The 57,398-nt window shown below is 69.0% G+C and carries 54 protein-coding genes and 5 pseudogenes (1 of these 59 cut by a window edge); 34 read left to right on the top strand and 25 right to left on the bottom strand.

Features of this window, described 5'->3' with window-relative positions; all coding sequences use genetic code 11:
* A protein-coding gene (locus OG734_RS47140) for an amino acid adenylation domain-containing protein (protein ID WP_330285436.1) crosses the window boundary here: on the bottom strand, positions 1–3,651 show its 5' portion. It extends 2,685 nt beyond the left edge of the window; the window shows 3,651 of its 6,336 coding nt (coding positions 1–3,651); it begins with the start codon at positions 3,649–3,651; the stop codon falls past the left edge of the window.
* Between the two features lie 23 nt (positions 3,652–3,674).
* On the bottom strand, positions 3,675–3,947 hold the full coding sequence (locus OG734_RS47135) for an acyl carrier protein (RefSeq protein WP_330285437.1): 273 nt from the start codon (positions 3,945–3,947) through the stop codon (positions 3,675–3,677).
* A 337-nt stretch (positions 3,948–4,284) separates the two neighbouring features.
* Here OG734_RS47135 and OG734_RS47130 point away from each other — a divergent pair, with 337 nt between their 5' ends.
* The 5 genes from OG734_RS47130 (at position 4,285) to OG734_RS47110 (ending at position 10,755) form a co-directional block, all read left to right on the top strand.
* Positions 4,285–5,112: an alpha/beta fold hydrolase gene (locus OG734_RS47130; protein WP_330285438.1), complete on the top strand. Its 828-nt coding sequence runs from the start codon at positions 4,285–4,287 to the stop codon at positions 5,110–5,112.
* A gap of 11 nt (positions 5,113–5,123) precedes the next feature.
* Positions 5,124–7,085, top strand: coding sequence for an ABC transporter ATP-binding protein (locus tag OG734_RS47125; RefSeq protein ID WP_330285439.1), 1,962 nt, complete (start codon positions 5,124–5,126; stop codon positions 7,083–7,085).
* A gap of 71 nt (positions 7,086–7,156) precedes the next feature.
* Positions 7,157–8,041, top strand: coding sequence for an ABC transporter ATP-binding protein (locus tag OG734_RS47120; protein WP_330293517.1), 885 nt, complete (start codon positions 7,157–7,159; stop codon positions 8,039–8,041).
* A complete protein-coding gene (locus OG734_RS47115; RefSeq protein WP_330285440.1) occupies positions 8,038–9,063 on the top strand; it encodes an ABC transporter permease subunit in 1,026 nt (341 codons plus the stop codon). Before OG734_RS47120 ends, OG734_RS47115 begins: the two co-directional genes overlap by 4 nt.
* A 192-nt stretch (positions 9,064–9,255) precedes the next feature.
* Positions 9,256–10,755 carry a tryptophan 7-halogenase gene (locus OG734_RS47110; protein ID WP_330285441.1) on the top strand — a complete coding sequence of 500 codons (1,500 nt, stop codon included), beginning with the start codon at positions 9,256–9,258 and terminating at the stop codon, positions 10,753–10,755.
* Positions 10,756–10,834: 79 nt separating this feature from the next.
* Here the strand turns inward: OG734_RS47110 and OG734_RS47105 are convergent, their stop codons facing one another.
* Together OG734_RS47105 and hppD are read right to left on the bottom strand one after the other, a co-directional pair.
* Positions 10,835–13,249: an aminotransferase class I/II-fold pyridoxal phosphate-dependent enzyme gene (locus OG734_RS47105; RefSeq protein ID WP_330285442.1), complete on the bottom strand. Its 2,415-nt coding sequence runs from the start codon at positions 13,247–13,249 to the stop codon at positions 10,835–10,837.
* 16 nt (positions 13,250–13,265) lie between these two features.
* Positions 13,266–14,336, bottom strand: coding sequence for a 4-hydroxyphenylpyruvate dioxygenase (gene hppD / locus OG734_RS47100; RefSeq protein WP_330285443.1), 1,071 nt, complete (start codon positions 14,334–14,336; stop codon positions 13,266–13,268).
* Positions 14,337–14,666: 330 nt separating this feature from the next.
* Between hppD and OG734_RS48285 the strand changes: the two genes are divergently transcribed.
* The 3 genes and pseudogenes from OG734_RS48285 (at position 14,667) to OG734_RS47090 (ending at position 15,572) form a co-directional block, all read left to right on the top strand.
* Entirely contained in the window at positions 14,667–14,792 is a 126-nt protein-coding gene (locus OG734_RS48285) for a hypothetical protein (RefSeq protein ID WP_443065049.1), read from the top strand.
* Positions 14,789–15,256 (top strand): annotated as a pseudogene (locus OG734_RS48280) (IS630 family transposase); the annotation flags it as partial. The gene OG734_RS48285 and the pseudogene OG734_RS48280, both read left to right, overlap by 4 nt.
* A 160-nt stretch (positions 15,257–15,416) precedes the next feature.
* On the top strand, positions 15,417–15,572 hold the full coding sequence (locus OG734_RS47090) for a hypothetical protein (protein WP_330285445.1): 156 nt from the start codon (positions 15,417–15,419) through the stop codon (positions 15,570–15,572).
* A gap of 21 nt (positions 15,573–15,593) precedes the next feature.
* On the opposite strand, the gene OG734_RS47085 is transcribed toward OG734_RS47090, so the two are convergent.
* Positions 15,594–16,472 (bottom strand): ParB/RepB/Spo0J family partition protein, encoded by an 879-nt coding sequence (locus OG734_RS47085; RefSeq protein WP_330285446.1) that lies wholly within the window; start codon positions 16,470–16,472, stop codon positions 15,594–15,596.
* 528 nt (positions 16,473–17,000) lie between these two features.
* On the opposite strand from OG734_RS47085, the gene mppP reads away from it, so the two are divergent.
* The 4 genes from mppP (at position 17,001) to OG734_RS47065 (ending at position 21,472) form a co-directional block, all read left to right on the top strand.
* Complete coding sequence (mppP, locus tag OG734_RS47080; RefSeq protein WP_330285447.1) at positions 17,001–18,161, top strand: enduracididine biosynthesis enzyme MppP; 1,161 nt, start codon at positions 17,001–17,003, stop codon at positions 18,159–18,161.
* A complete protein-coding gene (gene mppQ, locus OG734_RS47075; protein ID WP_330285448.1) occupies positions 18,161–19,420 on the top strand; it encodes an enduracididine biosynthesis enzyme MppQ in 1,260 nt (419 codons plus the stop codon). Before mppP ends, mppQ begins: the two co-directional genes overlap by 1 nt.
* Entirely contained in the window at positions 19,417–20,250 is an 834-nt protein-coding gene (gene mppR, locus OG734_RS47070; RefSeq protein WP_330285449.1) for an enduracididine biosynthesis enzyme MppR, read from the top strand. The genes mppQ and mppR overlap by 4 nt, the downstream gene beginning before the upstream one ends.
* Before the next feature lie 103 nt (positions 20,251–20,353).
* Positions 20,354–21,472 (top strand): prephenate dehydrogenase, encoded by a 1,119-nt coding sequence (locus OG734_RS47065; RefSeq protein WP_330285450.1) that lies wholly within the window; start codon positions 20,354–20,356, stop codon positions 21,470–21,472.
* Here OG734_RS47065 and OG734_RS47060 read toward each other — a convergent pair.
* The gene (locus OG734_RS47060) at positions 21,452–21,643 is read right to left on the bottom strand and encodes a hypothetical protein (RefSeq protein WP_330285451.1); all 192 of its coding nucleotides are present in this window, start codon (positions 21,641–21,643) and stop codon (positions 21,452–21,454) included. The genes OG734_RS47065 and OG734_RS47060 overlap by 21 nt on opposite strands.
* A gap of 91 nt (positions 21,644–21,734) precedes the next feature.
* Here OG734_RS47060 and OG734_RS47055 point away from each other — a divergent pair, with 91 nt between their 5' ends.
* Both OG734_RS47055 and OG734_RS48275 read left to right on the top strand, forming a co-directional pair.
* Positions 21,735–21,932, top strand: a complete 198-nt coding sequence (locus OG734_RS47055) for a hypothetical protein (protein WP_330285452.1) — start codon at positions 21,735–21,737, stop codon at positions 21,930–21,932.
* Positions 21,933–22,119: 187 nt separating this feature from the next.
* Positions 22,120–22,434, top strand: a pseudogene (locus tag OG734_RS48275) (IS1380 family transposase); the annotation flags it as partial.
* A 207-nt stretch (positions 22,435–22,641) separates the two neighbouring features.
* Here OG734_RS48275 and OG734_RS47050 read toward each other — a convergent pair.
* The 3 genes from OG734_RS47050 to OG734_RS47040 form a co-directional block, all read right to left on the bottom strand.
* On the bottom strand, positions 22,642–23,574 hold the full coding sequence (locus OG734_RS47050; protein ID WP_330285453.1) for a ParB/RepB/Spo0J family partition protein: 933 nt from the start codon (positions 23,572–23,574) through the stop codon (positions 22,642–22,644).
* 523 nt (positions 23,575–24,097) lie between these two features.
* Positions 24,098–24,904 (bottom strand): HD domain-containing protein, encoded by an 807-nt coding sequence (locus OG734_RS47045; RefSeq protein ID WP_330285454.1) that lies wholly within the window; start codon positions 24,902–24,904, stop codon positions 24,098–24,100.
* Positions 24,889–25,029, bottom strand: a complete 141-nt coding sequence (locus OG734_RS47040) for an HD domain-containing protein (protein WP_330293510.1) — start codon at positions 25,027–25,029, stop codon at positions 24,889–24,891. Before OG734_RS47040 ends, OG734_RS47045 begins: the two co-directional genes overlap by 16 nt.
* Before the next feature lie 953 nt (positions 25,030–25,982).
* Here OG734_RS47040 and OG734_RS47035 point away from each other — a divergent pair.
* Both OG734_RS47035 and OG734_RS47030 read left to right on the top strand, forming a co-directional pair.
* Positions 25,983–26,773 (top strand): IS5 family transposase gene (locus tag OG734_RS47035; RefSeq protein ID WP_443065140.1). Its coding sequence is split into 2 segments (ribosomal slippage): positions 25,983–26,289 and positions 26,289–26,773, totalling 792 coding nucleotides; the frame shifts between segments, so codons are not numbered across the junction.
* A 172-nt stretch (positions 26,774–26,945) separates the two neighbouring features.
* Positions 26,946–27,551, top strand: a pseudogene (locus OG734_RS47030) (helicase associated domain-containing protein); the annotation flags it as partial.
* Positions 27,552–27,559: 8 nt separating this feature from the next.
* Here OG734_RS47030 and OG734_RS47025 read toward each other — a convergent pair.
* The 6 genes from OG734_RS47025 to OG734_RS47000 form a co-directional block, all read right to left on the bottom strand.
* Positions 27,560–27,997 carry a YdeI/OmpD-associated family protein gene (locus OG734_RS47025; RefSeq protein WP_330293508.1) on the bottom strand — a complete coding sequence of 146 codons (438 nt, stop codon included), beginning with the start codon at positions 27,995–27,997 and terminating at the stop codon, positions 27,560–27,562.
* 190 nt (positions 27,998–28,187) lie between these two features.
* Positions 28,188–28,433: a hypothetical protein gene (locus OG734_RS47020; protein ID WP_330293507.1), complete on the bottom strand. Its 246-nt coding sequence runs from the start codon at positions 28,431–28,433 to the stop codon at positions 28,188–28,190.
* 821 nt (positions 28,434–29,254) lie between these two features.
* The gene (locus OG734_RS47015) at positions 29,255–30,073 is read right to left on the bottom strand and encodes an IS5 family transposase (RefSeq protein WP_330285514.1); all 819 of its coding nucleotides are present in this window, start codon (positions 30,071–30,073) and stop codon (positions 29,255–29,257) included.
* A gap of 309 nt (positions 30,074–30,382) precedes the next feature.
* A complete protein-coding gene (locus OG734_RS47010) occupies positions 30,383–31,483 on the bottom strand; it encodes an NADH:flavin oxidoreductase/NADH oxidase (RefSeq protein ID WP_330293506.1) in 1,101 nt (366 codons plus the stop codon).
* On the bottom strand, positions 31,480–33,135 hold the full coding sequence (locus OG734_RS47005; RefSeq protein WP_330293505.1) for a class I adenylate-forming enzyme family protein: 1,656 nt from the start codon (positions 33,133–33,135) through the stop codon (positions 31,480–31,482). The genes OG734_RS47010 and OG734_RS47005 overlap by 4 nt, the downstream gene beginning before the upstream one ends.
* A complete protein-coding gene (locus tag OG734_RS47000) occupies positions 33,132–33,761 on the bottom strand; it encodes a CoA transferase (RefSeq protein WP_330293504.1) in 630 nt (209 codons plus the stop codon). Before OG734_RS47000 ends, OG734_RS47005 begins: the two co-directional genes overlap by 4 nt.
* On the opposite strand from OG734_RS47000, the gene OG734_RS46995 reads away from it, so the two are divergent.
* From OG734_RS46995 to OG734_RS46945, 10 genes and pseudogenes are all read left to right on the top strand, one after another.
* Entirely contained in the window at positions 33,694–34,275 is a 582-nt protein-coding gene (locus OG734_RS46995; protein WP_330293503.1) for an HAD family hydrolase, read from the top strand. The genes OG734_RS47000 and OG734_RS46995 overlap by 68 nt on opposite strands.
* 85 nt (positions 34,276–34,360) lie before the next feature.
* Positions 34,361–35,398 carry a 3-oxoacyl-ACP synthase III family protein gene (locus tag OG734_RS46990; RefSeq protein ID WP_330293502.1) on the top strand — a complete coding sequence of 346 codons (1,038 nt, stop codon included), beginning with the start codon at positions 34,361–34,363 and terminating at the stop codon, positions 35,396–35,398.
* Between the two features lie 33 nt (positions 35,399–35,431).
* On the top strand, positions 35,432–35,614 hold the full coding sequence (locus tag OG734_RS46985) for a hypothetical protein (RefSeq protein WP_330293501.1): 183 nt from the start codon (positions 35,432–35,434) through the stop codon (positions 35,612–35,614).
* Between the two features lie 167 nt (positions 35,615–35,781).
* Complete coding sequence (locus OG734_RS46980) at positions 35,782–36,813, top strand: aldo/keto reductase (protein WP_330293500.1); 1,032 nt, start codon at positions 35,782–35,784, stop codon at positions 36,811–36,813.
* 12 nt (positions 36,814–36,825) lie between these two features.
* On the top strand, positions 36,826–37,287 hold the full coding sequence (locus tag OG734_RS46975; RefSeq protein WP_330293499.1) for a hypothetical protein: 462 nt from the start codon (positions 36,826–36,828) through the stop codon (positions 37,285–37,287).
* Between the two features lie 112 nt (positions 37,288–37,399).
* Positions 37,400–37,843: a MarR family winged helix-turn-helix transcriptional regulator gene (locus tag OG734_RS46970; protein WP_330293498.1), complete on the top strand. Its 444-nt coding sequence runs from the start codon at positions 37,400–37,402 to the stop codon at positions 37,841–37,843.
* Between the two features lie 421 nt (positions 37,844–38,264).
* Positions 38,265–38,991, top strand: a pseudogene (locus tag OG734_RS48270) (IS6 family transposase); the annotation flags it as partial.
* A gap of 273 nt (positions 38,992–39,264) precedes the next feature.
* Positions 39,265–39,414 (top strand): hypothetical protein, encoded by a 150-nt coding sequence (locus tag OG734_RS46955; protein WP_330293496.1) that lies wholly within the window; start codon positions 39,265–39,267, stop codon positions 39,412–39,414.
* Positions 39,415–39,645: 231 nt separating this feature from the next.
* A complete protein-coding gene (locus OG734_RS46950; protein ID WP_330293495.1) occupies positions 39,646–40,239 on the top strand; it encodes a CAP domain-containing protein in 594 nt (197 codons plus the stop codon).
* 357 nt (positions 40,240–40,596) lie between these two features.
* Entirely contained in the window at positions 40,597–41,076 is a 480-nt protein-coding gene (locus OG734_RS46945) for a hypothetical protein (protein WP_330293494.1), read from the top strand.
* Here the strand turns inward: OG734_RS46945 and OG734_RS46940 are convergent.
* On the bottom strand, positions 41,073–41,429 hold the full coding sequence (locus tag OG734_RS46940; protein WP_330293493.1) for a CGNR zinc finger domain-containing protein: 357 nt from the start codon (positions 41,427–41,429) through the stop codon (positions 41,073–41,075). The genes OG734_RS46945 and OG734_RS46940 overlap by 4 nt on opposite strands.
* A gap of 229 nt (positions 41,430–41,658) precedes the next feature.
* On the opposite strand from OG734_RS46940, the gene OG734_RS46935 reads away from it, so the two are divergent.
* The 5 genes and pseudogenes from OG734_RS46935 (at position 41,659) to OG734_RS46915 (ending at position 45,863) form a co-directional block, all read left to right on the top strand.
* On the top strand, positions 41,659–42,888 hold the full coding sequence (locus tag OG734_RS46935; RefSeq protein WP_330293492.1) for a GNAT family N-acetyltransferase: 1,230 nt from the start codon (positions 41,659–41,661) through the stop codon (positions 42,886–42,888).
* 162 nt (positions 42,889–43,050) lie between these two features.
* A pseudogene (locus OG734_RS46930) lies at positions 43,051–43,143 on the top strand (class I SAM-dependent methyltransferase); the annotation flags it as partial.
* A gap of 433 nt (positions 43,144–43,576) precedes the next feature.
* The gene (locus OG734_RS46925; protein WP_330293491.1) at positions 43,577–44,800 is read left to right on the top strand and encodes an MFS transporter; all 1,224 of its coding nucleotides are present in this window, start codon (positions 43,577–43,579) and stop codon (positions 44,798–44,800) included.
* A 269-nt stretch (positions 44,801–45,069) separates the two neighbouring features.
* On the top strand, positions 45,070–45,735 hold the full coding sequence (locus tag OG734_RS46920; protein ID WP_330293490.1) for an IS5 family transposase: 666 nt from the start codon (positions 45,070–45,072) through the stop codon (positions 45,733–45,735).
* Positions 45,621–45,863, top strand: a complete 243-nt coding sequence (locus OG734_RS46915; RefSeq protein ID WP_443065139.1) for a transposase — start codon at positions 45,621–45,623, stop codon at positions 45,861–45,863. Before OG734_RS46920 ends, OG734_RS46915 begins: the two co-directional genes overlap by 115 nt.
* Here the strand turns inward: OG734_RS46915 and OG734_RS46910 are convergent.
* Entirely contained in the window at positions 45,811–46,347 is a 537-nt protein-coding gene (locus tag OG734_RS46910) for a hypothetical protein (RefSeq protein ID WP_330293488.1), read from the bottom strand. The genes OG734_RS46915 and OG734_RS46910 overlap by 53 nt on opposite strands.
* A gap of 82 nt (positions 46,348–46,429) precedes the next feature.
* Positions 46,430–46,846 (bottom strand): site-specific integrase, encoded by a 417-nt coding sequence (locus tag OG734_RS46905; RefSeq protein WP_330293487.1) that lies wholly within the window; start codon positions 46,844–46,846, stop codon positions 46,430–46,432.
* Between the two features lie 112 nt (positions 46,847–46,958).
* Between OG734_RS46905 and OG734_RS46900 the strand changes: the two genes are divergently transcribed.
* Complete coding sequence (locus OG734_RS46900; protein ID WP_330293486.1) at positions 46,959–47,153, top strand: recombinase; 195 nt, start codon at positions 46,959–46,961, stop codon at positions 47,151–47,153.
* A gap of 52 nt (positions 47,154–47,205) precedes the next feature.
* On the opposite strand, the gene OG734_RS46895 is transcribed toward OG734_RS46900, so the two are convergent.
* On the bottom strand, positions 47,206–48,585 hold the full coding sequence (locus tag OG734_RS46895) for a GNAT family N-acetyltransferase (RefSeq protein WP_330293485.1): 1,380 nt from the start codon (positions 48,583–48,585) through the stop codon (positions 47,206–47,208).
* Positions 48,575–49,807: an IS110 family transposase gene (locus OG734_RS46890; protein ID WP_330293484.1), complete on the bottom strand. Its 1,233-nt coding sequence runs from the start codon at positions 49,805–49,807 to the stop codon at positions 48,575–48,577. The genes OG734_RS46895 and OG734_RS46890 overlap by 11 nt, the downstream gene beginning before the upstream one ends.
* A 652-nt stretch (positions 49,808–50,459) precedes the next feature.
* Here OG734_RS46890 and OG734_RS46885 point away from each other — a divergent pair.
* Positions 50,460–50,696, top strand: a complete 237-nt coding sequence (locus OG734_RS46885) for a hypothetical protein (RefSeq protein WP_330293483.1) — start codon at positions 50,460–50,462, stop codon at positions 50,694–50,696.
* On the opposite strand, the gene OG734_RS46880 is transcribed toward OG734_RS46885, so the two are convergent.
* The 4 genes from OG734_RS46880 to OG734_RS46865 form a co-directional block, all read right to left on the bottom strand.
* A complete protein-coding gene (locus tag OG734_RS46880; RefSeq protein WP_330293482.1) occupies positions 50,675–50,863 on the bottom strand; it encodes a hypothetical protein in 189 nt (62 codons plus the stop codon). The genes OG734_RS46885 and OG734_RS46880 overlap by 22 nt on opposite strands.
* 103 nt (positions 50,864–50,966) lie before the next feature.
* Entirely contained in the window at positions 50,967–51,305 is a 339-nt protein-coding gene (locus OG734_RS46875; protein WP_330293481.1) for a DUF6207 family protein, read from the bottom strand.
* A gap of 508 nt (positions 51,306–51,813) precedes the next feature.
* Positions 51,814–52,752, bottom strand: coding sequence for a hypothetical protein (locus OG734_RS46870; protein ID WP_330293480.1), 939 nt, complete (start codon positions 52,750–52,752; stop codon positions 51,814–51,816).
* 645 nt (positions 52,753–53,397) lie between these two features.
* Entirely contained in the window at positions 53,398–53,730 is a 333-nt protein-coding gene (locus OG734_RS46865) for a hypothetical protein (RefSeq protein WP_330293479.1), read from the bottom strand.
* A 31-nt stretch (positions 53,731–53,761) separates the two neighbouring features.
* Between OG734_RS46865 and OG734_RS46860 the strand changes: the two genes are divergently transcribed.
* Positions 53,762–53,995 (top strand): hypothetical protein, encoded by a 234-nt coding sequence (locus OG734_RS46860; RefSeq protein ID WP_330293478.1) that lies wholly within the window; start codon positions 53,762–53,764, stop codon positions 53,993–53,995.
* A gap of 699 nt (positions 53,996–54,694) precedes the next feature.
* On the opposite strand, the gene mobF is transcribed toward OG734_RS46860, so the two are convergent.
* Complete coding sequence (gene mobF / locus OG734_RS46855) at positions 54,695–56,989, bottom strand: MobF family relaxase (protein ID WP_330293477.1); 2,295 nt, start codon at positions 56,987–56,989, stop codon at positions 54,695–54,697.
* Positions 56,990–57,398 lie beyond the last annotated feature (409 nt).

The following is a 57,398-nucleotide window of genomic DNA, read 5'->3' as shown; positions in this document are numbered from 1 at the left end:
CGCGTACTGCACCGGCAGGTCCGGCCAGTGCGGTGCCCTGCCCTGGCTGCGGGCGGCGTAGGCGGTGGCCAGGTCACGCGCCAGCGGGCCCATCGACCAGGCGTCGCCCGCGATGTGGTGCACGACCAGCACCAGCACGTGTTCCTGCGGCCCCTCAGTCAGCACTTCGGCCCGCAGCGGCAGCTCTCGGCTGAGGTCGAAGGCGTACCGCGCGGCGGCCTCCAGTCGCCCGGGCCCGCTCCCCCGCGACGTCTCCAGCCGTGGACGGGCCTCTTCCGGAGTGAGGACCCGCTGGTGGGGCACCCCGTCCACGTCCGGGAAGACGGTACGCAGGACCTGGTGCCGGCCCACCACATCGCCCAGCGCCGCCTGGAGTGCTGTCCGGTCCAGATGCCCGGTGATCCGCAGTGCCAGTGGAACGTTGTAGGTCGCCGACGGGCCCTCCGTGTAGTGCAGGAACCACAGGCGGCGCTGTGCCGGGGAGAGGGGCAGGGGGTCCGGGCGCGGCGACGGCCGCACGGCCGGCCGTACTGGGCCTCCTTCGTCCAGCCAGGCGTCCAGGGCCGACACCGTGGGCGCTGCGAACAGTGCCTTCATCGGCACCTCGGCGCCCAGGGTGGCCCGGATGCGGCTGATGAGCCGGGTGGCCGGCAGCGAGTGCCCGCCAAGGGCGAAGAAGTCGTCGTCGACGCCCACCCGTGCCAGGCCCAGTACCTCGGCGAACAGCCCGCACAGGATCGTCTTCCGCGGGGTGCGCGGCGCGCGGTCGGAGGTGACGAAGTCGGGTGCCGGGAGCGCGCGCCGGTCGACCTTCCCGTTCGCCGTGAGGGGCATGGTCTCCAGTGCCCTCACCGTCGCGGGCACCATGTGCGCCGGCAGGGCACGTGCGGTGAAAGCGCGCAGTTCCCGCGCGTCGACGTCCGTTCCTCGGGTGGGGACCACATAGGCCACCAGCCGCTGAGGGCCGCCGGGTTGCGTCCGGGGCACCACCGCCACCCTGGCCACCGTCGGGTGCCGGGCGATGGCGGCCTCGATCTCCGCGGGCTCGACCCGGTATCCGCTGATCTTGACCTGGTCGTCGACCCGGCCGGCGAACTCGAGCTGCCCCTGGGCGGTCCACCGCACCAGATCGCCGGTGCGGTACATCCGCTGTCCGGCCGGCCCGAACGGGCAGGCCACGAATCGTTCCGAGGTCAGTCCGGCGCGTCGTGCGTAGCCACGGGCCAGTCCGGCGCCGGCGACATACAGCTCCCCCAGCACGCCGACGGGTACCGGATTGAGCGCGTCGTCCAGCGCGTACAGGCGAGTGTTGGCGATGGGTCGTCCGATCGGCACCTGGTCGCCCACTGGTTGCCCGGCGGCGATCTCGAACACACAGCAGCCGACCACCGTCTCGGTCGGCCCGTAGTGGTTGACCACCACCGTGTCCGGCGCGTTGTCCCGCCAGGCCCGTACGTGGGCCCCGGGTAGTGCCTCACCGCCGACCACCAGCCGCCGCGCCGCCGAGGCCTGCTCGTCGGCCGTGAGCATCTCGGCGAGCAGCGGCAGGTGTCCTGGCACCATCTTGACCAGGCCGAACCTGTCACCGGCGCGTGCTCGCATCAGCGCAGCCAGTCCTTCCGCGCCGCCCTCGGGGCTGATCTCCACGGTGCCGCCGCACATCAGCGGCACCAGTACGCCGGTCAGCGCCAGGTCGAAGGCCATCGAGGAGTGCAGGGGCGAGCGGTCCCCGGGGCGAATCCGGAAGAACTCGGCCGCCCACATCGCGTAGTTGGCCAGGCCCCTGTGTGTGACCGCGACCCCTTTCGGGACGCCGGTCGATCCCGAGGTGAACATCACGTAGGCCAGTTGGTCGGGCAGCAGGGCCGGGGACGGTGTCTGCGGCTCTTGGGCCCCGGCGGCGGTCGTTTCCGGGCCGTCCGGGTCGATGACCGCGATATCGCCCACGCGCAGGTCGTCGAGGGTCTCGCCCGTGGCGACCAGCACGGCCGCCCGGCTCTCTGTGAGGGTGTGCCGCGCCCGCTCGGCAGGATGTTCGGGGTCCATCGGCAGATACGCCGCTCCGGCCTTCCAGGCCGCCAGAATCGCCGTCAGCAGCTGCGGGCCGCGTGGCAGGCACAGCGCGACCACCGACTCGCGGCCGATGCCGTACCCGCGCAGCAGCCGGGCCAGCCGTGCGGCCCGCGCGTCCAGCTCCCGGTAGGTGATCCCCGACGTGCCGCACACCACCGCCACCGCGTCCGGGTCACGGGCGGCGTGCGCCTCGAAGAGGCTCAGGACGGTCTGATCGCTCGCGCCGGTCTCGGTGCGGTTCCAGGTCACGAGCACGTGTCGCCGCTGGTCCTCGTCCAGGGCGTCGATCCGGTCGACGAACTTGTCGGCCGGTGCCTCGGCCAGTCGGCGGAGCACCGCACGGAACCGCCGGGAGACACCGGCTCCCGACTCCGGGGCGTGCAGGTCGGGGTTGGTCTGCACGATCGTCTGGAGGCCACCGCCCGCCTGGTCGTACACGTCGATCGTGACATCGTCGATCGGGCCGCTCGACAGGCCGGTCCGGGTAGCGGGGGCGTCCGCGAACCGCAGTGGCCGGTGCAGGAACATCAGGTTGACGCTCAGGTCGCGCAGCGAGCTGCGGCCGACGAGTCCTTGGTCGGCGAGGATGTTCCCGTACGGGTAACGCTGGTGACGCAGGCAATCGAACACCGCGCTCGAGGTCCGCCGCAGGAGTTCGGCGACGGTGATGCCCCTGTCGACGGCCAGCCGGAGCGGCACCACGTTGGAGGTCATGCCAGGGACACCGAGTTCCCCCCTGGTGGTGCGCCCGGTGACGGGGACGCCGAGGACGACGTCCCGCGCGCCGGTGGAGCGCTGTCGGTACAGGGCAGCGGCCGAGAGGGCCAGCCCTGCGAGGCTGATGCGCAACCGGCGTGCGGCTGCTCTCAGTTCGGCGGCTTCGGCCGCATCGCTCGTGTGCACATGCAGCATGGGCCGCCTGGGCAGGTGCCGGGCCTGTCTTTCTCCCGCACCGCCCAAGTTTGGCGGGTCCGCCAGCGTTTCGCGCCAGAACCGCTGGTCACGCTCGTATTCCGCGGACCGGAGATAGGAGCTGTCCGCGTTCAGCAGCACGGACAGCGGCTTCAGTGCGCCGTCCGTGGGCTGCCGTCCGGCCGCGAGTGCCGTGTAGACGTCGGCCACGCGGGCGGCGAACGTCGAGAGGCTGGTCCCGTCGAGGACGATGTGGTGGGCGCGCTGGTACCAGACGACGTGGTCCGGCCCGAGTCGGAACACGGCGTGCGCGCAGAGGGGGCCGGCGAGGATGTCCACCGGGCGATCCATGTCGGCCGACATCCACGTCTCGGCCGCCGCGCGCGGGTCGTCCTCGGCGCTGAGGTCGGCGACGTGGACGGGGTGCTCCAGCAAGTCGTCGACGTACTGTCCGGGCGCCCCGCCTTCCAGCCGGAACCGCAGCCGATAGGTTTCGGCCTCGTCCAGGGCGTACCGCAGCGCCGACACGAGTAGCTCGACGTCCACGTCACCGCGGATCTCCACGTACTCGGCGATGTTGTACACGGAGCTCTGCGGTTCGAGCTGCTGGGCGTACCAGATGCCCAGTTGGCCGGACATCAGGTCCCGAAGGTCCTGTCGAGGCATCGTCCTCCCCCTCTGATGGCCCCTCAGTCGGATGTCGGTTCGGCGAGATGGGCGGTGAGCGCGGTGATGGTGTCGACGTCCCAGAGCAGGACGGGCTCGACGACGACACCGAGGCTGTCCTCGATGTCTCCGCAGAGGGCGAAGGCGTACACCGAGTCCAGCCCGTAGTGCGCCAGGGGGACGTCGGCGTCGATCTCCTCGGCGGGCAACTGGGCGTAGTACGCGACGCGTTCGACCAGCCAGGAGCGGATCTTCTCGGGTGTCGGCCGGGTTGTTGGAAGGTCGGAAGCAGACAAGAGGGGTCCCTCCCTGGGCCCGGCGGGTGAGCCAGGCGGCCGATGCGGAAACTGCGCGGGGACGTGGATGAGCGTCAGGGGCTCACGGCGGCCCAATATGACTCAGCCTCACACAGCGGATCAACCGTCGCCCAGGCGTACTTGGACGCCATCGACTCCTGTCCAACTGACGGCATCACCGCAGTTGGACGGGGCGCGGGAGGCGTCCAGGCGGGCATCTCGCACACACTGCGCCGCCTCCGTGGCCGCGTGCGATAGTGAGCCGCCCCAGGACCCGGTACGGCCGCGGATTCGCGCTGCCTTGCGACGACGAGGAGGAGGAGGAGGGAGATCCGGCATGGGCTACGTTGCGGGCCGACACACCACGCGCTTCGTCACTGCGGGCGGGATCCGGCTGGCCTACGAGTGTTCCGGGCAGGGCGAGCCGGTGCTCATGATCATGGGATCGGGCTCGGCCGGCCATGCCTGGACGATGCATCAGACACCGGCGCTGCATGCGGCGGGCTATTCCACGGTCGTCTTCGACCACCGCGGCATTCCGCCCTCCGACGCACCTCCCGGCAAGTACTCACTCCTGGACATGACCGCCGACACCAGAGGCCTGATCGAGGCGCTGGACCTGGCGCCGTGCCGGATCGTCGGCACTTCGCTGGGGGCGATGATCGCGCAGGAGTTGGCGATCGGCCATCCGGAGCTCGTGCGGTGCGCGGTGCTCGTGGCCACCCGGGCCCGTGCGGACGCCGCGCGGCGGGCCCAGACCCGGGCGGAGACGGCTCTGGTGGAGAGCGGGGTGCGACTGCCTGCCGGGTACGAGGCAGCCTCGACGGTGTTCAGGATGTTCTCGCCGGCGACGCTCAATGACGACTCCGCCGTGACCACCTGGTTGGACATCTTCGAGTTGTCCGGGGGCGGGGCGGCGCAGGCCCGGCACGCATGGGCCGACATCGCCGGCGACCGCCGCCCGGCGCTGCGCCGGGTGACCGCCCCCTGTCGGGTCGTCACCTTCGCCGATGACCTCATCACTCCGCCGCACCTGGGAACGGAGGTCGCCGAGGCCATCCCCGGCTGCGATCTCGTCGAGATCTCCGGCTGCGGGCACCTCGGGTATCTCGAACGGCCCGACGTGCTCAACGCGGCGATCATCGAATTTCTCGACAATCACTGAGGAGAGTCTCCGTGACCCCAGGACACGACCCGACCATGGGCACGATCGGATTGCGCGTCGAGGGGTTGGTGGAACCTCAGCCGGTCAAGCCCGGCACGTTCAAGCGCATCATTCCCTACGCCATGCGCCACCGCCGGTCACTGGCCATCGTGATGCTGGCGACGATCGTCGACTCGGTGATCATGGTGTCGATCCCGCTGATGCTCAAGATGATCGTCGACGACGGCATCGTCCCCGGCGAGGCATCGGTCGTGTTCGGTCTCGCCGGGCTCATCGCGGGCCTCGCCCTGTTGAACGTGGTGGCGATCTACCTGCAGGCCTGGTTCTCCGGCCGTGTCGGCCAGGGGCTCATATTCGACCTGCGCACCAAGGTGTTCACGCACATTCAGCGTCAGCCGGTGGCGTTCTTCACCCGCACACAGACCGGGTCGCTGGTCAGCCGGATCAACACCGACATCGTCGGCGCGGAGCATGCCCTGACAACGCTGCTGTCGCAGTCGCTGTCGACCGTGCTGACCCTGATCCTGGTGCTCGGCGCGATGCTCTATCTGTCGTGGCCGATCACCGTGGTGGCGCTGGTCATGATCCCGCTGTTCTTCATCCCGGGGAAGGTCATCGCCCGGCGGATGGAGCGGCTGGCCCGCAGCGGCATGCAGAACGACGCCGAGCTGGGCTCGATGATGACCGAGCGGTTCAACATCTCCGGCGCGATGCTCGTCAAGCTCTACGGCCGCCCCGAGCAGGAGTCCGCCGAGTTCGCCAAGAAGGCGAGTCTCGTCCGCGACATCGCCATCTCGATGGACGTCCACGCACGTCTGCTGTTCATTCTCGTCAGCCTGCTCACCACGATCACCACCGCCCTGGTCTACGGCTTCGGCGGCTGGTTCGTCATCGAGGGCCAGTTGCAGATCGGCACGCTGGTGGCCATGGTCGCGCTGCTGCTGATGCTGTACAGCCCCATCAACCAGCTGACGAACATCCAGAGCGACGTCATGACCGCGCTGGTCAGCTTCGACCGCGTCTTCGAAGTGCTGGACCTCGAACCGCTCATCACCGAGCGGCCCGGCGCCCGCGCGCTGCCGGACCGGGCTTCGGTGAACGGGAACGGGCACGCCACGGCGCCCCACGTCGAGTTCGACAGCGTGGCCTTCCGTTACCCCAACGCCGAGGAAGTGTCCCTGCCCTCCCTGGAGTTGCTGCCGCTGCGCAAGACCGAACACGGCCCGAGCGCGCTGGTCCTGAACGACGTGAGCTTCCACGCCCCGGCCGGGCGGCTCACCGCGTTGGTCGGGCCGTCCGGTGCGGGCAAGACCACCATCACCCATCTGGTGCCGCGGCTCTACGACGCCACGTCCGGAACGGTGCGGATCGGCGGCCACGACGTCCGTCAACTGACCCTCGACTCCTTGCAGAGCACGGTCGGCGTCGTCACACAGGACGCGCACCTGTTCCACGACACGATCCGGGCCAACCTGATGTACGCGCGTCCGGACGCCACCGAACGCGAGGTCGTCGAGGCGTGCGACGCGGCGCGGATCTGGCCGACGATCTCCCAGCTGCCCGACGGTCTCGACACGGTCGTCGGTGACCGCGGCTACCGGTTGTCCGGCGGGGAGAAGCAGCGGCTGGCCATCGCCAGACTCCTGCTCAAGTCGCCGCCGATCGTCGTCCTGGACGAGGCGACCGCGCACCTGGACTCCGAGTCCGAACTGGCCATCCAGCGGGCGCTCAAGACCGCCCTGACCGGCCGTACCTCACTGGTCATCGCGCACCGGCTGTCCACCATCCAGGACGCCGACCAGATCCTCGTCATCGACGAGGGGCGCATCCAGGAACGCGGCACCCACGACCAACTGCTCACCAGCGGCGGGCTCTACGCCGAGCTGTACCGCACGCAGTTCGCCCACCAGCAGGGCCATGGCGAACCGGCCGAAAGTACGGCCGCCGGCAACGGGAACCGTGCTTTGGACTGATGCTGGAAAAGCACGCGGTATTCAAGGATGAGGACATGCCACACGCAGACTCTCCTCCCGCGCTTCACGCAGTGGGCTTGACGAAGAAATACGGTCGCCGCGGCAAGCTGGCCCTGAGCGACGTGAACCTCACCGTTCCCGCCGGCCGTGTCATCGGCCTGGTCGGCCCGAACGGGGCGGGTAAATCGACTCTGCTACACCTGGCCTGCGGGCTGACCGAGCCGACGTCCGGGTCCCTGACCGTGCTGGGGGCCCGTCCGGCGGCCAGCGCGTCGCATCTGGCCCGGGTGGGGTTCGTCGCGCAGAACACGCCGGTGTACGGCTCGTTCACCGTGGCCGAGCACATCAAGCTCGGCGCGAAGATGAATCCGAACTGGGACCCGGTCCTGGCCGAGCGGCGCATCAGCCAGGTGGGGCTGAACCCCGCGCAGAAGGCGGGGCAGCTCTCGGGTGGTCAGCGAGCGCAGCTGGCGCTGACCATCGCGGCGGCCAAACGTCCCGAGCTGCTGATCTTCGACGAGCCGGCCGCGGCCCTGGACCCCCTGGCCCGCAAGGGGTTCCTGCACAACCTGATGGAGTTCGTCCTGGAGCTCGGCGCCAGCGCCGTGCTCTCCTCGCACCTTCTCGGTGACGTCGAACAGGTATGTGACTACATCATCGTGCTGTGCGACTCGCGGGTACAGGTCGCCGGCGACACCCGGGACCTGCTGGCCGAGCACGCCCGACTGGTCGTGCCCCGCGGCGAGTTCGACCGTCCGCCCACCGGGGTCGAGGTGATCTCCATCGAGCACAGCGGCAAGCACAGCAGCGCGGTCGTCCGCACCACCACCGCACCCGAGGCGCTGCCCTACCAGGCAGAGTCCATCACGCTGGAGGAACTCGTCCTCGCCTACATGACCAGAGCCGCCGTACCCGCCGCCCGGGCCGAGGCCGCAGCTTGGGGGGCCGCACGATGATGTGGCTGAGCTGGCGTCAGTTCCGCGTCCAGGCGTTGTTCGCCGCCTGCGCGCTGGCCGTCATCGCCGTGTACCTGGGGTACCTCGGCTCGGAGATCCGCGACGCCTACGACGTCTACCGGGCCAACTGCGAGAGTTTGGCCGACTGCGCGCAGGCGAAGAGCCAGTTCCGCAGCGCCTACCAGAACACCCTGCTGTTCCTGGCGACCGGGCTCGCCCTGATCCCCGCGCTCATCGGCACCTTCTGGGGCGCTCCCCTGATCGCCCGCGAACTCGAGAACGGCACCCACCGGATGGTGTGGAACCAGAGCGTCACCCGACCGCGCTGGCTCATCGGCAAGGTCCTGCTCGTGGGCCTGGCCGCCGTGCTCGTGACCGGCGCGGCCGCGGCTCTGTTGACCTGGGCGGCCCGCCCCTTCGACGAGGTGGTCAAGGAGCAGTTCGACGCCTTCGTGTTCGGAGCGCGCAACATCGCCCCGATCGGTTACGCCGCGGTTGCCTTCACCTTCGGGACGGTCGTCGGGCTCCTGTTGCGCCGCACCCTGCCGGCGATGGCCGTGACGCTCGTCGTCTTCCTCGCCTTCCAGTTCTTCTTCCCCAACGTGGTGCGGCCCAGCCTCATGTCGCCGGATAAGGCCAGGTTGTCGATGACGGTCGAGGCCATCAACCAGGCGCAGAACCTCGGCAGCCTCGGCGGTGGCTCCGTCATCGGCGGGGTGAAGATCCCGGACGCGCCCGACGCGTGGATCGCCGAGACGAGCCCCTTGCGCACCGCGGACGGCAAGACCCTCAGCAGCGCCAAGTTCAACGGCTGCCTCGACAGCCCGCCCAAGAGCGGGGCGGGCGGCACGTTCGGCGACACGGCGGTGTGCCTCTCCAAGCTGAACCTGCATGTCGACGTCCTCTACCACCCCAGCAGCCGCTACTGGGCGTTCCAGTGGCTGGAGACCGCGATCTATCTGGTGCTCAGCGGGGTCCTCACCGCTTTCGGCGTGTGGCGGATCCGGCGCCGGGTGAGTTGACCCCCGCCTCACCCGGCGCCTCACAGGCGCCGCCGGGAATTTCCCGGCGGCGCCCTTTTCCTTTTTACGGGCACGCAATTCTCGGCTGTCCACCCGAGGAAAATCGTCCAGTCTTCAGAGCCTTCGGCACCTGTGAAACTCTGAAACAGAGTCACCAGCGCATTACTCATCGGGTGGGTTCCGGGAGGCCGAATGAGCACAGCACAGCACGAGGAGTTCGACGTAGTGGTCGTGGGCGGTGGCCCGTCGGGGTCGACGCTCTCGTCACTGGTAGCCATGCAGGGGCACAGAGTCCTGCTGCTGGAGAAGGAGACCTTCCCGAGGTATCAGATCGGCGAGTCGCTCCTCCCGTCCACCATTCACGGCATCTGCCGTCTGCTCGGTGTCACCGACGAAGTCGCCGCGGCGGGCTTCCCCCAGAAGCGCGGCGGCACGTTCCGGTGGGGCGCGAACACCACGCCGTGGAACTTCGCCTTCTCCGTCTCCTCCAAGGTCTCCGGACCGACCTCGTTCGCCTACCAGGTCGAGCGGAGCAAGTTCGACAAGATCCTGCTGGACAACGCGGCCCGCAAGGGCGTCGAGGTCCGTCAGAACCGCACGGTGACCGATGTCGTGGAGAGCGACGACGGGCGGGTGAGCGGGCTGCGGTACACCGACCCGGACGGCTCCGAGCACGAGGTGTCGACCCGGTACGTCGTGGACGCCTCGGGCAACACCAGCCGCATCCACAAGCGGGTCGGCGGCTCACGGAAGTACTCGGACTTCTTCCGCAGCCTGGCGCTGTTCGGGTACTTCGAGAACGGCAAGCGGCTGCCGCAGCCGAACTCCGGCAACATCCTGTGCGTCGCGTTCGGCAGCGGTTGGTTCTGGTACATCCCGCTCAGCGACACGCTCACCAGCGTCGGCGCGGTCGTCCGCCAGGAGGACGCGGCCAAGATCCAGGGCGACCCGGAGAGCGCGCTGCGCAACCTCATCGACGAGTGCCCGATGATCAAGGATCACCTGGCCGACGCCACCCGTGTCACGGAGGGCCAGTACGGGCAGCTGCGGGTGCGCAAGGACTACTCCTACCACCACACCAACTTCTGGCGTCCGGGCATGGTGCTCGTCGGCGACGCGGCCTGCTTCGTCGACCCGGTGTTCTCCTCCGGGGTCCATCTGGCCACCTACAGCGCGCTGCTGGCGGCCCGCTCGATCAACAGTGTCCTGGCGGGGAAGGTCGGCGAGCAGCGGGCCTTCGACGAGTTCGAGGGGCGCTACCGCCGCGAGTACGGCGTCTTCTACGAGTTCTTGACCTCGTTCTACGACATGCACGTCGACGAGGACTCCTACTTCTGGTCGGCGAAGAAGGTCATCAACAGCAACTACGCCGAACTCGAGTCGTTCGTCGAGCTTGTGGCCGGCATGTCCAGCAGCGACTTCGATCTCGCCGACGCCGAGTCGGGTGCTCTCCGGCTCAAGCAGCGGTCGGCGGAGTTCGCGGACGCCATCGATACCCTGGTCGACCAGCGGGAGGAGAACATGGCTCCGCTGTTCCGGTCGTCGGTGGTGCGCCAGGCGATGCAGGAGGGCTCACAGGTGCAGACCCGGGCCCAGCTGGGCGAGTACGCGGGCGAGGAGTTCCCCGTCTTCGACGGCGGCCTCGTCGCCTCGGCCGACAGCATGTTCTGGGAGGAGCCGAACCAGGCTTGACGGTCCGGCTGTGCGGACTCGGGCAGTACGGAAAAAGGGCCCCGCTCCTGCGAGCGGGGCCCTGCGTCGTCTGCGCGGTTCAGGCCACCAGGCCCGCGCACTCGCACTCGATGAACTGGGCCAGCCGGGATATGCCCTTCTCGATGTCGGCGTGCGTGAGATAGCTGGTGGAGAGCCTGATGGTGTGGTGGCCGCCACCCTGCGGATAGAAGTACGACATCGGCGTCCAGATGACCCCGAAGTCCTGCGCGGACCGGGCCAGCGCGGCATTGTCGGCACGGAACGGCACGTGCAGGGTCAGGAAGAAGCCGCCGCTGGGCGCGTTCCAGCTCACCTTGAGGCGGGTCCTGCGCTCGACCGGGAACTCCCGTGCGAGGCATTCCAGGGTGAAGCGCATGGCCTGCCCGTAGTGAGCGGCAGGCAGCGCGTTCAGCTCCGAGACGCGGCCGCCGGACTCCAGCAGCGCTCCCGCCACCACCGCCTGACTGAGCGGCGAGGTGTTCACCGTGATCATGCTCTTGATCTTGGCGAGTTCGTCTGCCAGGAGGCTCGTGCTGCCGTCCGGTGCCAGCACCGGCTGGTCCGCGACCGCGAACCCGATCCGCGCCCCGGGGAAGACGGTCTTGGCGTACGAGCCGAGGTGGACCACTCGCCGCGTCCGGTCGAGAGACTTCAGTGACACCACTTGGGTGCCCGGACTGACATGCCGGTACGGGCTGTCCTCCAGGACGAGGATGTCGAGCCGTTCGGCCAGGTCCAGCAGGGCCAGCCTGGCCTCCAACGGCATGGTGGCGCCGGAGGGGTTCGAGTGGTCCGGCACGACGTACACGGCCTTCGGACGTCTGCCCCGCGCCCGTTCTGCCTCGACTGCGGCCTCCAGGAAGTCGCACGACAGACCGTTCTCGCTTTCCTCGACCGCGGCCAGTGGGACGTCCAGCAGCCTGGCGGCACCGGTGATCCCCACGTAGCACGGGCTGGAGACCATCAGCACGTCCTTCGGGCCGGACATGAGGGCACGCAGCGTCAGGAACATCGCCTCCTGGCAGCCGACCGTCACCACGATCGACTCAGGCGGCACGTCGATGTCCTCGTCCACGCGCAGCGAGTGGGCGATCAGCTCGCGGATCAGGCCGGCGGACGGCCCGTACTGGAACATCGTGTCACGCACCTGCGCGGACGAGCGGCCCTGCTCGGCCAGGTGGCCCATGTAGCGGCGCAGGTGACGGAAGACCTGCTCGGTCTCGAAGAACTCCGCGTACGGCCGACCGGGAGCGAATGACACCGCCTCGGAGTAACGCAGCGTCACCTCGTTGAGGAAGTTCATGGTGTCCATGACCGGATCGGCGACGCTCGGGTGCAGGTCCGCGACGCGCAGCCCGGGCCGGCCCTCGGCACCCGTGTGCCCGTCCGCCTCGGCTGCCGAGGCGTCCCGGCGAGGGTGGGGCGGGGCAGTACCTACGAGAGCGGGGCCGATGTCCGCGACGGTCTTCAGACCGGCCAGCGACATGGCATCGGTCAACTCCTCCAGGAGGACGGAGAAAACGCCGGTCACGCCGTCGGCCCCGCCCGCCGCCAGGCCGTGCAGTACCGGTCGGCCGAGGAGGACCGCGTCGGCGCCGAGCGCGAGCGCCGCCAGTACGTCTTGGCCCCGGCGCACTCCGCCGTCGAGCAGGACGGGGAGGCGGCCGTCGATCGCGGCCGTGACCTCGGGCAGGACGTCGAGCGTCGCCGGCACGCCGTCGAGCTGACGGCCCCCGTGGTTGGAGACCACGATGCCGTCCGCTCCGGCTTCGGCCGCGCGCACGGCGTCTATTCCCGTGAGGATCCCCTTGACCAGGACCGGCAGGGGCGAGACCGAACGCAGCCAGTCCAGCACCGACCAGTCCAGGTCGGGATCGAAGTCGGTACGGGAGTGCGCGGACGGCACCGCGAAGCCGTCCCCCGCGAGGTTGGCGGGAACCGTGCCCGCGGGCAGCCGGAAGTCATTGCGCAGGTCCCGCAGCCGACGGCCCAGGTGCGGCGCGTCGGCCGTCAGGACCAGGGCCTCGAAGCCCGCGTTCGCGGCTCGCTCGATGAGGTCGCGGGTGATCGAGCGGTCCCGCATGCAGTACACCTGGAGCCAGAGGGGGACGGCGGCCTCGGCCGCGATCTCCTCGAAGGTGCGGCCCGCGAAGGTGCTGATCACGACCGGGACCCTGGCGGCGGCCGCTGTCCCCCGGACGGTGGCCAGTTCGCCGGCCGGGTCCGCGAGCGTGTGGTAGGCGACCGGGGCGACCGCCAGGGGGGCGTCCCAGGTCCGGCCCAGAATCCTGGTGGCGGTCCGTGGGTCGCTCGCCCCCCGCAGCACCGAGGGCCGCAGCCGTACGCGGTCGAACGCCGCGGTGTTCGCGGCGAGCGTCCGTTCCTCACCTGCGCCACCTTCGATGAAATCCCAGACGGAGGGATCCAGCTTTTCCTGAGCGAGCGACGCGAATTCACCGAGCGACAATTCCATCGAGGACTGCCGCCCCTCATACCAGGCGGGCGGTTTCGGCCGCCTGCTGGCGCTCCACGGCCTCGTACAGAGCCTGAATGTTGTTGCTGCCGAATGTGTGGGCCCCGCGGCGGTCGATCAGTTCCCAGAACAGGGTCCGCCTCGGATGCGTCGACTCGGTGAAGATCTGCAGCATGATCCCCGACGGGTCACGGTCGGCGAGAATGTGGAGCGCGCTGAGCTCGTCCACCGGCACGCCGATCTGGCCCAGCCGGGCGGGCAGCATCTCGTAGTAGCTCGGCGGCGTGGTGAGGAAACGCACCCCTCGCTCGGCGCTGGTGCGCACGGCGGTGGTGATGTCGTCGGTGAGGAACGCGACGTGCTGCACACCGGCCCCGCCGTGGGACTCGACGAACGCGTCGATCTGCCCCGAGGCGCGGGTGGTGTCGGGCTCGATGACCGTGAACGTGACCGTCTCGGAGTCGTTCTGGACGACCTTGGAGTCCATGGCCTGCGAGCCCACGACGATCCGTTCCTCAAACGTCTGGCTGAGGCCGAACACCTCCCAGTAGCGGCGGACCGTCTCGTTCAGCTCACCGGCCGGCACACAGACCGCGAAGTGGTCCACCCGCTTCAGTATGCCGCCGGACTCGCGGGGGCCGGTCTCCTGGATGACGGGCGCGAACGGCCCCTCGGGGTTGTCTCGGGAGACGAATCGGTGCTCCACGTCGCCGAACCCCGTCACCGACGCGAAGGTGACACACGCGCCCGCGGGTCCGAACTCCTCGGGCGGGGCCGTCGGGACGGCTCCGCGCTCCACGGCTTCAGCGAACGCGCTGTGCGCGTCGTCCACTCCGATGCCGATCACCCCGACGCCGTCGCCGTGCCGCTTGACGTACTCGGCGGCACGATGATCGCCGTGGGTGGCCGTGGTCAGCAGCAGGGCGATGTCGTTCTGGCGCAGCAGGACCGACTCACAGTCGCGCAGGCCGGTGCCCGCACCGCCACGGCCGGCCAGTGTGAAGCCGAAGGAGTCGCACAGCTGACCCGCTGTCTCCTCCGCGTCCTCGACGAACATTTCGACGTGATCGATCGACCGTATCTCCATTGAAGCCTCCACAAGGGTTTCTCGACACTTCATCGAGCGATTCACGGAACGCACGTGAACGGCTTTCCTCGACAGTCCGTCCACGTGCGCCTTCATGGCGCTTGGAAAACATCCCGGATCTCGTCGTTCGACTAGTGTCTCGTGATTCCGTCAGCCCTACTTGATCTCGCTTGGCTCGTTGTCTTGGTATGGAGCTCTCTGTGAAACAGGCCGCCGAGTTGCGGGAGTTGGTGAACAGTCGGGACGTGCCCGCGGATATAGCCATGCGGGCCCGGATCGTCCTGTGGTCGGGCGAGGGACGCCGGCGCAAGGACTGCCGAGCTGCTCGGGGTGTCGCTGCCGACCGTGGACCACTGGAAGGCTCGTCATGCCGAGCACGGGCCGGCCGGTCTGGAAGGCGACCGGCCCGGCGGGGCCAGGGAGCAGGTTCCGGCGCGGAGATTCGGGCTCGGGTGATCGCGCTGACGCGCATGACGCCGCCGGCCGTCACCGGTCTTTCGCACTGGTCCACACGCGAGCTGGCGACGTATCTGAAGCGGACCGAGAACGTCACCGTGTCCTGGCACTACGTTGCGCGGATCTGGCGCGAGGAAAATCTCAAGCACCGCAATGGCACCCTCAAGATTTCGAAGGACCCCGCGTTCGCGGACAAGGTCGCCGATGCCGTCGGCCTCTGCCTCGCCCCGGGCGGCGTGGTCGTGCTGTCCATCGACGAGAAGACGCAGGTCCAGGCGCTGGACCGGACCCAGCCGGTGCTGCCCGTCACCTTCGCGGCCACTGAGACACGCACGCACGACTACGTCCGGCACGGCACCACGAACCTGTTCGCCGCACTCAACGTCGGCACCGGAGAGGTCGTCGGCGAGTGCAAGCCGATCCGGAACGGCAAGAACTTCCTGGTCTTCCCGAAGAAGGCGGTGAAACCGCACGCGGGCAAGGAGATCCACGTCGTCCTGGACAACCTCTCCACCCACGTCCACTTTCCACTCCACCCCCGTCGGGTCTTCCTGGATCAACCGAATCGAGACCTGGTTCGGAATCCTGACCCGCCAGTCGATCCGCCGCGGCACGTTCTCCGGCGTGAACGTCCTGATCAAGCAGATCCGCGACTACGTCGGCTCATGGAACTCCGAGGCCAAACCATTCACCTGGACCGCAACTGCCGAAGAGATCTTGACGAAGGTCCGACTCGTCCAGACCAACGTCAAGAAACTCGTCGCAAACAACTCAAAGTGATGCAAACGGATTCACGAGAGACTAGGTCAGATGTGATGCATTGCGTTCGATGCGTGATGCGATCTCGGACCATTTCTCGGCGCAGGAGCGCGCCAACTGGGCCACCGTCTCCATACGGTGCGGCGGAACGCTTTCGACGATTCTGTTCCAGTCCTCCGACCGAACGGTGTGGATGTTCAGCAGCCGCAGCAGATCACGCCCGTTCTCGTTGAGGCGTAGCGCGGGATCGGCTCTCAGTCGCTTCACCACGACCGCCGGCGGCGGCTTCACCTCGCATTCGGCGGGGGCCTTCTTGGTGAGGTCGGCCCGGTGGCCGCCGGTACGGTCGCGGGCGCCCCGCTCCACGAGGTTGCGCGGCCGCGCCCTGGGCACCGGGTCCTCTCCGCGGAGCATCCGGTGTCTGACGTCCCTGACCGTCTCCGGCGAGATCCCCGCGGCCCGGGCGATCTGACGCAGCGACAGGCTGGGATCGCGCACGATCATGTCGTGGGCCAGCTTCCGGCCCTCGCTCACGTCGACGGGCCGGATCCTGCCGTCCCGGCCGATGCGGGTGAGTTCCGCCGTGGCACCGACGCCGGTGTTGCGGCGGATCTCGGCGACCGTCTTGGCGGACGTGCCGACGACCGAGGCGATCATCCGGTCCGACCATCGGGGATGAGTGGCGATGATGCGCTCGGCGGCCTGTCTGCGGTCGGCCGCCGAGAGCGGCAGGCCGTGCGTGATGTTCGACTTCACGGCGAGGACGAAGGCGTCCTCCTCGGTGCCGTCGAAGTACCTCACCGCGATCGTCTTGCAGCCCAGCAACATCGCGGCCCGGAGCCGGTGCATGCCGTCGATGACCCGCGTGGTGGGCCGGTGCACCATGATCGGTGGAAGCGGGGCGCCGGTGGCTGCCAGCATTTCCACATGCTCCGGGCTCTCACCGGCAATTCGCGGGGAGTCTCCAATGGAGAGCGTACTTATTTCGACTTCTTCTATCGAATGCAGGTCGTCGTGGTTCAGTGCTGGCTGCAACGTCCGACTCCTTAGGATCTGGCGAGAACCACACCCGTGCCACCGTCAGCTCACCATGCCTCAGTGATTCGGTGTGCCGCCACTGTGTTTGACTGCTGCCGTGCCGCAGTTGAACACGGGGGCAGGCATTTTCCGTTCGAGCCTTTCGGTGCCCTCTGCTCGCCGCATGGGGCATTCTGGGGCGACCGCAGAGTGGGTGGCCAATTACGTGAGGATCTTCTGTGCCCAGAAAATCGGCACCAGGCGGCTGAACCGCCGCTGGAACTCCGCTGTGGCCAGGACGCTCGCGCGTCATGTACCGGCCGGCCGGCGGACACGGCCTCCCCTCGCACTCCCCCGCACGGCGTCCGACGTGCGTGCGTCCGTCCGTCCGTCCCGCTTCTGGGGAACCCGACATCTCAGAGAGGCATACCTGTGCCCGGAACACTGCAAGGCAAGGCCCACGCCGCGCAAGCCGGATCAGGCGCGGAAAACCTCACGCAATTCGAATTCCTCGCCCTCAACAGCGAGTTCAACATCGCGGACGGGCACGCCCGACAGCCGCTCACACCCGGGCAGAGCAAGATCGTCAACGATCTCCCGCTGCTTTTCGAGGAGGGCGAGAAGCGCCCGGTCGAGGAGCTCGAGCGCGAGGCCCACGCGGCGTTCTTCAAGTCCCTCGGCCAGCACCGCTATCCGACCGCGCCCGGCCGCGTGCTGAGCTGCTACTCCTCGTCGGTGGCCATGGAGATCGTCTCCCGGGCGCTGGCCTGCGCCATCGACTCCGTGGCGTTGGTCCACCCCACCTTCGACAACATCGCCGACCTGCTGCGCGGCAACGGTCTGAAGCTGGTCCCCCTGGAGGAGGACCCGCTGCACGGCGACGACCTGGCTCCGAGCCTGCTGAAGAGCGTGGGCTGCGTCTTCGTCACCACGCCCAACAACCCGACGGGCCGGGTGATGTCCGCGGAACGGCTGCGTCGGCTGGCCGAGCAGTGCGCCGAGTACGGCGTCGTACTCGCTCTCGACACCTCCTTCCGCGGCTTCGACACCCGCGCCCACTACGACCACTACGAGATCCTCGACGCCAGCGGCGTGTCCTGGGTCGTCATCGAGGACACCGGCAAGCTGTGGCCCACCCTCGATCTCAAGGTCGGCATGCTGGTCCGCTCCGAGAACCTGGGCCTGCCGGTCGGGAAGATCTACTCCGACATCCTGCTCGGCGTCTCCCCGTTGATCCTCGGGATGGTCCGGCGCTTCTCCGAGGACGCCGCCGCCGGCGGTCTGGCAGAACTGCACACGTTCATCGCCGCACAGCGAGCCGTCGTGCGCTCCGAACTGGCCGGCCTGCCCACCGTCGGCGTGCCCGATCCGGACAGCCGGGCCAGTGTCGAGCGGGTGCTGCTCAAGCACATGACGGGGACCCAGGCCTGGGAGGCGTTGCGCGAGCACAACATCTACGCCCTGCCGTGCCGGCCCTTCTACTGGGCGGACCAGGCGCGCGGCGACCGTACGCTGCGGCTGGCACTGGCGCGGGCGTCCGCCCCGCTGACCCAGTGCGTACGGACGCTGCGCCACGTACTGACACCGCGCTGATGGCTCCGGTCCGCCAACGGGACCTCCCGTACGGCAGCGCGCACTCGCTGTCCCACACGCGGCAGTGGCGTCGCGGTGTCGTGCAGGAGGTCACCCCCTGGGGGGTTCTCGATCTGGGGCCCGGGTACATCGAACCGGCGCTCCTGCCCGTGGGAGTGATCCGGGACGCCTACGCACGCGCGCTGGAGGAGTACGGATCGGCGGCACTCGGGTACGGACACAATCCGGGCGCCCTGCCGCTGCGCGCCCAACTTGCCGCCCGGGCCACCGCCCAGGGAGGGCGTCCCTGCGGGCCGGAGCACGTGGTCGTCACCGCAGGCACGTCCCAGGCCCTCTACCTGCTGGCGACCTCGCTCGCGGCCCCCGGCGACACGGTGCTCGTGGAGGCCCTCGGCTACGACCTCGGACAGCGGATCTTCCGGGACTGCGCGCTGCGGCCCCGGCGGGTTGCCATGGACGAGTCGGGCATGCTGCCCGACGCACTCGACCGCGCCCTCGCGGAGGGTGCGCCGGACGGTGCCGGTGCGCGGGGGCGCGTCGCGTTCGTGTACCTCACCCCGACCCACCACAATCCGACGGGCGCCACGATGCCGTTGGAGCGTCGGCACCGACTGCTGCAGGTGGCGGCGGAACGCGGTGTCCTGGTCGTGGAGGACGACGCCTACGGCGAACTGGTCCTGACGGACGATCCGGCGCCGTCACCGTCGCTGGCGGCCCTCGCCGGGTACCGGGGCGTGGTGCGGCTGTGCAGCTTCTCCAAGACTTTGGGGCCGGGGCTCCGGCTGGGCTGGCTGGTGACGGATCCGGCACTGGCCGAACGGATCGCGTCGCACGGGCTGTTCGTCAGCGGGGGCTCGCTGAACCACATCACCTCGCTCGCCGTGAGCGGCCTGCTGGCCGACGGCGGCTACGACCAGCATCTCGGCGCGCTGCGCTCACTACTGAGACAGCGGCGCGACGCGCTCGTGGGCGCCCTGCGGGAAGCGACGGACGACCGGATACGGATTCACCGTCCGCAGGGGGGGTTCTTCCTCTGGCTCCAGAGTGACCTCGGACTCGGTGAGGACGACCTCCTCGCCCGGGCAGAGGGGGCCGGTGTCAGGGTGGCCGCCGGTCGCCGCTTCGGCACCACCCAGGTACCGAGCGTGCGTCTGGCCTTCAGCTTCAATCCGCCCGCTCTGCTCGAACGCGCCGCACATCGGCTGGGCACGGCATGGTCCAGCGACCCGCCGGGCCATCAGATCGGAGTGACATCATGACGACCACCGCGCACCGCGATGGGCACACGCCGGCTGCCCCGGGCACCGTCGGCCCCATCGGGTACAGCCTTCCGCTCTCCCCCTCGGGGAAGGCGTCCATGCTCACACCCCCGCCGTGGCACTTCTGCGGCGAGATCCTGATGGTCGACTACCGTGTCGACCCTGATGCCGCCCGGCGCTTCCTGCCGCCGGGCCTCGACCCCGGAGCGGATCCGGGCGCCGCGGCAGCCGTCTTCGCGACCTGGCAGTGGTGCTCCCAGGACGGTGCGGAACTGGCCGACCCGGCCGTCTGCCAGTTCTCCGAGTTCCTGATCCTTCTCTCGTGTACGTTCGAGGGCCGGCCGATGGCGCGCTGTCCCTTCGCCTGGGTCGACCAGCCCGTACCGATGATGCGCGGTTGGGTCCAGGGCATGCCCAAGCAGTTCGGCGCCATCCACCGGACCAGACCGGTCACCGTGGGCCGGGCGGGTTCGCGGCTCGCTCCCGGCGGGCGCTTCGACGGCGCCCTGTCCGTCCACGGGCGACGCTCGGTGGAGGCGTCGGTTACGATCGAGCGCTCCACCGAGCGGCCCCCGGCGCTGCACGACGTCCCTCTGGCGCACAGCCTTGTGTTTCCGGAGTGGGTGCCGTCCGCCCCGCCGCGGACCCAGCTGGTCGCCTCGGAGGTGAGCGACGTCGAGTTCTCCCTGATCTGGAGCGGTCCCGGACACCTCACATACCTCGACCGGCTGGGGGAGGACTTCGCCTCGCTCTCGCCTTTGGAAGTGCGCACCGGTTATGTGTTCACGTACGGAGAGACGTTGCACGGCGGTCGGCTCCTCCGCGAGTAGCGGCTTGCGATTCCTCATGGCCCCTTAAGAGGGGGTTCTCTCACCAGTCCCGGCACGACACGCCGTCGAGCCGATCCCGTATCACCGCACACAGGGGAGCGCGATGAACACCACGACAGTCATCGGCACCGGAGCCATTGGCACTTCCGTGGCGCTCGCGCTGACCCGGCGCGGGATCAGCGTGCACTTGGAGGACGTCGACCGGGCGGCGGCCAAGACGGCCGAGGCCATGGGCGCCGGTTCCCTGCAGACGCCGGACCGACCGGTCGACCTGGCGGTGCTGGCCGTGCCGCCCGCGCAGGTCGGAAGCGTGCTCGCGCGCGTCCAGGGCAGCCGACTGGCTCGGGCCTACGTCGATGTCGCCAGCGTCAAGCAGGTCCCGCACGACGACGTACGCGCGCAGCGGGCCGACCCCGCCAGCTACATAGGCAGCCATCCGCTGGCCGGCACCGAGCGCTCCGGGCCACTCGCGGCCCGGGCCGATCTCTTCGAGGGGCGTCCGTGGGTGCTCACCCCCTCGGAGTCGACCGGACAGGACGTGCTGAACCGCGCGCTGGAACTGGTGGCGCTGTGCGACGCCATGCCGGTGGTCATGGACGCCGGTATGCACGACCATGCGGTGGCCCTGGTCTCGCACGCGCCGCATCTGATCTCCTCCTTGCTGGCAGCGCGCCTGGAACACGCGCCGCAGGACAGCGTCCGGCTGTCGGGGCAGGGCGTCGCGGACGTCACCCGGATCGCCGCCGGCGACGCCCGCCTCTGGGGAGACATCCTCACCTCCAACGCCGCGGCCGTGGCAGACGTCCTCGACGCGTTCGCCTCCGGCCTGGGCCGGGCCATCGACGCCCTGCGCGCCGCCGGTGACGGCGACCCGGCGAAGCGCGCGCGGGCGCAGGAAGACCTCGAGGAGTTGTTGCGGCAAGGGAACCGAGGATGCGCCAGGATCGCGCGCAAGCCGGGTGCGCGCCGGACCGAGCTCGCGACCGTCGCCGTGACCATCTCCGACAAGCCGGGCGCCCTTGCCGAACTGTTCACCTCGATCGGCGAGCTCGGCGTCAACATCGAGGACGTCCGGATCGAGCACTCGTGGGAGCACACTCGCGGCCTCGTCGAACTGGTCGTGCAAAAGGATGCGGCGGCGGAGCTGTCCCGGTGGTTGGGCTCAGGCGGCACCTGGGCCGTCACCAGGGCTGATGCGTTCTCAGGCTTCAAGACCGAGTAGTCGGAGCGCGTGGTCGGTTCGCGACCGGCAGTGGTCGGTGGCTGCGGCAATGTCCGCCCCGCCGGCCTGGCGGATGAGGCCGACGGCGAGGTTGCGCAGGGCCGCCGTCGCGCGGGGCGCAATGCCGGTGCGGACGCGGGAAGCGTCCTCGGCGAAGGTCACCTCCCGCACGTGGTGCAGCGCCTCGACCTGCCAGTGCCCGCGGAATCAGTCCGGCGAGCCGGGACGCGGCGGCCTGCTCGGCGGTGAGACTGGTGACCGCATGGATCGTCTTGATGGTGGTGCCCCCGGTCGTGCGGCTCGTGCGGCGGCGTTTGACCTCGACGGCCCGGACGGCATGCGGAAGGAGCAGGCCCGGCTGGACGGTACAGACCTTGAGGCGGCGTATCTCGCCTCGCCCCTACGCCCGTGCGCGGGTGCGGTGCTGGAGCGGGACTGCACACCAGGGCAGTCGCCGTAGCCGGCGGCCGAGCTTGTTCTGGTTGCCCTTGACGACGAAAATGCGAAGGCGGGGATTTCGTTGCTCTTCGCGCCAATCCGCCGCTGGAGATCACTGTCCGGGGCTCGTGCAGGACAGCGGCCAGGAGGTGCACGGCGTTCTGGCCGCCGGTGCGGCTGCCGCGTACGGTCTTGCCCTCGACGGCAAGGTCCGCACCGACTCCGCCGACGGCACCCACCCCTTCCTCGACCGGCTCTCCCGCCGGGGCCGGTGGCTGTCGCATTCCGTCAAAATGACCATCACCGACACCATCCACCAGGCCGTCCTGAAAAACCCGAAGAAGACGTGGACACCGGCCTACAACGCCGGCGGCACCCAGCGGCCCGGCGCCTGGGCCGCAAAGATCACCGACATGCCACACCTGAGCACATGGCCGAAACTCATGAGGCTGATCGCCGGCAAGGAACGGCCGCACCCCGGCGCCCAGCTGCGCTTCACCGACGTCGACGGGCTGCGGCTGACCAGCCACCTCAACCGGGCCGTCAACCTCCCCCAGCCCGAAAAGACCGCGCCTCGCAAACACAGAGTCCCCGTCAGCACAACACCAACGAGGACTCATGAACGATCAAAGCGGGAACAGAAGAGGAAAAGAATTCACCAGCAGCACGGCAATTGGAATTACCGGAACAGGAACAAGTTCACGTATCCTTTTCCAACGCCCCAAAAATGTTCAGACCGAATCCAGAACCTCCGCGAATCCCTGCCAGGCATCCCTGTAATGTCGTGCGAGATTTATTATCAGGGACCGGCAATGGGGAGGTACGGCGCCGGAGAGATCCACCAGATCCTGAACACCGACCGCATTCTGGCGGAGTAGATGCAGGAGCTGACGGCCCCCTTCCTTGTGACGCAGGGAAGGGTCACGCAAAAGCTTCTCCAGAACGGAGACCGGATCCACGCAGTTCGGATTGCTACGGGAGTCCGATCCCGCTCGCTGATGGGGGACTCCGCCCCTTTCCATTCCGGGCACTTCGTCCGGTTCCGGCCCCGGCGGCAAGGGGGACTCCCCCGCCGCCAGCCGCCTGCGCACGTCGCTGACCGTCGCGGGCGAGACCCCGGACAGTCGGGCGACCTCACGCAACGACGCATCGGGGTGCTCGGCCAGCACCGCCACGGCCCTGCGCCGCCCTTCGAGCGCATTCAGGGGCCGAACCCTGCCGTCACGGCCGACCCGGGTGTTCAACTGCGGCACAGCAGCAGCTGAACTGTGCCGCATGGAGGCGACGGTCTTGGCCCCCAGCCCCGAGGCCCGCGCGATCGCTCTGTCCGACATGTGCGGGTGGGACGCCATGATCCGCGCGGCGGCGGCCCGGCGGTCGGCCAGCGACAGCGGAAGTCCGTGCACCACGTTCGCCCGGACGGCACGCAGAAAGGCCTCTTCCTGCGTTCCGTCGAACAGTTCGACCTCGATCGTCTGCCGGCCCTGCAGCAGAGCCGCGAAGAGCCGATGCATTCCGTCGATGACCCGCATGGTCCTTCGATGGACGAGGATCGGCGGGAGCAGCCCGTCCACTTCCGCCAGCGCCACGACGTGGGCCTGCTCGACACCATTGGACCGCAGAGAATCACCAGGCACCAAGGACGCTATTTCCACCGTGACCATTTCGGATTCCGTCGACCGTTCCCGGGCGACCTCCGCTAACCTTACTTCGACCTGTGCAGCCAAAGGTAAATCTCTTCGCACTCCCTTTGAGCCGTTCATGTTTTCCCCCTAGAGTACCCGCCTCCGGTCACCGTCGCGCGACAGAGACCGCAGATAACCGACTGGTGGGCGCGATGGACGACGTGCCAGCTTGCGTGTACGACTTCAAGAATCACAACTGCTCAGTGCTATGTCCAGACGCCTTCCATACCGATCCGCATAGTTCCGCCCGACAGCGTCTGTTATCAACTTGTTACGCACAGGTGGCCGACAGGAATGAACGGGACCCGGGGGGCAGGCCCCGGCGTTCGCCCCCGACGGCCGGTCGATCATGTGATGCCGCAGAGAGCGAGGACCCGACGGCGTCCGGAGCGGGACGGCAGCGAGCACAGCAGGCGAATCGCGGATCAGGCCACAGACAGCAGCGAGCACAGCAGGCGAATCGCGGGTTGCGACCTGGGACTTGTCCTCGCTGAGGACAACATCACCTACCCAGTCGACATACCGAGGACATGACCACGCGCAGCCACACCCTCCCCCACATCATCCCTGGGCTGGTGAGCTGCCTGATCAGGGAGGCCTGCAGGTCGTTCGGTGCGGTCAGACCGCGGTGGGCCTGGGCGAAGGACGCCGGAGGGAGTGTGACGCGGGGCAGACCGGACTCGTCATGCAGGGCCGGGGCGCCCTTGACGGCCTGCGCGTAGTGCTCGCCTGCACCGAAGGCGGGTGCTTGCGCTTCCGGCAGCCAGTAGTGGCGCTGGCTGGCCAGCCGGTCCGCGATCACACCGACCCCGGTGATCAGTACCGCGGCCGGCACCGACACCCGCAAGGGCACCATGGTGGCGCCGGTCAGATGACGCACCAGGGCGAAGTAGCGACGGCGCAGATCCTGCCACGCGGGGCCGCCCAGAACCAGGTTGACCCGGGACGCTCTGGCCGCGCCGTCGATGTCGAGCTGCAGGAACCGGCCGTGGTGCCCGCCCAGCATCTGCGCCACCAGCACCCCCGCACTGTCCGACGTGTCCGTCTCATAGCCGGCCTCCGCCAGCAGCTGCAGCACACGGTGCATGGAGGCCCGCTCGTGCGGCATGCTCCGCCAGCCATGCGTGTCCGCCCGCAGCACCTCACTCACCCGCGCCCAGGGATGCGCCTCCCACTCCTGGAAGGACGACAACTTACCCAGATCATGCAGACCGGCGAAAAACATCACCAGGCACCGGGCCTCCGCCACCGTCACGCCCAGCCCGTCGGCGATCAGCCGCCGCTGACCACGCGTCAGAACCGGTCCCACACCTCACCGGCGACCGCCGCCACATCCAACAGATGGAACAGCAGCGGATACACCGCCAAAACCCCCCGGTCGAACTTCCCCCACGGCGTCAAGTCGATCCCGCCGAACCGGGCATCCTCCCGCACTCCCACAACCACTCCCCGCACTCAACTACCCCATAATCAAGGGGCGTTGACACCATCCTGCCGCATCCGATCACTCATTTCCGCAGGCCGCCTCCCGGAACTACCAAAGCGGGAGGCAGTGTTACTCCCCCGCGCAGGAAGGCGTACTCCCAACTGGGCCCGCCTCCCACCGGACAGATACCGTGGAGAACTGCGGAACACACCGGCAGATAACCCGGCCGGGCCGGACGCCACAAGCGTGCCGCAACGCCCAACCAGCCCGGTACCGCAGCATCTTGTGAAAGTGGAGACAGTTGAAAATGCTCTCCCCCATTCCGCGCGGGCCGTGATCGACTATCAGACCGGCAGTTCGGTGCCGCTACGGAAACCGCATCCCGACACGACCACCACACCGGACCCGGCACAGTGAATAAAAACTGCCCCTTGGGTCAGAAAACCAACAGGCCAGCAAGAGTCCTCCCCACACGCGTGGGGGTCCGTCCCAGAAGCAGATCGCCCGCTCCCTCGACTACAAGTCCTCCCCACACGCGTGGGGGTCCGTCCACACTCGCCGGCCGCCCGCTCCCCATCACCCAGTCCTCCCCACACGGGTGGGGGTCTACCACTGCGGACGAACCGTCGGAGCACCATGCTTGCGTGCTCCCACTCGGTCCCGACCCATGAGCTCGTCCCGGCCCTCAGCAAGACGGTGATAGCTGATCGGCCGGCGGACGGACACAGCAACCCGCAATGCCCGGTCACAGCGCTCGGGTTCATTCGCCCAGCGGCGGTCCTTGAGGATCAGGCTTCTCGGCCACCATCCACAGCTCTCACCTAGCAAGGTCAAAGCACAAAGCAGCAGGTCAGAGAGCCACTCCTATGAGCTCGTAACACGATCTTGTTGAAGTGCCCTGGTCGGGCGTGACCGATGTGACGATTCCGCCGTTCGAGATGTTGTGAGCACTCGGCCGTGGATCGTGGACGACGACTTGTGGGCGCTGATCGAGCCGTTGCTGCCGCCCTGGCCGCAGAAGTCGCCGGGGCCGCGGCCGGTGGCGGACCGGCTGTGTCTGCAGGGCATCCTGTACGTGCTCCACAACGACATAGCCTGGCAACTCCTGCCGCTGGAGCTGGGGTTCGGCTCGGGACAGACCTGCTGGCGGCGCCTGGAGCGGTGGCAGAAGGCCGGAGTCTTCGAGCAACTGCACCGCATTCTGCTCGCGGAGCTGAACGCGGCCGGCGAACTCGACTGGTCCCGCGCGTGTGTGGACGGCTCCCACATCCGCGCGAAAAAAGGGGAGCCGACACCGGTCCGTCGCCGGTCGACCGGCGGAAGACGGGCAGCAAGCACCACCTGATCTGCGACGGACGCGGCACCCCGCTCAAGGTCATCACCACTGCGGCCAACGTCAACGACGTCACCCGGACCCTCGCCCTCGTCGACGGCATCCCGCCCGTCGCCGGACGGCCCGGCCGCCCGCGCAGACGCCCCGACTCGCTCCTCGGCGACAAGGCATACGACTCGAAGGCCGTGCGCCATGAGCTGCGACGCCGCAGGATCCTGCCGGTCATCTCCCGCAAAGGCGCCCCGAACATCAAGGGCCTGGGCAAACTCCGCTACGTCGTCGAGCAGACCTTCGCCCTGCTCCACCAGTTCAAACGCCTCGCCGTCCGCTGGGAACGCCGAACCGAACTCCACGACGCCTTCGTCTCGTTGGCCTGCGGCCTCATCTGCTGGCGACGCCTCAAGAAGGCACGACCATGATCGTGTTACGAGCTCTATGGCCTTCTCATCTCAGTGCGCTGGGAATTCTCACATGATGTCACCAAGACTTCTTACTTGATGTCACCAACTCTGCGCTTCGACCAGTAGAGATGCATGACATCCAGATGGGAACTACCGGTGACACCAAAATGAGAAGTCGCAGGGCACCACCGACAGTGAACTGGCCCCGGTCGGGGAACACATGGCCAACCTCCGCCGCACCCACGGCCTCGGCAAAAACCCCGAACGAGCTACGGTGCGGGCGGCGCAGCTGGCCGCGATCGACCCCGACTGGAACTGCCCCTGGCCCCTCGACTGGCAGCGCCACCACCGCGTCCTCACCGACCTGACCGCCGACGAACCCGACAGCATCCTCCCCGCCATCGAACCCGGCGTGCTCTTCGACGGCGACGACCTCGGGCGGTGGCTCCAGCGACAGTCCCGCGAGTGGTTCCACCTCTCCCAGGAGCAGCAGCAAAGACTCGCACGCCTGGGAGTGCAGCCCGCCGAACAGCCGGCGCCAGCCACCACGGACGGCCCGAAGGCACCCGGGAAAGCATCAGCCTTCCAGCGCGGTCTGGCGGCCCTCGCCCAGTGGGTCCAGCGTGAGGGTATCCAGAAGGCAGTACCGAGGGGGCACGTCGAAGCCGTCGTCATCGACGGCCAGGAACACCAGCACAAGCTCGGCGTATGGACATCGAATGTCCGTTCCAGGCGGGACAAACTCACCCAGGAGCAGCTGGACGCGCTGCGCGAGCTGGGCGTGGAGTGGGCGTGAGCCGAGGCTTAGCAGCGCGTGAGTTCCTCGACCACCTTGGTGATGCGCCGCTGCCGCGTCGCGTCGGTCTTCGCGTCGTCAATCGACGTGACGTGCGCCTTTTGGCGGCTTGGGGACAGCGCGCGGAACGCCTTCTCCGCCCCCGGCACCGCGGCCAGGGCGGCCGCGAGGTCCGCAGGCGGCTCCACCGTGCGCGGCACGGTGTCCAGAGCCAGCTCGACATCGATGCTGTCGCCACCGGAGATACCCGACTCTCGCCGCTTGTCGGCACTGAACGGGATCAGGAACTGCCCGCCCATCGAGGCGATCGTCGAGCGGTAGGCATAGCCGTTCACCATGACGCTGACAGCCGGGCGCCTGCCGCCGCCCAGTGCCTCGACCACCTCAGCCGGAACCGGCACACCGGTGTTATTGCCGGTCTGGAACATCTTCGTCGTGAACTTCATGCCCGTGGCCCTCTCCAGTCTGCCGACACCCTGCGAGGAGAAGACCCCGGCCGCACGGAAAACTCATCGCCCATCCGATGCCGGCGCAGCACCGCCACATTCCCACCGCCTGCGCTTGAGGTCACGTGGTGGGGTGTGGCGGAGAGTGTGCCACTCTCCGCCACACCCCGCCTTCAGCGCAGCGCGGTGCCTACTTGGCGCCCCTGCGGCGGCTCATCGAGGGGATAACACCCTTGTCGTCGAGCTCTCCCGCCACCTTGCCGATGGCTGCGCCTTGGACGACCGGTGTCCAGCGCGCAAGGAGCTCCATCAGCGCAGGGACGCTCTCGGCGTACACCGTCTCGTAAAAGGAATCGGTGATGACGTTGACCAGGAACAGCGGCATCGGCCCGATGCCCTCTGCCCAGGTCTGCAGGTCAGTGAGCTCCAGCAGCAAGCGCTCGATCTCAGCACACGCCACTTGAGCCGACGGCCGTGCCCGTTGATCTCCAAGAGAGACTGCGACGATTCGATCTCTGCGCCTTCGGGCAGGACCCACCGGACGTCCAGCCCGGCCCTTCGGAGTTCTTCGACGAAGTTGTCGGAGGACAGCGTCACGGTGAAGACGAGCACATCGGCGATGAGTCCGGCGCACTGCGCGGGCTGCAGCGGATAGATGCCCCACGGCGCGGTGAGGTAGTTGCGGGCAGCTCTGTCCCCGCTGCCGTAGCAGACGCGCTGTCCGGTCAGCCGGGTACGGCGCAGCAGCGCTGCGTACTGCGCTTCAAACTGTCGTGTGGCTTCCCGGATGCGCAGCCCGCCGTGTCGAAGGCGGAAGGGGAGCCACCACGCCTTCGGCAGGGCAGCCCTGTGGCGTGGATATAGCACAAGGGCGTGCTCCTCGGGGTCGGAGCGGGCCACGATTTTGATGCGTTCCACGTCCCGCCACCGAATGTGCAGTTGAGGGCGGCGACCTCGTCGGGAATCTGTGGGTGGTCAGCCAATGCTGTGGTGATCGAGGTAGGGGCCCAGAGCACCAGCCCCATGAGGGCGGACACCGCCACCGGTTGACGGCCGACAAACGTGGAGCCAGTCCTGGGAGGCGCCGGGACCCTGGTAGATGTCCGCAGCCATGCCTCACCGGGCAGGGCGAGCTGCTCCTCGTCGGCGAACCTCGCGAGCGCGGTCTCCAGGAGCCGCCGATTATGCGTTATCTCCGGCAGCAGACAGTGTGTCAGGGCACCCGGCACCAGCTTCGGCAGCCACTTAGGGGTCCTTTCAGAATGCTGGATTCTTCCGGGCCAGGGTCATGCAGTGGGCGAGCTGGAGGAAGGCGTCGTGCATGTCGTCGCGTGCTTCCCAGCGGGTTCGTAGGCGGCGGGGGCCGTGGAGCCAGGCGATGGCGGACTCGGCAACCCACCGGACTTTGCCCAGGCCGGAGCCGTGCGGCTGGCCGCGCCGGGCGATCTTCGGTGTGATGCCGCGCTCGCGCAGACGGCGGCGGTAGATGTCGTGGTCGTAGCCGCGGTCGGCGTATAACGTGCGGGGCTTGCGCCGGGGCCGGCCCCGCTTGCCGCGTACCGGTGCCAGCCCGTCGACCAGCGGCAGGAGCTGGGTGACGTCGTTGCGGTGACCGCCGGTCAGGGACACCCGCAGCGGGATGCCGTGCGCCTCGGTCAGCACGTGATGCTTCGAGCCCGGCCGCGCGCGGTCAACCGGGCTCGGACCGACTTTTGGGCTGCTGCGCCCCCGCTTGGCCTGCACGTGCGAGGCGTCGATCGTGGCGCGGGAGAAGTCGAGGCGATCAGCCGCCCGAAGCCGGTCCAGCAGCACCCGCTGGAGTTCCTCCCACACCCCGGCCTCCTGCCACTCGGCCAGCCGCCGCCAGCACGTGGGACCCGAACCGAACCCCAACTCCTGCGGCAGGAACTCCCACTGGACACCGGTGTACAGGACGAACAGCACCCCCTGGAGCGTCTTGCGGTCATCGATCCGCTTGCGCCCCGGGTGCCGGAACCGCCGCTCATGCTTCGGCAGCAGCGGCTCGATCACTGCCCACAACTCGTCACTGACCTCCCACGGCTTCCGCCGCGCCATGATCACACCCCACAAAACACGGAGTCACATACAACCCCACCGTGCCACAAGAGGATCATTCTGCAAGGACCCCTAATTCGTGCGGTCGGTCCTCTCCTCGATGCGCCCGATGGGCCGGATCGCAAGCAGCCCCAGGTGGCGAACGAGGAGGGCCTCGTAGCGGATGCCCCGCTCGGCATCCCCCGGTGGGACGCCTTTTTCGTGCTCGCCGCCACCCGTGCCGGCAGCACTACGCGTGCGGGGCGCCCGCCCGGCCGGGCGCCCCGGGAAACCGCTGGTCACGGCCAGCCGGCGGTTTTCCTTTCGGCTTCACGCGTGGGCCATCCCGTAGGCACGCGGCCAGTTCCGGGGTGCGCCCAGCGCCTTGGCCGCTCGCTGGGGCCAGTACGGGTCGCGCAGTAGTTCCCGGCCCAGCAGGACCGCCTCGGCCTGTCCCGTGGCCACGATGTGTTCCGCCTGCTGTGGCTCGGTGATCAGCCCGACGGCGGCCACCGCTGCACGGGTCTCCTCGCGCACCTTGGCGGCGAAGGGAACCTGGTATCCAGGTGCCACCGGTTTTCTGATGCCCGGAGCGATGCCTCCGGAGGAGACGTCGATCAGGTCCACGCCGTGGTCCAGCAGCTCCGCCGAGAGCTTGACCGTGTCGTCCAGCTTCCAGCCTCCCGCGGCGTCCGTGCCGGTGTCCTGCAGCCAGTCGGTGGCCGATACGCGGAAGAACACGGGGAGATCGTCCGGCCACGCGGCACGCACCGCGTCGACCACCTCCAGCGCGAAGCGGATCCGGTTCCTGAACGGTCCGCCGTACCGGTCTCGCCGATGATTGGTGCAGGGCGAGAGGAACTCGTGGATCAGGTATCCGTGAGCGCCGTGGACCTCCACCACCTGGAAACCGGCCGTCAGGGCTCGCCGGGCCGCTCGTGCGAAGTCCTCGACGACGTCACGGATCTCGTCGACGGTCAGCTCGCCGGGGCTGAGGTGCCCGGCCCCGTACGGCAGGGGACTCGGGCCCACGGGCCGCCACCCTCCCCCGCCCGGCGCCAGCGGTGCGCCGCCGTCCCACGGCCGGGCTGTCGACGCCTTCCGTCCGGCGTGCGTGAGCTGGATTCCGGGCACCGTCCCGTGGGCCCGGAGGAAGTGCGTCATGCGGTGGAAGGCGGCCTGCTGACGGTCGTTCCACAGGCCCAGGTCGGCCGGGGTGATGCGGCCGCCGGCCGACACGGCCGTCCCTTCGGTCAGGATCAGCCCCGCACCGCCCACGGACCGTGCCGTGAGATGGGCGAAGTGCCAGTCGCCCGGTACCCCGGTCTCCTCTCCGGCGACCGGTGCGGAGTACTGGCACATGGGTGCCATCCATACGCGGTTGGGTATCTCCAGGGAGCGCAGGAGGAGGGGTTCGAAGAGTGCGCTCATGCGGCATCGCCCGCGAGCGAGCCGGCGTGGTGGGGAGGGAGAGCGAGAGCGTCGAGCTGCTCCCGGTCCACTTTGCCCGCCGGGCTGATCGGAAACTCCGGGAGCAGACGTAGGACCTCCGGCAGCTTGGCACGCTCCAGTCCGCGTTCCGCGAGGAGGAAACGGTGCAGCTCGGACAGGGTCGGCGGCCGTGCCCCCGGTATCGGGACCACGAACGCCGCCAGGCGCTCACCCAGCAGCGCGTCCGGTACGCCGCGGCACACGACGCCCGCCACATCGGGGTGGGACGAGAGGTGCAGTTCGACTTCCGCGGGGCTGATGTTCAGGCCTGCCCTGATCACGATGTCCTTCTTGCGGCCGGTGAGCCGGAGCCTTCCGTCCGGGGACAGGGCGCCCAGGTCCCCCGTGCGCACCCAGCCGTCCGGGGCGCGGTAGCGGTGGTTGAGTTCGGGGTCGTTCACGTAGCACAGGGGTGTGAGGGGACCACGCGCCCAGATCTCTCCGGTGTGGCCCGCGGGCACTTGCGCACCGCGCTCGTCGACGATTCTGAGTTCGACGATGGACGGGTCCGGTCGGCCCGCCGTCGTGTCGACGACCGCCGCCGGATCTCCGGGCCGCGTGTGACAGTTGACCCCGTCCGCCGACCCGTACACGGTGGCGACCGTGGGGCACAGGGCACGTCGCACGCGCGCCGCGGTTTCCGGCTGAAGCCGGGCACCACCGCTCACGGCGCACCGCAGGGACGAGACATCGGTGTGCGGCAGCGCGGGGTCGGTGAGGATCCGCTGGTACATCGTGGGCACTCCGACCAGGTGGCTGGGGTGCTGTTCGGCCACCATGCGCAGCGTGGCCGAGGAAGTGAAGCGGGGTGTGAGGAGCACCGTCCCGCCCTGCACGCACAGGGTGGCCAGCCCGAGCGAGCCGAAGGCCGACGCCAGCGGAACCATGCAGAGCAGGCGGAGCCGTTCGTCGCCACCGCGCAGATTCCGCAGCAGACGGCCCCGGGCGGCGGCGAGCGCGTTGTGCGAGTAGGCCACGAGTTTGGGGGTGGCCTCCGTACCGGACGACACGATGATGCGGGCCGCCGTGTCCGGGTCCGGCGACGGCAGCCGGCCCGCGGGGGGCGCCGGGCCGTCCCACACCGGCTCCAGCGCTCGCATGCCGGGCAGCGGCGGGCCGTCGACGTAGACGTGCCGTAGGCCGGGCAGGTCCGCGCGAAGCTCGTCGACCATCCGCGCGTAGTCCTGGTCCCCGACGGTACGGGTGATGAGTGCCGCGAGCGCACGGGACTTCCCCAGCAGGGCCAGGGTGTCCTGGCGTCTGCGGCCGAGTGGATACGGGAGACAAACGGCTCCCAGCGCCGCTACCGCCAGATCGGCGGCGAGCGCTCGCCAGCCGTTGGCCAGGTTGACGGCGACCACGTCTGCCGGGCGGACGCCCCGGTCGCCCAGTTCGGCCGCCAGGGCCAGTGCGGCGCGCAGGAGTCCGGCGTACGACGTGGTGCGGTGCGGTTCCACGACCGCGGGGGCCTGGGGGCGTTCACGCGCGCGCGTGCGGAAGAGGTCGAACAGCGGACGTCCTGGATAGATGCCTTCGGCTGCCCACTGGCGGCGCAGATCGGAGGGCACGTGGTCGGGCAGTTGCGCGGTCATGGCCGGAATCTCCAAGGGGGTGCCAGCAACGTGCACGGGCCGGGGCGGATGTCCGTCGTGAAGCGCGGCTCCTGGGCCACCGTGGCGAGCTCTTCCCGCACGAGCACCGCCTCCACGCCCCTCCCGCCGAGTTCCTCGATCCAGCTCCGGGCCGAGCGGCTCCTCAGGCGGGCGGTGATGCCGCGCCGCAGCGGTGCTGCGGGCAGGCCGGCGGGGATGTCCAAGGCCTCGCACAACAGTCGTAGGTCGTGGGAGGTGGGCAGGGACAGGGCGATGTGTCCCGATGACGTCTGGTAGGGGCCTTCCCATGAGATGCCTGCGTGCGCGGACGCCGACGGTGTCTGTTCGGCTTGTGGGCGCTGGAGGATCGAGGCCGCGGACAGCAGGGACGTGTCGACCCGCTGTGGCCGGCCTTCGTGTTCCCGTGCCAGCAGACCTGCGAGGACGCCCTCGGCCGATACGAGCCCGCCCAGCACGTCGAGCACCGTCATCAGCGTCGGCCGGGGCCGGCTGCGGCCCTGCGCCATCTCCCAGGCCAGACCGGACCGGGCCTGCACCATGAAGTCCGTACCGGGAAAGGGGTCCGGGCCCGGTGACGGTCCCCAGCCGGAAGCATGGGCGTACACCAGGGCGGGCAACCGGAGCTACTACAGGCTCCTGCGCGGCGAAAGCGCCAAAGGACTCGCCGCCGCCGGCCAGGCCTGGTTCACCGCGCAGTGGCACGAGTCGCCCCACGGCCTGTACGTACCCGAGGTCGAGGAAGCCCTCGCCGGGCACCGCAAGTCGGGCCATGACCTCGTGCTGGTCTCCGGGTCGTTCTTCGCGTGTCTCGACCCGATCGCCTCGGATGTCGGGGCCGAACTGGTGCTCTCGACGCGTCCGGTGATCCGCCGCGGCGACCTCACCGGTGAGGTACTCGCCCCGATGATCGGCGAGACGAAAGGACGAGCAGTGCGGCTCGCGGGCTTGCTGGGCGGTTTCGACCTCGCCCGCAGCTCGGCCTACGGCGATCACATCAGCGACCTCGCGATGCTCCGGGAGGTCGGCCGGCCGGTTGTCGTCGGTGACCACCCCGAGCTCCTGGCCCATGGCCGGCGTGCCGGATGGGGGCACCTGCTCACCGGAGCCACACGGCGATGACGAACACCGGGCCGTGCAGCCCAGGCGGTCCGGCAGCGCAGGCGGGGCGCATCCGGCCCCCCGCCCAGATCGAGGGGAGGCAGTCGTGCCTGAAGTGGGAATAGTGGCCACCGGTTCATATCTGCCGGACACGGTGGTCGGCAACGCGGAGATCGCACGGTGGGCGGGGGTGAGCGACGAATGGATCGTACGCAAGACCGGCATCCGTGAGAGGCGACGAGCCGACGACCGTGACGCCACCTCGGATCTCGCGGCGAGAGCGGCCCGGGCGGCGCTGGAACAGGCGGACGTCGCCCCGCAAGACGTGGCGTACATCGTCCTCGCCACCTCCACCCCCGACCATCCGCAGCCCGCCACCGCGAGCATCGTGCAGCATCTGCTCGGCGCGGTGAACGCGGCGGCGTTCGACATCAACGCGGTCTGCAGCGGGTTCGTGTACGCCACCGCCGTGGCCGAACGGCTGCTGCGGGGGGCAGGCGAGGGCCGCTACGCGCTGGTCATCGGTGCGGACATCTACTCGCGCATACTCGACTACTCCGACCGCAAGACCGCCATTCTCTTCGGGGACGGCGCGGGCGCCGTGCTGCTCGGCTCCGTGCCCCAGACACGCGGGATCCGCCAGAGCAGCCTGCTGACGCGCGGCGACCAGTACCGCTTGATCAGCGTCCCCGCGGGGGGCAGCCGGATGCCGGCCAGCGACCGCACCCTGCGCGAGGGCGCCCACTTCTTCCGGATGGACGGCCGCGGGGTGCGTTCCTTCGTGCAGGACAACCTGCCCGGCGCTCTGCACGAACTCCTGGAACGGGCCGGAGTCGACCGCGCACAGGTACGGCACTTCGTTCCTCATCAGGCCAACGGCGTGATGCTGGGCGAGGTCTGGCCTCACCTGAAGCTGCCCGAGGCCACGATGCGCCTGGCCCTGGAAAAGTACGGCAACACCGGGTCGGCCTCGGTGCCGATCACCCTGGACGTCGTCCACCGCCGGGGGGAGTTCAGCGACGGCGAGAGCGTCCTGATGGCCGGCTTCGGCGGCGGCATGACCGTCGGGGCGGTACTGGCGCAATGGGCACCGACCGCGTTCGCGCGCGCCGGCGTCCAGCACGTTACGGCCGCGGTCGGCTGAGCCGTGTCCCCGTCCCCCACCACGGCTCCCGACGTGCCGACGGATGATCCGGACGTCCGCAGACTCGTTCTCGGACACATCGAGCGGCGCAGACGAAACGGTCTGCGGGAGGCCGTGGAGCGCTCACTCGCCCAGCGGCTCCTGGGCGGCGAGTCCGCGGCCCGCCAGAACACCGCCAGCACGTCACCGCTCCAGGACACGGCGCAGGCGCTGTGAACCGCGGCAGGCGTGCGGTACCTCACCGCGCGCCTGCCCGGCACGCCGGTCCCGGCCGCCACCGCCCCTGGCGCTCAGCCAACGAATGACCATAAGATGTCTTAGCATCATGCGTTGCCATACATCTGGGTGCGCACCCGTCACAGGTGCCGGCGAATGGAGAAGTCGTGCGTACAACCACCCTCGGGCATACCGGAATCAAGGTCAGCCGTATCGCCCTGGGAACCATGATGCTGGGGGCCTGGGGCCAACGCGATCACGCGGAGGCGCAACGCCTGATCCACGAAGCCCTGGACGCCGGCGTGAACCTCATCGACACCGCCGACATGTACTCGGCCGGTGAGTGCGAACGCATCGTCGGCAAGGCGCTGCGCGGCCGGCGGGACGAGGTCGTCCTGGCGACCAAGGTTCACTTCCCCATGGGGGACGACCCCAACAGGCGCGGAAACTCGCGCAGATGGATCCGGCGCGCCGTCGAGGAGAGCCTGCGCCGCCTGGACACGGACCGCATCGACCTCTATCAGGTCCATCGCCCGGACCCTGACACCGATCTCGACGAGACCCTCTCGGTCATGTCCGACCTGGTCCGCGAAGGCAAGATCATGGCGATCGGAAGCTCGGACTTCCCAGCGGAACAGCTGGTGGAGGCGCGCTGGCTGGCCGAACGCCGCGGCCACATCCCCTTCCATACCGAACAGCCGCCGTACTCGATCTTCATGCGAGGCGTGGAGCGCGCCGTGCTGCCCACAGCTCAGCGGTACGGGGTGGGCGTGCTCACCTGGAGCCCGCTGGCCAGCGGATGGCTCTGCGGCAGGTACCGCGGCGGCGGTCCGCTGGAACTCAACGACTTCCGCAGCAACCTGATTCCCCACAAGTTCGACCTGGCCCTGCCCGGAAACGTCCGCAAGCTCCAGGTGGTCGAGGAATTGCTCAAACTGACCGCGGAAACCGGCATCCCCCTCACGCACCTGGCACTGGCCTTCGTCCTCAACCACCCGGCCGTGGACAGCGCCATCATCGGCCCGCGCACCCGGGAACAGCTCGCCGACCTGCTCGCAGCCGGCACGGTCGACCTCGAGGAAGCGGTCCTGGGCCGCATCGACGAGCTCGTCCCGCCGGGCACGGACCTGAATCCGTCCGATGCCGACTACACCCCGCCGCACCTTGCCGACGCCGCACTGCGACGGCGCCCTGCGTGAAAGGAGACAGCCATGCACGAAGAGGACGCCGGAGACGAGCGGGAGAGGACCGGAGCGCTCCTGGACCAGTGCGCCGTCTGCGGCATCTGCGGCCAGCCGTGCCGCCACGAGGACGCCACGCCCGACGAACCAGCCTCCTACCGCTGCCCCTCGGACTGCCAGCCGGCCATCACGGCCGCCGACCTGGAAAAGCGCGTCGGACAGGCCGTCATCGGGCGCCTGTACACACCGGCAGGGCTCGCACGTATGGCAGCCGCCGAGCAGCTCCTGCATCAGCTCGGATACGAACTGCCCCAGCCCGTTGCGCTGTCCCTGCCACATGCCGTGCGGCAATGGACGCGTGACTTCGACCAGGACACGCGAAAAGCCGTGGTCCGCGACTGGCTCCTGGCCGTGGTGCTGAATCCCCCACGCAGCCGGCACGAGGACGCGGAACTCTTCTTCGCCTGGCGCAGACCCCGCGACGGCATCTGAACTCCCCGCCGCAGGACGCCGAGCGCGCAGCAGGCATTCGATCTGGAACACCTCACAGCAGCCGTACACTGATAAGAGGTGCGCAGCTACCCTCCAAGGCATGGTGTCAGCTATGGAAAGTCGGATCGGGGACCACATCAAGCGGGTGGAGCAGGAGCTCACGTCCGCCAGGCACGCCGCCCTGAGACCCCTCCAGGTCAACGTCCCGCAGTACACCGTGCTGCGCGCCCTGCAGCGGGAGCCCGGACTGTCGGGCGCCGCACTGGCACGTCGCAGCATGGTGACCCCACAGACCATGTCGTCCGTACTGTCGAACCTGGAAGGCCGCGGCCTCGTCGAGCGCCGGCCCCACCCGATCCACCAGCACATCCTCGAAGCACGACTGACCCGCGCGGGCCACACCCTGGTCCGGCGCGCCGACGAGGTGGCCCAGGAAATCGAGGACCTCCTGACGAATCGGCTGGGCGAGGACGAGGCCAAGAGCTTCCTCACCCAGCTCGACCTCTGCTCACAGGCACTGGCGAAGTGGCAGCCTCGCGTCAAGGAAAAGAAATAGCCCTCGAGAGCGGTGCCCGGCGGGCCGCGTACGCCCCGCCCGGCACCGCCCTCAAGGGCACTGTGCATCAGGACGCCCGTCCTCGGCGCGCGGACCGTCCCGCCCGGCCCGAACCTCGCCAGGCTCTGGTGCCGACCGGCCAGCAGGCCCTCCCTCGTGCCGATCACCTCCCGGACCGGCGCGACGACGGTGCCACCCCGACCGGTGGACCAGCCGATCTCCTCACCCTCGCGCATCTCGTTGCCCTCCGGAGCCGGGCACCGAGCAGCAGCCCACCAGAGCGGCCCCGGCGACCGGGCCGGCCGGGCACTGCCACGTCGGCCGACCGGCGGGACGATCTTCTGGCTGACCAGCCCCGGAAGGGCCGTCCGCGGGAAGCGCGTCGCCGTCGCACAAGGAGCACCCGCACCCGGTCGAGGCCATCTCCCACCGTGTGTGGCCGCACCACCGCTTCCCGCTCAGCCCCCGCGAGGCCGAGAACCTCATGCCCGAACGCGGCACGACCGTCGCCTCCCATGAGACGATCCGCCGCTGGTACGCCACGTTCGGGCAGGCCCACACAGGCGCGCCGCGCCACCGGCACCCCCGGCCCGGTGACAAGCGGCACCTCGACGAGGCCTTCATCAAGACCAACGGGCGGTTGCCATACCCGTGACGGGCCGCCGACCAAAACGGCAACACCCTGGACATCCCGGCCCAGAACCGACGGGACAAGACCGCGGCCAGGCGTTACTTCCACAGGCCGATGAAGAGAGGGACGGGTGCGGCGGCGCGAGTGGCCGCCACCGACAAGCCCCGCCCCTACCGCGCCGCCCACCGCGAGATCATGCCCCGCGCCGAGCACCACCAGCCGAAGCACCCGAACAACCAGGCCCGAGAACAGCCACCAGCCCACCCCGCAGCATGAACGGGCGATGAAGAACTCCCGCTCCACGGGCGGGACCCAGCCCGCGGGCGGAGCCCAACCCGTGGGCAGGACCCAGCCCGCGGGCAGGACCCAGCGGTCCCTGCCCGCGTCCAGCGGCATCTCACCCCACTCCCGGCCCCGCCGCCACCAGACACCCACCCACGACCACCGAGCCGAGACGACCGTCCGCCTCACCGTCCGGGACCAGATCACCGGCGTCGCCGGCCTTGCCACCCCGGCCCGAGCACAGGCCCTGCCCCCAAACCCACCCCGCCCCGACACGCCGCCAGGCAGCCACACAGCCAACAACGTGACAACGCCCCCGCAAGAGATGCGGCCGGGCGAGCAAAAACGTACCGCCCGGCGCGCTGACGCTCACGGAACGTACAAGGCACGGTGTCCGCCCAGTCGAGTTGCGGCCCGTCCCGCGCGGGGCAACGGTTGAAGAGGGCGTCCCACCTCTCCCAACCAGTTGCCGAATGAACGAGGAGAAGGGACTTGGCCAAACGGGGGCGTGGCGGGCAGCACTGAGGCCGGATACGAGGCCGAGGGCAACGAGGCTCACCTGGTCGCCCGCACACAGACCGAGGTCGGCTCATACAACGCACCGGAGGAGGAGTCCTTCGTGACCCGCCGTTGGGTGACGGCGAGACTCGCCCGCTGACCACCCCGGAATCGTAGGGCCCGCCAGAGAGGGTCCACCGCTGCCCTGGACGGGGCGAGGTTGGAGCCACGAAACCGACTACGAGCGGGCACACCCAGATTGTCGCCGCCCGTGGCCGCTGCCACACCTTCCGGATGGCGTCAGCCCCGGCAGCCGTCTTGAATCATTTGCCATCTTTGCGCGGGAGGTCGAACCACAGTGAGAAGGCACGCTTCACACATCAGAACCGCGTTGGCTCTCGCCGCGGTCGGCGTTTTCTCAGCCGCCCTCGTCCCCGCCACCGCGTCGCAGGCCACGGCCGTCTCGGAGTGCGACAACGCCGCGGCTTACTACGACCGGAGCCCGGGAGGAGGCACCGGCACCCTCGGGACACGGCAGGCCCTGGTCTGCCTCATCAATGCCGAACGCGCACGGCACGGGCTGCCGGCGCTCACGTACAACCAGTCCCTGGCGAACGCGGCGTTTGCGCACACCGACCAGGCGGTGCGCCTGAAGTGGTGGACGCCCGGCAAGGACTCGCACACCAACCCTCAGACCGGCTCGACGCCACAGAGTCGTATCAAGGCCGCGGGCTACTGCCCGAACCCCCGGTCCTGGAAGGTCAGCGAGATCACCTACACCGGCTGGGGCGGCCGGGGCACACCACGGGCGGCCGTCAACTGGTGGGTGAACGTCAGCACATGGGGGCACCGCCAGATAGTCCTCGACCCCTCGCTGAGGGAAATCGGGCGCTGGGGCCTGGGAGGCGCGGCCGACCCGGCCGGCGCCGCCGCGAGCGCAGCGGGAACGTACGTCGTGACTTTCGGAAGCTGCCAGCCGGCCTGACGACACAGCCAAGACGGAGTCGCCCTGCTTGGTCGGGTCGGTCAAATGACGGCGCAACCACGATGGTTGGGGCTACTGGCGCGCCGCCGACAGGCGGCCGCCGAAGGTGGTGCCGGGATCGAGCGGCATGATCGCCATGTGCGCCCAGCCCCCGGCAGACCGGCTCGACCCCGAAAAACGTCACAGAGATAATCGATCACCGCGTCGGCCGAAAAAGGAGTCTGCCGGGCTACGGAAGCGCGGCGCGTCCTGAGGGGCACCTGGCGCCCTCAAGCGATTGGTGTTCTCCTCCCGGACCATCCGTCGCAGACTGGTGCACGCCGACGCCAGGTCCGATTCCAGGGTGCCCACGCGGGCGTGCAGCCGGTGGCTGTCACCGGTAGCCCGCTGCAGGCTGCCTTCGAACCGTTGGCTGTTCCGGGTGAGTTCGTCGACGCATTCGCTCACGTGCCTGGTGCCGAAGGCGTCGAGTTACTCTCCGCGCTGGTGCTGGACAGCCCGCCTCATCCGGTCTCTGTCTACCCTCAGGATCCGGATCTCCTGCCTGGCCAGCTCGAGTTCCGTGCGCAGCATCGCAGCGGTGCCGCGAGCGCGAGCGGGCGAGGGAATGGTGGAGTGCTGGCGTTGTTGCGCGCCCTCGATGCGCTCGCAGATACCTCCGGCGCAGGCAAGCCATGCGGAGACGCCGACGGCACGGGCGACCGCAGTGTGAGTGATCTTCTTGCCCTGTTGTTCCAGGATGGTGAGTGCGGTCAGGGCTCGCTGGCGTTTGTGGATGTCGTCACCCCTGGCTGCGCGATCATCTGCTGGCGACGACTGCATAACAGACTCTGCTAGGAGTTTTTCGCCGCCCGGGCCCGATGAGCCGCGACCGTCGTCCGGCTCGCGCACGCGTTGGAGCAGAACCGGCGCGTCCGGTTCCGTGACTGGTCCACGAAGTAGTTTCCGCACCCCGCGGCGCACCGCCCCAGCGTCACCGCCGGATCCCCGGCCGCGACAAGGGCGAGCTTGGCGGCGATCAGCTGGCCGACCCAGCGCTTGGCCGGGGTGCCGTTGCGGCTGAAGTGGATGTGCCAGCCGCCGAGGCCGTCGTGGTCGGACAGGTGCATTTCCGGCGGATAATCGCGCAGCAGACGGTGCACCGCTTCGGGGGCGGCGCCGTCGACCGACTGCGCCAGGGCCGTGCGCACGAGGTCCGGCAGCTCGCCGTAGTCACCGCCCGGCGGCGGAGTGACCTCGTGCTCTGCGAAGAACGCCGACCGACACCTTGACTGCTGTCGGCGTCCACCACAGCGCGGTGGCCGTCGATGCGGCCGCGGGCCCGGCCGTAATTCGCTTGCCCTGGCCAGGGGTCAACGCTGCACTGTGGCCAGACACCACGAGTCGTGGTGCCGGTATTTCGAGGAGGCAGCGGCGGCAATGGAGATTCGTTCCACGACCGATGAGGATCTTGACGTCTTCGTCGACACAGTCCATGCCGCGTTCGGGCGCTTCCCGGAAACCCCGATCGAGGGCGGCGGGCTCTGGTGGTCGGCGCTCGAAATGGACCGCTGCATGCTCGCCCTGACGGCGGACGGGCGGCCCGTCGGCACCGCCGCCGCGCACCCTTTCGAACTCACTCTGCCCGGTGAGACCCTCGTCCCGGCCTCCGGGGTGACCGCCGTCGGCGTCCTGCCCTCGCACCGGCGCCAGGGCGTGCTCAGCGCGATGATGCGTCATCAGCTCGCCGAGTTGCGGGCCCGCGGGGAGTTCCTTTCCGTGCTGCTAGCCTCTGAGGCCCCGATCTACGGCAGGTTCGGCTACGGACCTGCGACCTACACGGCGCGGCTGACAGTGCCGCGCCACAAGGCCGCCCTCGCCGTTGCCCGGGCGCGCGGAGTGGCCGGCACACCAGCGACCGGCTCGGACAACGGCTCGGTCGAGGTGCTGCGTCGTGCCGAGTGCGGAGAGATTCTGGAAGAGGTCTACGACCGGTACCGCCGCGCCCAGCCCGGCGCGCTGTCCCGGCCGCACCGCTGGTGGGCCCTGCGCGCGGGGCAGCCCCCGATCTCTCCGGCGCCGCGCTACGTCGCCGTTCACCGTGCCTCCGACGGCGTCCCGGACGGGTACGCCAGCTACTCGGTCGAGTCCACCACCCTGACGGTCGATGAGACCATCGCCACCGACGACGCCGTCTTCACGGCCCTGGCCCGGTTCGTACTCGGACACGACCTGGTCTCCCAGGTCGTGTTCCAGCACGTCCCGCCCGATCACCCGCTGCGCTGGCAGTTCGCGGACTTCCGCGCCGGCGAGGTGAGCGGCGGCATGGACTGGCTCTACGTGCGGCTGCTGGACGTCCCGCATGCGCTGACCACGCGCGGCTGGTTCATGGACGGCGAGATCGTCCTCGACATCGAGGACCTGTTCCTCGGCGAGCACGGCCGCTACCTGCTGACCGTCCAGGACGGCAAGGCCGACTGCGTCCCGACGGATCGGGAGCCCGACCTGTCCCTGGACATCAGCGATCTGGGCTCCATCTACCTCGGCGGCACTGCCCCGAGCACGCTCGTGCGTGCCGGACACATCCGGGCCCACCGCCCAGGCGCAGCCACCCTCGCTGACGCACTCTTCCGCGCCGAGCGCTCCCCCCACTGCCTGCACTGGTTCTGACCGCGCTCGCAGACCCCGCACAAGTCTCGTTCGTCGGCTACTCGTTCGGCCTGACGAACAGGCCGGAGACGAAGCAACGGGAGTACGCCGAGGGTCGGTTACTTTGCACCGTGGATCAGGGATAGGAGACCGGGACTGAGACCGGGCGGTCGGGTCCACGCCCGGCAGGTCATGCTGCTCGGAACCGGGATGGACAGCAGGGCCTTCCGGATGGACTGGCCTGTGGGGACCCGACTGTTCGAGGTCGACACGGCCCACCACCTGGCTCGAGAACCCGACCACAGCGGAAGCGAGCCTCCCCGGCTTCCTGAGAAGCCGTATCTCAACCGATCGTGGAACGTGCGGGTCGAACAGGTTTCCCGCCGGGGTGATCTTCCCGTTGTGCGCGTATGAAGGCAGGGTTATTCGGTAGCTCGGGGATGTGAATCTAACCGAGCAGTGCCGGGAGGCCTTGGTGTCGTTGTTGCACGCGTCCGAGCCCGTTCAGTTCAACTCGGCAGCTCCGTCGTGTGATTGGCGCATGTGTACGGCAACGCGGCCGACCGTCCGAACCGGGAACGCCGGTATCCCTCGGACGTGTCGGACGTGGAAGCCGTTGTTGACGTCGCGAAACTGCCAGAAGGGTGGCTCCTGTTCCTGCTGAAATAGTGCTCACACTTCATGTGATGCCCAACACAGGACGGGATTCATGTCCACAGCAACCACCACTTCCATCGACTCGCCTTCATTGCCGGCTCGATCACCATTGGTATCGTGGCTGGCGGTGATTTCGGTGATGTTGGGGATCTTCTCGATCGTCACCACCGAGATCCTGCCGATCGGCCTTTTGACCTCGATCGGCTCGAGTTTCACCATCTCCGATGGAATGGCTGGTCTGATGATGACCATGCCTGGTTTTCTGGCCGCGGTCTCGGCTCCCGTGGTAACTGTCGCCACAGGGCGCATCGATCGTCGGCTCATGCTGGGTACGTTTATTCTGTTGCTGGCATTGGCGAATTTCCTGGCCGCGGTTGCGCCGAGCTACTGGCTGGTCCTGGTCTCACGTGTATTGGTCGGGGTCACCATCGGTGGTTTCTGGTCCATCGGCGCGGGGCTGGCCAGCCGGCTGGTTCCTGCCGAATCGGTGGGCCGGGCAACCGCCGTGATCTTCTCCGCGGTGCCTCTCGGGTCCGTGCTCGGAGTCCCGCTGGGTACGTTCATCGGAGACGTTGCGGGGTGGCGTACCGCGTTTCTTATCATGGGGATTCTGACCCTCTGTGTCTTCGCCATGTTGCTCCTGGTGGTCCCGCCGCTGCCGGCCGATGAGCCGACTCGTCTGAGTACGCTCACGGGCATGCTTAGGAGTGTCAATACTCGGTTTGCCTTGGTGATGACGTTCCTTGTGGTGCTCGCCCACTTCGGCGCCTACACCTATGTCACTCCGTTCCTGGAGCAGGTGACTCATGTGAGCGCCGGGCTCATCACGGTCTATCTGCTCGTGTACGGAGCTGCAGGAATTGCCGGGAACTTCCTGGGCGGATCGGCTGTGGCGCGGTATCCGATGGGCACCTTCGCAGCCGCCGCCCTGATGATCGCCGGCGCGACTGTGCTGCTCCCGGTGCTCGGCAAGGATGATCTCGGCGCCGTGGCCCTGCTGGTTTTGTGGGGCGTTGCCTACGGTGCCGTGCCTGTCTGCTCGCAGACCTGGTTCGCCAAGGCCTCACCCGATTCACCCGAAGCCTCTTCCGTGCTCTTCACCGCCTCGTTCCAGGCCACCATTTCCATCGGGGCGCTGGTCGGAGGCGTCGTGGTTGACCACTCCTCCCCATCCATGGTCATGACGCTCGCTGGCACAGCCGCTGCCCTGATAGTGCTGGTCGCCTGGTCCCACTGCGCCCGGAAGATCCCGTGGCCTGACCCGGCCAAGCCGTAAATAGCCGCATCTCAACCGATCTTGGAACGTGCGGGTCGAACAGGGTTCCTGGTCGGGTGATCTTCCGGCGGTACGTGTATGAAGGCAGGGCCTCTTGGTAGCTCGGGGGTGCGACCCCATCCGAGCAGCTCCAGGAGGCCCTGTTGTCACATGTGTACGCGGTTGCGCCTGTCGACTTCAACCCGTCCGTCGTGTCGTGCGATTGCCTCGCGCACTTGTACGGCAACGCTGCCGATCATTCCGACCGGCAGCGCCGGTATCCGTCGGACATGACGGACGCGGAATGGGTGGCGGTGCGGCCCTTGCTGCCCACGCCTTCCTGGCTGGAGGGCCGGGGCGGGCAGCCCGAGGGCTACTGCCACCGTCAGATGCTGGACGCGATCCGCTACCTGGTCGCGGGCGGGATTTCCTGGCGGGCGATGCCCGCCGACTTCCCCGACTGGGCCCGGGTCCATGCCTTCTTCCGCCGCTGGCGCGAGAACGGTCTGGTCGCGGAGTTCCACGACCGGTTGCGTGGCCGGGTGCGGGAGCGCGAGGGGCGGGAGGCGGAGCCGACGGCGGGGATCATCGACGCGCAGTCGGTGAAGGCCGCCGCGACGGTGCCAGCCGCCTCACGCGGCTTCGACGGCGGGAAGCTGATCAATGGGCGGAAGCGGCACATCGTGACTGACTGCCTGGGCCTGCTGCTGGTCGTGGCCGTGACCGCCGCGAACATCGGGGACCGCGAGGCGGCCACCGGCCTGCTGACCCGGCTGCGTGAGCTGCACCGGGACATCTGCCTGGTCTGGGCCGACGGCGGCTACACCGGATCCCTCATCGACTGGGCCCGCGAGAAACTCGTCCTGGCCGTGGAAGTCGTCAAACGGACCGACGATACGAAGGGTTCGTGGTGCTGCCGAGGCGGTGGGTGGTCGAGCGGACCCTGGGCTGGTTGATGCACTCGCGGCGTTTGTGCCGGGACTACGAGACGCTGCCCGCGACCAGCGAGGCGGTGATCCAGTGGTCGATGATCACGCGGATGGGTCGCCGCCTGGCGAGGCCACGAGCCTGCGGCCAGCACTGAACGCGCCCGACGTCTCCTGGAGCAACCAGCCCCGCTCGGCCAGGCGTTTCGCCTTCGACCGCACTCCCTCGACCATCGCCGCCGCCTCGGTCCCGAGGGCCGCCGCGATGTCCTTGGCCCGCGCCGGCTCGAGACCCGGCCGGTCCTGAAGCACGGTCAAGATCCGCTGATTGTCCGGCGAGAGCACCGACACCGACAGCCCCTCCCGCCAGTGCGGCACGATCGCACCCGGCACCGCCGCGGACGCAGGCGCGGGGACGAGAGCCGTTTCGCTCTCGCCCTCGGCCTCCGTGACGCTTGTGGTCTCGGCGGCGGATGCGGCCAGGGCCTCGACGAGTTCCTCGCGCGCGATCACCCGCCGGTCCAGCTCGATCTCACCGGCCTCCAAGGCCGCAACCGCACGGGCCGCCTCCTCCCGCAGGACCTCCACCCGCTCGCGGGCAGACGCTTCCCGCGCCTCCAGCAACCTCAGCATCGACGCCATCGCACACCCTCGACGAACAATCGGAAACAGAACGCCGGATGCCTCCCTCACTCCGACCAAAACCATGCCTGATCAGCAAAAATCAAGCGATCATGTTCGGTTTAGATACGGCTTCTGACGGCTTCCCCGTCACGGCGTTCGGTGCGTTGGCTGCTCGTACCGACCGCCGAGCCGAAGACTTCGCTCGTTGTGGCTTGACCGCCAGCTGAATCCAGCGGCTGAAGTCCCTGGCCTCCGCCCGGGTCGCTTGTTCCCAAGAAACGCCCACTGCCTGCAGGAACCGCCACCACCGGAGCACATCCATCCCGTAGGAACGGACCGTCAACGGCGCCTTCCCCGCCGCCAGCAACTCCTGGAAGTAGACCGCGACCGCTTCCACGGTCGCACCGTCCGGGTCGACGAGCCGATACGGCTCGTACCGATCGCCGGTCTCCACCAGGCGGCCCCATCGAGGAACCACCAACGTCGCCAGATCCCGCTCGGGAGCATCGTCTATCACGACCGGTGACCGTAGCGACCGCACGCAGCATCCGCTCCCTGAACTGCCCAATCCCCACTGCTCGTTCAGTCAACGGGGCATCCGCTGTCCCGTCCTGCGGATCAACCCCGACATGATCCCCAGGCTGAACGTGATCGAGCAGGACCTGATTGACCGCCGGGCCCGTGCCGAACACGAAGGATGGAAAGGCGAAATCGAAGGCATCGACCTGACTCTCTCCCTCCTGCGGCAAAAGCATGCCGAGGCCCTGCGGCTGTCCGGTCACCCGCGTACTGTCCACCTGGGGATGCCCTCCGCCGCTCCGTGACAGCCACTGCGCGCAGGTTGCCTGGCAGGACGGATCATTGTCTCTGCGGAGCTCAGAAGCCGAAGGAGTTGTGCGGTTCGGGGTCGGTCCAGAACATTCGAGCAAGCTGTCCGATCGCGCCGTCGGTGTGCGGAGTGATATGGCCCGCATACGCCAGGTGGTGCGCCGACATGCCACCGAAGTAGAGCGAGCTGAGCGCTGAGAGCCTGATAGTCAGGTCCGCCGTCTCGTCGGTCGGAACACACGTCACCACGGGGCCGTCTGCTCTCAGATGCCATGTCCTGTTGTTCGCCCGGCACATCTGGTCGTCGTCGATGGTGAACCTCAGCTCGCCGGGCGTGAGATACGAGCGTTGCGTCAGGGCTCCGGGGACATCAAGAAGGCGCGCCCAGAGGTTATCCGCCTGGCGAGTGACGCGCATCGCCCGCGGGTTCGTGAGCATCCACCGCAGGGGTTCGTCGCGCGGACGACCGGCCGCCACGACGCTCTTGGTGAGGTCGAAGTCGATCAGCAATCCCCACAACGCCCGGTAGGCCACAGCGTTCGTCGCCTCCAGGGCTTCCACCACGAGCGTTCCCGCACGATCCGCAGTCGGAGACCACGGCAGTCGGAAGTTGGCGATGCCGTCCACATCGCCGCGCTGGTCGCGGTGGGCGAGAAAGCGCAGCGGTCCGTTTGTGCCGTCCGCTTCGTCGGACAGCCCGTCCCAGCGCCCGGGGAGAGGACTCAGCTCCCCGACGCGGTGTACACGCACGTTCGCATGCACCGGGGGCCAGGCCTTCTTCGCCTGCGCGGCGTCGACCAGCTCCAGCGACCCGGGGTCCGGCTCTGCCGGAAGGAGGGCCGCTTCGTGACGGGCCAGCTCCCACCGGGTACGGTAGGTCGCGGGCGAGAACCCGAACCTTCCGTAGATGCTGCCCTCGCTCGCGCTGAGCATCGCCAACGGCTCGCCTCGCTCCAGGGCCGCCTCGAACATGGCCTGCATCATCTGGCGCAGGTAACCGCGCCGGCGATGTGTCGCGATCACTCCGGTAGCAGTGACGCCAGCCATCCTCCCCGTTCCCCCGCCGGGGACCGTCACCTCGAAGGAGATAGTCGCTGATGCGCCGACACACCTGCCGTCGACGAATGTCGCGATCGGGTGGAAGGACTCGTCCTTGATGTCGGCTGCCGCCAACTTCTCGAGCTGCTCCGCGCTCGCAGGCGTGCGCTGTGGGGGCCACGGCTCGGGGCCGCCGTGCCACGCGGCGTCCGCAGGCTCCCAGCTCGGTAATCCGTTCGCGAACGGCAATGCCCGGTAGTACGCAGCCATCTCGTCTCGCCGCGGCGGACGGACCTCAGTCACCATGCCGGACATTGCATCCACCACCCTCACAGGAGAGCAACCGAATATCTGCTCAGACACCCCATGTCGTTTGGTGTCAAGCTGCATGGGGTTCGGGGTGTGCGTGGTGCGACCAGGCGGTCGCTTCGTCGTAGAAGGTTCGGGTCTTGAGGCAGCCGTGGAGGATGCCGACGAGGCGGTTGCCGACCTGGCGTAGGGCGGGGTTGTAGCCGGCCTCGCGGGCGCGCTGCTTGTCGTAGTAGTGGCGGGCGCCGGGTGAGGCGTGCAGGGCGGAGAACGCCTGACGCTGGAGGGCGTCGGCGAGCCGGTTGTTGCGGATGTAGCGGGCCTGGACGGTGTGGCTCTTGCCGGAGGCGCGGGTGACGGGGCTGGTGCCGGCGTAGTTCTTGCGTGCCTTGGCGGACGCGTAGCGGGCGGGGTCGTCCCCGAACTCGGCGAGCACCCGCGTGCCGGTGATCACCCCGATGCCGGGCATCGAGAGGTAGATCTCAGCGTCCGGGTGCGCGAGAAAATGCGCCTTCACCTGCGCTTCCAGCTCGGTTATCTGCTCGTTCAGGGCGACCAGCAGCTTCGCGTGGGCGGTGGCGGTGGCCGCGTAGGCCGCGGTCACCGGCTCAGGCAGGCCGAGGTGCTGCTCGCGCATCGCGGTCTGGATCGTGGCGGCCTTGGCGCTCCGGTTGTGTCGGCGGTAGCGGGCCAGGACGACGGTGATCTGCGCGCAGGTCAGCTTCGCCGCTGCGGCGGGTGTAGGCGCCTTGATCAGTAGCTCCAGTGCGTCCGGGCTGGTCAGTTCCAGGTCCGCGTAAGCGTTCAGGGCGGCGGGAAAGTACTCGCGCAGCGTGTTGCGCAGCCGCTGGAAGGTACGGGTGCGTTCCCAGATGAGGGTCTGGTGGGCGCGGGCGACGACCTTGACGGCCTGGGCCTGTTCGCTGTCCCCGGCGACCGGCCGCAGCTGGTCGCGGTCGATGCGGACCATGTCGGCCAGCGCATGCGCGTCACCCTTGTCGCTCTTGGCGCCGGAGGTGCCGTACCGCTCCTTGAACCGCGCGGCCTGCCGGGGGTTGAGGGCGTAGACCTGGTAGCCGGAGGCGAGCAGGGCCTGTACCCAGGGGCCGCGGTCGGTCTCGATGCCGACGATCACATCGGTGGCATCGAGGTCGTCGCCGCCGTGCCTCGCGATGAGTTCGTGAAGCTTGGTGATGCCCTCCACGCCCTCGGGCAGTCTCGCGGCGGCCAGTTTGCGGCCGGTCGCGTCCTGGACCTCGACATCGTGGTGGTCCTCGGCCCAGTCGTCGCCGATGAGAATCAACTCGCCCTCCCGGTCAGGTAGTTCACTCGGGCAGCCTGCGGAAGACGCGGCACGCTCCCTAATGGATCCAGTGCTCACGCTCTGCTCGGCGGGCACGCCACCCCATCAGCGGTCTGGCCTTCCGGCCGACCGGCAGGGGCACGGTCTGACCACAGAAGTCGGATGCTTCCGGGCTTGTGAGTGCTCACCTGTCGGCGGCTACGGCACCGAGTCTCTCCGACCCGGCAGCTCCCATTAGGGCTTGTCCTTCAGCGGGATAGCCAGGGAGGCGAGGGCGGGGGGAGCAGGATTTGGAGCGGTCAGACCTTGAAGAACTGAGCCTGCGGCAGCCTCGTGCTGATCGTCGACACCGCGTTTGCCCCTACCTGGTCCGCCCTGCGTTGTACTCCTACTGCCTCCGCGATGAGGGCGATTCACACCCAGCCCGGCAGCATCACAATCGGTTCTCGAACCGTCGGGAGCCGACATCCGTCCGAGTCCTGCCCAGCCTGGGCAGGACGGAGATCTACCCAGATTTACCCCCTCCCGCCAGCCCGCTGGCACAGGCACCGTCTTGAAGATCAAAGGTTGGTGCAGTTAAGGTCGAAGATCAGACACGCGGACACAGTCGAAGCGGCTGTGGTCGGCTTCACCGGAACGGCCCGACACCCGAATGCACTCGCCGTACGACTCCCCGGCGGCCGCGTGGCGGCTGTCCCAGCGGCTGACCATGGCGCTCGCCTCCGTCATCGCCCCGCGCCTGGCCCCCGAGTCCGGGCGGGTGTTCACGAAGGCCGGCGACTCCTACACCCCCGCCGGGGGCGACATCGTCGTCGCGGAGGTCGTGGCAGGCACGACCCGGCACGCGGTCATCACCGTGGTGAGACTTCATTTGAGGGCCGTCAGGTAGTAGCCGGTGATCCGGCGGCTGCCCCGCTGGGTCTGGGACGTCTCGTGGACGTAGCCGACCGGGATCTCGTACCGGCGGGAGGACCGCTGGTAGTCGCGGACCTGGACGGTCCTGGCCCCGGGCTTATAACTGTCAGCGATCACGGTCTCGTCGGCCCACCACCGCACGTAGTGCAGACCTGCTTGATCTCGATTCGGTGCACGGCGTCCCCTTCGGCGGACAGTCTTTGGATCCCCCGACCGTAACGGCTGGTCACCGCCGAAGCCGAGGTTAGGGGGTTCGTAGCGAGCCATCAATGCGCCCTGGTTCAGAGGCATCCAGCGGCGGGGCTGCGGTCGGCGCCGTGGCCATGCCGATGGGCTGGCGCAGGTCCAGGTAGCAGCGCAGCCGTACACCGGGCTGCCCGACGTCCCGCGTCGTCCGCTCCGCTGTCGAGGTAGCCCAGTGTTCGGCGAGCAGCTGCTGGAAGGCGAGCGCGGTGTCGTCGTCGGCGGCCGCGACGTCGACAACGACCAGGCCCGGTCGGCTTACGTGCGTCTCGTTGATCGGGTCCGTGTACGTCACTACGCCGGACTCCCAAGAGGAGTTCCGCTGGTGCAGTGTCTTCACCCGACCGAGTTACGCCGGGGCTGTCAGCCGAAGTCGAGCGTGTCCTTGGGTGTCTGGGTGGCCGTGATCTCTTGCCGGCGACGGTAGTTCCGGCATGCGCTCTCGAGGAACGGCACCGCCCAGGTGTCACTCACCGGCTGCCCGGCGGTCAGGGGCTGTCGCCACCCCAGTCCCAGCAGGCCGGGTCGCCAGGGCGCGGGCCGTACAGCGCCTACCCGCCAGCGCCTACCGGGCGGTGCTGTCGGCGAGCGTCGACCAGCCCCTCCTATCCGACGACCCGCACGTCCAGTGCCTTCGCAGGCGAGCGCGGCGGGCGCGCATGCGCTGTTCGGTATCCCGGTCAGGAGGAGGCGAGTACACCAGTGATCTCCCGCAACTGGGCGGCGGTCAGAGAGGGGTGGGCGACGGCGACGGCCGCCTCCTTCCAGTGTGGCGCACTGGAAGGAGGCGGCTCTGAGAACGTCCGCAGGCACTCACGTCCGGCCGCGCCTGCGAGCTGTCGCGGCGATCAGGAGACCGTCACCGGATAGGTCGCGGTCTCCATAAACGCCTGGTCGGGAGTGAGGACGAGGGTCTGCGCGCCGTCGGCGGCGGTCTCGATCTCCGTCGCCACCTGCTCCTGGTGCGCGGATTCACCGGAGGCCGGATCCTTGCTCGCGTCCCACATCATCGGCGCGGGGGCCTCGGCCACCAGCTTGCCGTCGGAGTCCTTCAGCAAGAGGTGCCCCGAGTCGGCCTGGGACACCTTCAAGCCGTGCAGGCTGAGCGGGATGCGGTAGGACGTGGTGTTACCGGCGGGCTGCTGCGCGAGCGTCAGGTTCTCGGAGAATCCCTGCGCGAGCGCGGTGACCGACAGGGTCTGTCCGCTGCCCAGATCGTAAGTGGCGGTGCTGTCCTTCACTTTGGGGGCGGGCAGCTTGTCCTCCCAGCCCAGCCCGAAGGACTCCTGCCCCTTCGTCACCGACGCAAGCTGCGTGTCCCCGCCGTCGGAGACCGCGACGTCCGCAACCACAGCGGCCGGCGTAAGATCGGCACCGGTGTCGGACAGCGACGTGTCGATGTCCTTCCACACCCCGCCCTGCCGCACGCGGACCGGCCCGGCGAACGCCTCCGTCTGCGACTCCCCGCTGGGCAGCGCATACGTCGTCGAGTCCGACGACCGCGCCGACAGCACTTCGATCTTCCGGTTCTGCAGACGGGCCATCAGCACAGCAGATGCTTCGTCCTGCGCCTCGGCGGGGCCCAAAGCTCCTGCCGAATCGGACGCCGCCTCAGCTGCCACCGTCGTGCCCGTGGCCGCTGCGAAAGCCGTCCCACTGGCCTCGGACACCAACGCGGCATCGGCCGCAAGCAGCAGCACCACCCCCACGGCTATCTGCCGCAGCCGCCGCGCTTGATGTCCGCGGTCCACCCATGGTCTGCCACAGGTCACAGGTCTGTGACGCATGATCAGCTCCCTCCCTCACACCCCGCAACACGGGAGTAAACAGAAACGAGCTGATCTTCACAGACGCTGCGCAACGCAAACATGACGACCATCAGGAAATCCATGCAAAATCAAGGAAATGCCAAGGGGTGGAAAAGGGATCGCGCGGCCCCGACTCCCAGAAATTTCACTATTGGGTGTATTGCGCACTTTGACGGTCATGCCACTTGTCGTGAAGCTGTAAATCAACACCTCGGCAGCGTCTCAAGATTTTTCCAGGCAATGAAGGAAGAAGTGCATTAAATATTATGACTCCAGCATATCTTCCCTGGGGTCAGAACGACGGCGCCAGAACAGCAGCAGCGTGTCCAGCGGGCCACCGACCAGTTCGCGGTCCGGACGCGGTCCTGGGTGGCCGGGGTCGGTGCCGTAAACGCGCCCCGGCCACCTCGGTTTGCGGACGGACGGTCGGGGTGCAAGGCATGGGGCTGTGACGTGGACGCTGCCGGAACCGATGCTCGCCGCCCCTGTCTCCGACCCGGTGCTGCTGCCGGGGTGGGCGGGGGGAGCCGAAGTTATGGACAGGGTTCGCGCATATCCGTAGTCCGCAGCTGGCCAGGGTGGGCCGTGACCCAGCGGGTGGTGACGAGCTCCGAGCGCGCAGCTCTACCCTGCGGAGGGTGTGGCGCCCGCGCCGAAGGGCGGCACGTCCGCAGTGGTGACGTCCGGTCGCAGCCGGGCGACCCGGATCGGGTGCCGCCACGCTCCGCGCTCCTGGGCGGCGTCGACCACGACTTCTGCAACGAGGTCGGGCTCGACCAGGACGACGTCGGGCGCAGTGCGTGATCCCCAGGAGGCGGTGAAGCGGACGTCTTCCCACGCGTGTCCTGGGCCCGCTGGCATCAGATGTTCGGCCAGCTGCCGGGCGGTGTCCGGCCGCACCGGCGTGCTCCGGCCGACGGACCGCAGGATCCCGGCCTCGTCCAGGCGCCCCAGCATCAGCGTTTGGGGGTGGTCCGGTGCGCCGGTGATGGCACCGATGATGGCCTCGACCGACTGCGACGCCGGGCACGTCCTCGGGAACCTGGTGGCCCTGACGAGCCGGTACCTGAGGCGCTGGTGCCACGCGGGCGGCGGGGCACAGGCCGCCTACATCGCGGCCATGTTCCTGATCGAGCGCATGCAGGAGGTCGACCAGGTGTCCCAGTTCCTCGCCGACATCCGAGGCAACGTCGGCGCCGGGTACGGGGTGGCTGTGGCCTGAGCGGGCGGAAACCGCGACAGCGCCCGGGGACGGAGATTTCTCCGCCCCGGGCGCTGTCCTATTCGGGCGGGATGTCGCACGTAGCGAACCCGGTCAAGGAACGATGCACCAGCCCAACCCCGGCAGTGGCCATCGGATGCTGTGCACTCCCCCACTGCGATGCCGTGCACTCCAGGCCGATGTCGTGCATCGAGTGGAGCCCCCTGTCCGGGCATCAGGTGCGGTGGCGCGCACCGGGTGCGGTCCACTCCGCACGATGTCGTCCACTCCCGAGCCGGTGCTGCGCACCGCGGTGCGGGTCGGTGCGCGCACCGCTGGCGCGGCGAGGGTGCGCGATGCCGCCGCCAAGAGAAGCCGGATCGAGCCGAGTTCCTCTATCACACAGCCCCTTGTCCGCCGCTTGGACCAACCCGCGAAGGTGCGACAGGTCACACAAAATCGGCGTGCAGAGCGGTTCGGGCGCGCGCATCAAGCCTGGCCGGACGGGGCGCACCGGCTCGGGCAGACGTGCGCTGGTGCGGCGCACCGAGGATGTGGTGCGCGTGCCCGGGGCCACCGGTGCGCGCACCATCACCTCCCGCGCGCGCACCACGGTGCGGCAGCCGGGAGGCGAGGCGGTACGGCGGCCGGGAGTGCACGACATCGTCGGTGCGCACGGTGGCGTGCATCGTCGTCGCCGGTGCGCGTGCACGGTGGGCTTCACCCTCCAACCGGGACATCGCCGATCCGTCCATCGGCTGTGGGATGGGGGCCACCGTGCTCACTCACCTCTGGTGGCGTCGGCGTAGCCGCGCGGCCTGCCACGGGTTGGGCCGGCCGCCGGGGTAGTGCCGCGAGCGGCGACGGACCGGCGGCGGCTTCGGTGACTGGTACAGCGCCGCGCGCCGCGCCATGCGCAGCCGGGACGCGTCGATGAGCTGCTCCGGCTGCTCCGGCTGCTCCGGCTGCTCCGGCTGCTCCGGCGAAAGGTACAGCGGGGTCGGGTCGACCATCGGGGCCTCCATCCTTCGGCGGGGTCACTGCTGCGCACCCTCGCCGGTCCCCGCCGCCTCGAGGGCGTGCACTGCGCCCGCGTCCCGACATCTGGCCCGGCGACTTCGCGGTCCGTCCCGCAGGGCGGATTTCGCTGGCGGCCGGCATCCCCTTCAACGGTCGCGGCCCGCTGCCCTGCCCGGTTCGGGCTGCGTGGTGGTGTGCTGCTGCTGAGTGTCCGGGGCGGCGGCCGGGGCCGGCTGCGCCTGCTTCGTCTGGTCCGCGTGCTCTTCGACCATGCGGCCGCGGGCCTCTGCTGCGCGGGTGTGCGCGGCGATTCGGGCGAGGTTCTGCGGCGAGGTCATCCACGTCGCGGGGTCCGTCGTACGGCCCTCCAGGTACTCCTGCGGCATCGCGGCCTGCTGGTGAGCCTGGATGGCAGCGGCCCGCTGCGCCGGAGTTCGAGCGGTCGACGGCGTGCGGGGCGGCCTGGTCGTGGTCGCCGACCGGCGGCGTGGCGGAAGCGGTCGCGGCCGGCGCTTCATCCCGTACGGCGGGCGGTGTTGCGAGGGCGGCACGGATCGCGTTCTGCAGGGCGAGGCTGGCGCCCCGGGCCCGTTCGTACCGGGATGACTCCCGGGGCGGCTTCCCATCGGTGCCCGCGATCCACCAGCGGATGGGCCAGGCAAAGTCGGCGGTGTAGGAGAGCTGATCCGGGGCCGGGGTCCGCCGGCCCTTCTGCGGCACGGTGAGCTGACGGCCGTAGCGCTCCAGTGCCTGGTCGGCGATGTGGCTGTCGATGCCGGGCGCGTAGGCGCGGCCGCGCAGGGTCTCCATCAGATGCCGTCGCGCTTCGGCCAGGACGTGACGGCGGGAGAAGACCCCGCGCACGGTGAAGACGACCGCGGCGACGTCGACGGTGGCGAGCGCGGTGTCCACCAATGGCTTCACCCGGGCCCGGATCGCCGCACCGGCCGCCTGGCACCGCTGAAGCAATCCGTCGACCATCCGCTGCCCGAACTTCAGGAGCGCGGAGACACGCCACCACACGAGCAGCTGGTCCAGCGGGCGCGGGGTCTTCTTGTCCGGGCGGGTCTCTTGCGCCGCCCACCACGCCAGGCCGTGGCGGGCTCGCTCGCCGGGCAGATGACCGTGCTTCTTCACGTACTGGTCGGTGATGCCCTCGAGGACGTCCTCGATCCGGCGGCGGGTGGAGGACCAGTCGATGAGCTCCTGGTCGACCCCGGCTATCTCCATCACCGGGCGCAGGCCCGGCGTCACCTCCCGGGGCACGGTCGCCAGCCCGAGCTTTTCGCACACCTCGGTCGTCATCTCCAGGGTGTACTGCGTGTCGGCGGCCACGATGTTCTTGTAGAGGCGGACCGTGTCCAGCGCGTACCAGGAGCCGTCCGGGCAGTGCTCATGCAGGAGGGGAAATCCGTTCCTGTTGTCGTAGTGCTGGAATGCCGCGACGACCAGGGCAGGGGCCTTCGCGCGCTGGCGGCCGGACGCCCACCGGGTCGCTGCGACCTCGTCCTCCAGCCAGCGCAGCGTCTTGGTGACGGCCCGCTTGTGCGCCCGCTCGATGACCCGGCGCGTTCTGGCATCCCCCAGCGCCCACAGCACGACCAGTGACGCCTGCGGCCGGAACACGAGGTCCAGGGCGAGCAACGGTTTCTGCTTGCGCTGCTCGATCTCTTCGATCGGCTGCCCGAGGACCGTGGCCAGCCGCGCCGTGGCCGGGTCGGCGCCGTCGTCCAGGAGCTCCCGTTCCATACGGTCGGCATCCGGGTGCCGGCCCTGCCCGAACAGCAGCTCCATCTGCCGCTCCGTCACCGTCCCTCCAGCGGTGAGCCCGAGGGCGGCCAGGCCGCGCCCCCTCCACACCCCGGGCGGGAGTCCCGCCATCGCCTGAGCGTCTTTCAACGCCTGGCCGGCAGGTCGGCGGCCGTCCCCGAACGCGACTCCGCGCACGTAGTACCGCCAGGCGTTCCGCCTCTGGACCTTCGCAACACTGATCATCCCCACAGGGGACACCGGCTCTGACCTGCGGAAAAGAGCGATCCCGTGGGGCGGGAGAGTTCACCGGAACTTCACGGCCCATCCCGTACGGCGGGCGCCGGCGACAACGTCGCGCCCGCCCCGCGGACACCACGAGGCCATGCAAATCCTGCGCGACACCCAGTCACACACGCCTCACACACCCCGAAAACCGCCAGCAGACGCCAAGACGCACCCGCCTACGTACAACTCCCCCGGCCACCGGCCAAAGACGTTCCGCCCCGCACCACGTCATCGACTCCCTTGACCGCTTCACCCTCGAACGGCGCCGCCGCTTCCGCCAGGCCGTCACCGCCTTCGTCGCCGACCTGCGCACCGGCCGCTTCCGTGCCGGCCTCCGCGAAGCGCGCAAGTTCGCAGATTCTCGGAC

Origin of the sequence: Streptomyces sp. NBC_00576 (assembly GCF_036345175.1) — a bacterium.
GTDB lineage: Bacteria > Actinomycetota > Actinomycetes > Streptomycetales > Streptomycetaceae > Streptomyces.
Note: the sequence above shows the minus strand (reverse complement) of the source record. Positions and strands in the feature narration are given on the sequence as shown.

Bases quoted from the DNA above. Each gene is read 5' to 3' on its own strand.
- OG734_RS47130 (WP_330285438.1), top strand. From the start codon at position 4,285: ATGGGCTACGTTGCGGGCCGACACACCACGCGCTTCGTCACTGCGGGC.
- OG734_RS47115 (WP_330285440.1), top strand. From the start codon at position 8,038: ATGATGTGGCTGAGCTGGCGTCAGTTCCGCGTCCAGGCGTTGTTCGCC.
- OG734_RS47110 (WP_330285441.1), top strand. From the start codon at position 9,256: ATGAGCACAGCACAGCACGAGGAGTTCGACGTAGTGGTCGTGGGCGGT.
- OG734_RS47105 (WP_330285442.1), bottom strand. From the start codon at position 13,249: ATGGAATTGTCGCTCGGTGAATTCGCGTCGCTCGCTCAGGAAAAGCTG.
- hppD (WP_330285443.1), bottom strand. From the start codon at position 14,336: ATGGAGATACGGTCGATCGATCACGTCGAAATGTTCGTCGAGGACGCG.
- OG734_RS47085 (WP_330285446.1), bottom strand. From the start codon at position 16,472: ATGCTGGCAGCCACCGGCGCCCCGCTTCCACCGATCATGGTGCACCGG.
- mppQ (WP_330285448.1), top strand. From the start codon at position 18,161: ATGGCTCCGGTCCGCCAACGGGACCTCCCGTACGGCAGCGCGCACTCG.
- mppR (WP_330285449.1), top strand. From the start codon at position 19,417: ATGACGACCACCGCGCACCGCGATGGGCACACGCCGGCTGCCCCGGGC.
- OG734_RS47065 (WP_330285450.1), top strand. From the start codon at position 20,354: ATGAACACCACGACAGTCATCGGCACCGGAGCCATTGGCACTTCCGTG.
- OG734_RS47055 (WP_330285452.1), top strand. From the start codon at position 21,735: ATGGATCGTCTTGATGGTGGTGCCCCCGGTCGTGCGGCTCGTGCGGCG.
- OG734_RS47050 (WP_330285453.1), bottom strand. From the start codon at position 23,574: ATGGTCACGGTGGAAATAGCGTCCTTGGTGCCTGGTGATTCTCTGCGG.
- OG734_RS47025 (WP_330293508.1), bottom strand. From the start codon at position 27,997: ATGAAGTTCACGACGAAGATGTTCCAGACCGGCAATAACACCGGTGTG.
- OG734_RS47015 (WP_330285514.1), bottom strand. From the start codon at position 30,073: ATGGCGCGGCGGAAGCCGTGGGAGGTCAGTGACGAGTTGTGGGCAGTG.
- OG734_RS47010 (WP_330293506.1), bottom strand. From the start codon at position 31,483: ATGAGCGCACTCTTCGAACCCCTCCTCCTGCGCTCCCTGGAGATACCC.
- OG734_RS47005 (WP_330293505.1), bottom strand. From the start codon at position 33,135: ATGACCGCGCAACTGCCCGACCACGTGCCCTCCGATCTGCGCCGCCAG.
- OG734_RS46995 (WP_330293503.1), top strand. From the start codon at position 33,694: ATGAAGTCCGTACCGGGAAAGGGGTCCGGGCCCGGTGACGGTCCCCAG.
- OG734_RS46975 (WP_330293499.1), top strand. From the start codon at position 36,826: ATGCACGAAGAGGACGCCGGAGACGAGCGGGAGAGGACCGGAGCGCTC.
- OG734_RS46970 (WP_330293498.1), top strand. From the start codon at position 37,400: ATGGAAAGTCGGATCGGGGACCACATCAAGCGGGTGGAGCAGGAGCTC.
- OG734_RS46935 (WP_330293492.1), top strand. From the start codon at position 41,659: ATGGAGATTCGTTCCACGACCGATGAGGATCTTGACGTCTTCGTCGAC.
- OG734_RS46925 (WP_330293491.1), top strand. From the start codon at position 43,577: ATGTCCACAGCAACCACCACTTCCATCGACTCGCCTTCATTGCCGGCT.
- OG734_RS46920 (WP_330293490.1), top strand. From the start codon at position 45,070: ATGACGGACGCGGAATGGGTGGCGGTGCGGCCCTTGCTGCCCACGCCT.
- OG734_RS46910 (WP_330293488.1), bottom strand. From the start codon at position 46,347: ATGGCGTCGATGCTGAGGTTGCTGGAGGCGCGGGAAGCGTCTGCCCGC.
- OG734_RS46900 (WP_330293486.1), top strand. From the start codon at position 46,959: ATGATCCCCAGGCTGAACGTGATCGAGCAGGACCTGATTGACCGCCGG.
- OG734_RS46895 (WP_330293485.1), bottom strand. From the start codon at position 48,585: ATGCAGCTTGACACCAAACGACATGGGGTGTCTGAGCAGATATTCGGT.
- OG734_RS46885 (WP_330293483.1), top strand. From the start codon at position 50,460: ATGCACTCGCCGTACGACTCCCCGGCGGCCGCGTGGCGGCTGTCCCAG.
- OG734_RS46870 (WP_330293480.1), bottom strand. From the start codon at position 52,752: ATGCGTCACAGACCTGTGACCTGTGGCAGACCATGGGTGGACCGCGGA.
- OG734_RS46865 (WP_330293479.1), bottom strand. From the start codon at position 53,730: ATGCTGGGGCGCCTGGACGAGGCCGGGATCCTGCGGTCCGTCGGCCGG.
- OG734_RS46860 (WP_330293478.1), top strand. From the start codon at position 53,762: ATGGCACCGATGATGGCCTCGACCGACTGCGACGCCGGGCACGTCCTC.
- mobF (WP_330293477.1), bottom strand. From the start codon at position 56,989: ATGATCAGTGTTGCGAAGGTCCAGAGGCGGAACGCCTGGCGGTACTAC.